Source organism: Lysinibacillus sp. NPDC056959, from assembly GCF_042674095.1.
Classification (GTDB): domain Bacteria; phylum Bacillota; class Bacilli; order Bacillales_A; family Planococcaceae; genus Lysinibacillus; species Lysinibacillus zambalensis.
The window spans coordinates 115,344-173,014 of record NZ_JBHURE010000002.1 but is presented as its reverse complement, the minus strand read 5'-3'; the positions used below and the strand labels follow the sequence as shown (position 1 = coordinate 173,014).

Below are 57,671 nucleotides of genomic sequence, written 5' to 3'. Positions count from 1 at the left end.
TTAAAAACATAATAAGCAATAATAGGACCAGCAATTGCCATAGAAAAGGCATTAGCACCTAAAGTCGTCAGCCCACCATGTGCTAAAAGCAAAGATTGGAATAATAATACAATTGTCCCGATAACGCTTATTGCTAATGGTCCAAAAAGAACTGTTCCAAGACCAACCCCTGTCGGATGTGAACAACTACCTGTTACAGATGGGATTTTTAAAGCTGATAGTACAAAGGCAAAGGCACCAGATAATCCTAAAATCATTTTTGTTTCAGGATTTTCATCAATAGTTTTACGAATAGAACGTAATCCTAAAATAATAAATGGAATGGATAAGACCCACCAAAAAATCGCCCATTCAATTGGCAAAAAGCCCTCCATAATGTGCATCGCAAATGCACGATCTGGCACGAATAAAAATGCCAATAAGAAATAACTAAGCTTCCAACCTGAGAATTTCAAAACCTCTCCTCCTCACATTAAAATAGTTAGAATTAGTATGCGATGAAATCAAAAAAGCACTTCTCCAATTGTGGAAAAGTGCATAGCTAAAAATGCAAATAAAATTCTAATTTGCTCAGCCGCATACCTATCCTCGTAGGTTCAAACGATCACATATTTTTCGGCAGGTCTCCTGGCTTTAGATCAACGTTTTATAGGCCTTCCCATCCTTTGGACAGTGACATTATCTATAAAACTCCCTAGTACAGTGGCGGGACCGCGCCGGACTTAAACCGGCTTCCCTTTTAAGCGAAATGATGAACAATTCGCACCGAAAAAAGATGAAGTTGTGATTTCACGACAAAGTGTAACATGATTTTCCATATATATGCTATACTTTTTAAGAAAAAATTTTTAATTGAGTGTCTATGTCGAAAATTTAGATAAATAGAAAAGAAATGTCATGTTTTTCATTAAAAAATTACTGAAAATGTCACAAATTTAGAAAGAAATATTGAAATTTTAAAAAAATAGGCTATGATAGAAACAGTTTTTAATTTTAAAAAAATAATAATTTCATATAAAACATTCATAAGTGCTTGAATATTTTCAAGATAATAGGGAAATCGGTGAGAATCCGATACAGCCCCCGCTACTGTAATAGCTGATGAAATCGCGGATGCCACTAGTGAGAACTAGGAAGGCGCGAAAGTAAAAGGAAGCTTAAGTCAGGAAACCTGCTTATGTGATGATACATGCAAACTTTTCGGAGGGAGAAGTTGAAGCGAGAACGAGTACCTGTATATATTCGTTTTTATTTGGCTTCTACTAAACCTTTACTCTTCGTCTAGAGTAAAGGTTTTTCTTTTTCCTAAAAGCAAATGAGGGGAGAAAAACTATGACAACTTGGAATTTAGAGGGGATGAAAACACATCTTTTTATATGCAATGGTAGTAGCTGTATGAAAAAAGATGCTGAGGACATTACTCAGGCAATTCGTGATGAAATACAGGTACTGGAACTTGATAAGGAAATACATACGACAAGGACTCGCTGTAATGGTAGGTGTAAAGATGCTTGTGTTGTCATTGCTTATCCTCAAGGGAATTGGTACCGCGTGCCGACAACAGAGCATGCGAAGGCACTCGTACAAGATTTAAATCATGAATCTTTACATAATGAGCATGTCTTTACTTTACGTGAAGGATCTTTACAGCGTACAGCACAAACAACAGCCATTAAAGGTATTGAAAAGGTGAAAGAGGGGTAACAAAATGGCGCAAAAAGGTAAGATTTTCGTAGTTGGCTTTGGCCCTGGAGACTTTAAACATATTACGACTCGTGCTGTAGAGGCACTACAACAAAGTCATATGATTATTGGTTATAAAACCTATGTTGAGCTTATTCAAGATTTAGTTAGTGCAAAGTCGATTATTAGTACTGGTATGACAGAAGAAGTTTCACGTGCACAGGAAGCGGTACGTCAAGCAGAGGCTGGAAGTATCGTATCGGTTATTTCCAGCGGTGATGCCGGTGTTTATGGGATGGCTGGATTAGTGTATGAAGTATTAATCGAGCTAGGATGGACTGAAGCTACTGGTATCGAAGTAGAAATTGTTCCAGGTATTTCTGCTATTAATTCGTGTGCAAGTTTACTAGGTGCTCCTATTATGCACGACGCTTGTACAATTAGTTTGAGTGACCACTTAACACCTTGGAATTTAATTGCTAAGCGAGTAGAAGCAGCGGCGATGGCGGATTTTGTTATTGCGCTTTATAACCCAAAAAGTGGACGTCGTACGAGACAAATTGTAGAGGCTCAACGAATTTTATTAGAATATCGTTCGCCAGATACACCGGTTGGACTTGTGAAAAGCGCGTATCGTGACCGTCAGGAAATTACGATGACGACTTTAGCAGAAATGCTTGAACATGATATCGGCATGTTAACAACCGTTATTATCGGGAATTCAACAACATTTTTCTATGACAATAAAATGATTACACCACGTGGTTATCAGCGTAAATATACACTTGGAGAAGAAAAACAGCCGTTACGACCACATCAACGACTAAAGGAAGAAAATGAACCATGGGCAATGAATCAAGAAACTGGGGCAGCGCGAAATGATTTTGCAACAGATCCGAATGCCAATCGTATAAAGCCCAGTTTAGCTATAACACCACAACCAAAGCCTAAAAAGTCATCCCTTGAAATGGCAACAGCAGCTCTGGCAAAGGTGAAGGGAACTAACGCTGTGAAAGTAACATCTAAGCTCGTTCAACAAAAAATCGAATCGGTTTTTGAATTAGCTGTTAGTCCTGGGGTAGCCAATAAGTTTTTTACTCCTCAACAAATGATGACCTTAGCTGAGGTAGTTGGTGAGGAAGGAACGATGGAGTATACACCAGACCACCAAATTCATTTAAAAATTCCTACGTCTGAGCCAGGAGAGATTACAGCAAAGCTTCGTGAAGTGGGCTTTTTACTAACACCAATTGGTGACGTACTTTCGTTAAAGGCTTGTGATTTTTGTTACGGAGAAAAAACCGATTCGATCCCATATGCGGAAGAGATTCAAGAAAAGCTTGGTGGCATGTCGTTACCGAAAACATTGAATATTGGTTTTAATGGCTGTGGTATGGCGTGTTATCGAGCCGTATTTGATGATATTGGCATTGTTTATCGTAAAAGTAAATTCGATGTTTTTATTGGTGCCAAGCCAGTTGGTCGGACAGCACATGCGGCTCAGCCTGTTGTTGAGGGATTAGAACCTGAACAGCTAATACCGCTTATTACCGACATTATCGAAGAATATAAAGCAAATGCACATCCAAATGAACGTTTGTTTAAATACTTCAAGCGTGTGAAAAAGATCCTACATTTTACGTATCAGGATATGTCTTCAAAAATAAAAGTTGAGCCAGCTCCATGCGGCGACTAGTGAGGGGTAATGAGATGAAAGCAATTTTATTTGTCGGCCACGGGAGCCGTTTAGAAGCAGGAAATGAAGAGGTACGCACGTTTATCGAGCAAATGAAACCTCGTATTGATGAGCGTTTTTTAGTAGAAACATGTTTTTTAGAGTTTGCCTCGCCGAACATCGAAGAAGGTATTACGAATTGTGTGAAGAAGGGCGCTACAGAGGTGCATGTTATTCCGATTATTCTTCTTCATGCTGGACATTCAAAAATGCATATTCCAGCAGAAATCGAACATGCGCGTGAGCATTATCCAAATATTACGTTCACATATGGTCAAACAATCGGTATCCATGAAGAAATATTTGCGATTTTAGAAGATCGTTTAGCAGAAATCGGCTTTAATGCTGAAGAAGAACATAAGGATACTGCGGTTTTATTAATTGCACGAGGCGGCAGTGACCCATATGCAAATGGTGATTTTTATAAAATTACACGCCTGTTATGGGAGAAACTCCCGGTTCAATATGTAGAAAGCGCATTTATGGGGGTTACAGATCCTCGTGTTGAAGAAGGAATTGAGCGCTGTGTGAAGCTTGGTGCTAAAAAAATCATTATGCTACCGTACTTTTTATTCACTGGTATCTTAATGGAACGAATGAATGGTATGTGTAAGCAATTTAACGAAAAATATGCTGACTGTGATATTCAAATTGCCAATTATTTTGGCTATCATGATCGTTTACAAAATGTGTTATTAGAGCGAATTGAACAAGCTGTGAATGGTACATCAACAGGTATGCAAGATTTAGAAAATTATCGTGCTTATGCGGCGGTTCATGGACATGCGCATCATCATCACCACCACGATCATGATCACGACCATGACCACCATCACCACGACCATGATCACGACCATCATCATCACCATGAAGAGGAGCCGGTGAAATGATTTTCATGTTAGCGGGGACGAGCGATGCTAGGAATCTAGCACTTGAACTACAGTCAGCAGGTCATGCTGTGACAGCTACGGTCGTTACTGAATCAGCCGCTTCAAGCCTTGCAGAAGTAGGCCTTCCTCATCTAGTTGGTCGTTTAACGGCGGAGGAAATGGCGACGATTATTACCGAGCGAGGGTCTCGTTTAGTTGTAGACGCCTCTCATCCATTTGCTGAAGAAGCTTCAAAAAATGCCATGGCGGCAGCAGAGCAAGCAAATGTTCCGTATATTCGCTATGAACGTGCTCATGAGCATTATGCCCATCCACTAATTACGGTTGTGAAGGATTATGAGGAGGCTGCCCATTTAGCAGCGGAAAAACGTGGAGTCATTATGCTAACGACGGGCAGTAAAACACTAGCGACTTTTACAAAGGTGTTACATGGCTTAGAAAATACGCGAGTGATTGCACGTATGCTTCCTCGACTCGATAATATGGAAAAATGTGAAGCACTTGGTGTGGCACAAAGAGATATTGTTGCCATACAAGGCCCATTTTCAAAGGAATTAAACGAAGCCCTCTTTCGTCAATATAATGTGACATTGATGATTACGAAAGAAAGTGGCAAGGTTGGCTCGGTGGATGAAAAGCTAGAGGCAGCCCTTGCATGTGGCATTGAAACAATTTTAATTGCAAGACCAAATATAAAATACGGACAGCAATATTCTACATTTGAAGATGTATTACATGCTGTACAAAACACACTTTAGGAGGCAATACAAATGGACTTTAAAACAGATTTCAAACCATTAACAGTAGACCCAGATAAAATTTACGATTACAGTTTCTCAATTATTGCAGAGGAAATGGGCGAGCATAACTTCTCAGAAGACGAGTGGAAAATTGTACGCCGCATCATTCACGCTTCTGCTGACTTTGAACTAGGACGTAGCGTTATTATTACACCAGGAGCGATTGAAGCAGGTATTAAATCAATTCTTGCAGGTCGTCATGTCATTGCAGATGTGCAAATGATTGAAAGTGGTTCAGGGAAAAAACGCTTCCAAAAGCATGGTGGGGATCTACACTGCTATATTGCAGATGAAGACGTTTCAATTGAAGCGAAAAAACAAAACACAACACGTGCGATTATCTCTATGCAAAAGGCTGCTAAATTACATGAAGGTGGTATTTACGCAATTGGTAATGCGCCGACAGCATTGCTTGAATTAATTCGTTTAATTAAAGAAGGTTTAGCGAAACCAGATTTAATTATCGGAATGCCAGTTGGCTTCGTTTCTGCTGCTGAATCGAAGGAAGAGCTATTAAAAATAGAAGGTATTCCGTACATTACAAATGTTGGTCGAAAAGGCGGTAGTACAGTGACGGTTGCCGCATTGAATGCTGTCTCACTTTTAGCGGATGAACAGGCGAAAAAATAATGGAGCGGAAGCCTAAAAAAGATCCTAAAGACATGCGTCACGGTTATACAACGGGATCCTGTGCGACTGCAGTAACGAAGGCTGCATTACTTGCCTTAATTACAAATGAAGAGCAAGAAACTAGTACCATTCATTTACCGATTGGGCGAGATGCGACCTTTACGATAGAAAAATGTATATTTCAGAACGATGCTGTTAGCTGTGAAACGATTAAGGATGCTGGTGATGACCCAGATGCAACCCATAAAGCACTCATTGTTGGCACAGTAAGCTGGTCAGATATACCAGGCATTCATCTGGACGGTGGAATTGGTGTCGGGCGTGTAACAAAGCCCGGCTTACCAGTACCTGTTGGAGAAGCAGCCATCAATCCTGTGCCACGAAAGATGATTCATAGTACTGTACAAGGCGTACTTGATGAATTTCAAATTAAACGAGGCGTTAACGTAGTTATTTCCGTCCCTGAAGGTGAGGAAATTGCTAAAAAAACGTTAAATGGGCGCCTTGGTATTATTGGAGGCATCTCCATTTTAGGCACAAGGGGAACCGTCGTGCCTTTTTCGAGTTCCGCGTATATGGCCAGCATCGTCCAAGCGATTAGTGTTGCAAAAGAGGCTGGTTGTGAGCATTTAGTTGTCACTACAGGTGGACGCAGTGAAAAGTATGCAATGGCACAATACCCTGATTTGCCAGAGGAAGCGTTCATTGAGATGGGCGATTTTGTTGGCTTTACATTAAAGCATTGTAAGCGACTTGGTATGAAGAAAGTATCGCTTGTTGGGATGATGGGGAAATTCTCGAAAGTGGCACAAGGTGTCATGATGGTGCACTCCAAAAGTGCTCCTATCGATTTTAATTCTTTAGCTCAATTAGCAGTGGATATAGGGGCTGATGAAGAAACCGTAGCCGAGGTACGAGAGGCTAACACTGCTTCACAAGTTGGTGAAATTATGGCGGAAAAAGGTTATGATGCATTTTTCAACCGTTTATGTGAGGCGTGCTGCTATTCATCCATACATCACATTAAGGGCGGTTTAACGCTTTCCACATCGATTTATTCGATGCAGGGACAATTATTAGGAAGGGCTGATGACATTGCATCGATCGATGAAATTGATTGGAATCGGGGATAACGGACAAGAAAGCTTACTACCACAATACGTGCAGTGGATTGAAGACTGTGAGGTGCTTGTTGGTGGAGATCGTGTTCTAGAATTTTTCCCGAACTTTACCGGTGAAAAAATGTTGATAAAAGGTGGTCTTTCAGCGCTAGTTGAAAGATTGTCTGCGGAAACGAGAAATACAGTTATTTTAGCGTCAGGAGATCCACTATTTTACGGAATCGGTGGGTATTTAGCGAAAAAGCTAGACATTGAAGTTTATCCATATATGAGCTCAGTGCAGCTTGCTTTTTCTAAGATGGGAGAAAGCTGGCAGGATGCGTATGTCACAAGTATTCATGGGCGCTCGATGAAAGGTTTAGCACAACGTATTGATGGTAAAAAGAAAGTGGCACTGCTAACAGATGCAGAGAATAATCCAAATGAGTTGGCACGTTATTTAAAGCATTTTGGCATGACAGAATACCGTGCATTTGTGGCAGAAAATTTACAGGGCACAAATGAAAAATTCGGCTGGTATTCGCTTGATGAATTAGAAATGGCTGATTTTTCTCCTTTAAACGTAGTCATTCTACAGCAAACTTCAGTGCCGAAATGCTATGCACTCGGTATTGATGATGAAGAATTTTCGCAGCGTAAGCCCGATAAAGGTCTAATTACGAAAAAAGAAATTCGTGTCTTAAGTTTACAAGCAATGCAGCTACAAAAGGATAGCATCGTTTGGGACGTTGGTACATGTACTGGTTCGATGGCTATTGAGGCCGGTAAGCTTGCACCAGAAGGTCAAATATTTGCCGTAGAAAAAAACGCACCTGATTTGGATAATTGCTTGCAAAATCAGCAAAAGTTTCGTGTAGATATTACAGCTATTCATAGTAAAGCGCCAGTGGGACTTGAAAACTTCCCTGACCCGGATGCGATATTTATCGGTGGTACAGGAGGAGAAATGGTGGAGCTCTTACAATTATGCTGTTCACGTTTAAAGGCAAACGGTCGTATTGTATTGAATGCTGCAACTATTGAAAATTTATATAAGGCTGTCGAAGCGTTTAAATCTTGTGGCTTTGCTGTTGATATATTGCAGGCGCAACTTGCACGCAGCAAACCAATATTAGATATGACACGTTTTGTCCCATTAAATCCGATTTACATTATTTCTGCATATAGAAAGGAAGAAAATCATGAGTAATCTTGGTATTTTATATGGCTTGGGCGTAGGTCCTGGCGATCCAGAGTTAATAACAGTTAAGGCATTTCGTGTCATTCAGGAATCCCCTGTTATCGCGTATCCGAAAAAACTAAAGGGCAGTAAAAGCTACGCACATCGTATCGTAGATGTCTACATTAACCCGGAAGAAAAGGATATGCTTGGCTTAGTATTTCCAATGACAAAGGATGAAGCTGTATTAGAACGTGAATGGACGAAATCAGTTCAACTTGTCTATGAAAAATTACTAGAAGGTAAGGACGTTGCATTCGTAACAGAAGGAGACCCATTATTATATAGTACGTTCATTCATATGATGAAGCTTATGCAGGACATGCACCCTGAAGTTGAAATTCGAACAGTTCCTGGTATTTCTTCGTTCAACGGTTCAGCATCACGACTTGGAATTGCGCTGGCAGATGGCGATGATCGTGTTGCCATTGTACCTGCTCATGATGACTATGAGGCTATGCGTGAAGCGATTGAAAGTCACGACGCAGTAGTGTTCATAAAAGTAGCGAAGGTTATTGATTTAATGCTTGAGGTACTACGTGATTTAGACTTACTTGATAAGGCATCAGTCGTAACGAAGGTAACATCTGATGAGGAAATCATTTGGGATGTACGCGAACTAGACGGTGTCGATCTAGAATATTTAACGTTAATGGTGGTGCGTAAATAATGAAGAAAATATATATTGTCGGCGCTGGTCCTGGTGATCCAGATTTAATTACAGTTAAAGGCTTACATATGCTACAAACAGCAGACGTTGTTATGTATACAGATTCTTTAGTGAATGAAGACCTGATTGCAAAGGCAAGACCAGATGCTGAAGTTATTCGTACAGCAGGTATGCATTTAGAGGAAATGGTAGCGGTCATGGTAGATCGTGTTAACGCGGGTAAAGTAGTAGCTCGTATGCATACGGGAGACCCTGCTATGTATGGTGCAATCATGGAGCAGGTGGCCCTATTAAAAAAAGAAGGCATTGGTTATGAGGTTATTCCTGGTGTAAGCTCTGTTTTCGCTTCTGCAGCGGCAATCGGGGCTGAATTAACAATTCCTGACTTAACACAAACACTTATTTTAACGCGTGCCGAAGGACGTACCCCTGTACCAGAATTCGAAAAGCTACGCGATTTAGCGAGTCATCACTGTACGATCGCATTATTCCTAAGCGCAACGCTAACGAAGAAAATAGTAAAAGAATTACAAAGTGCTGGCTGGGCTGATGATACGCCAGTAGCTGTTATTCAACGAGCTTCTTGGCCAGATCAAAAAATCGTACGTACAACTTTAATTGAACTGGATGAAGCAATGCGTGTGAACGGTATTCGTAAGCATGCGATGATTTTAGCTGGCTGGGCATTAGATCCGACTATTCATGATAAAGATCAATATCGTTCGAAATTATATGATGCTACTTTCACACATGGCTTTAGAAAAGGTGTGAAGACAAGTGATTGAGTTACAAGAGGGCGTCTTACCAGAGGTTGACCAACGAAATCCATATGCAGTTGTCGCCATTACAAAGCATGGTGTTCAAATTGGACGTCGCTTGCAGCATACTTTTGCTGCGAGCGACTTATATTACATGAGCAAATTTGAGCAGGGGGATGAAGCAGAAAAGCATATTCAAATGTTTACAGGTACTGTGCGTTTACTGCTTCCTACTCTTTTTAAGCAATATAAAGGCTTAATTTTAATCATCTCACTCGGTGCAGTTGTTCGCATGATAGCACCGATTTTAAAGGATAAAAAGACAGATCCAGGCGTAGTTGTTATTGATGATCGTGGTGAAAATGTAATTAGTGTTTTATCGGGACATCTTGGTGGCGCCAATGAGCTGACGCATGAAGTTGCTGCGGCGCTTGGAGCAAATCCAATTATTACGACAGCTTCAGATGTGCAAAAAACGATTCCGGTTGATTTATTTGGGGCACGTTTTGGTTGGGTATGGGATAGTGCTGATAAACTGACACCTGTAAGTGCCTCTGTTGTAAACGAGGAGCACGTCGCAATTGTTCAGGAAACGGGGGAACGTGACTGGTGGATGCGTGACACACCGATGCCAGAGGAAATTAAAATTTATCCGTCAACATATGCGGCGATTACAGCGAAACCACATGGGACATTGCTCATTACTGATCGCATCATTGAACAAGAGGAAGAAGTGCTTCTTGAAAATGGTGTTATTTATCGACCGAAATCCGTCGTGCTTGGTATGGGGTGTAATCGCGGGACATCTGTGGAAGAAATTGAGCAAGTTATTGATGAAACTCTTGCTGAGCTGAAGCTTTCGAAAAAAAGTGTCAAAGCGTTATGTACGATTGATTTAAAGAAAGACGAGCAATGCTTCCTTGAAATAACGAAGAAATACGATTGGGAATTTGTTACATATTCACCAGCGGAATTAAATGAAATTGATTTCCCATCACCTTCGGAAACCGTTTTTAAATATACCGGAGCATACGGAGTGAGTGAGCCTGCCGCAATGCGTTATACGCAAGTGGAGTCGCTTGTGCTAGAAAAGAAAAAATCAGGCAATGCTACTATTTCTGTTGCTAGATTAACATTTTAAGGAGGAAGCCTATGCAAACAAATCGCTTTGTACTTGCAGGTACTGGCAGTGGAGTTGGTAAAACAACCTTTACTATTGGACTCATGAAAGCATTACAAGAAAAAGGCAAAATTGTGCAGGGCTTTAAATGTGGTCCAGATTATATTGACCCTACTTATCATACTGCTGTTACAGGACGGGTATCACGTAATATCGATAGCTGGATGTTTTCACATGAAGCAGTGCGTGATATAGTTGCGCGCGCAAGTGAAGATGCTGATGTTTCCATTATTGAAGGAGTAATGGGCTTTTATGATGGCAAAAGTCCACTATCGGATGCTGGTTCTGCAGCAGACATTAGTGTTGTAACAGAGAGTCCTGTTATTTTAATTGTCAATTGTGCGAGTATGGCACGAAGTGTAGCGGCAGTTGTGAAAGGCTTCCAATTGTTATCCGATCAACCGAATATCGTTGGCGTTATTGCCAATCAAGTAGGAAGTGTCGGCCATTATGAAATTGCGAAAGCTGCTATTGAGCAGGAGTGCGGTATTCCTGTGATCGGCTATTTGAAGCGTGAGCAAGGGATTGATATTCCTAGTCGCCATTTAGGGTTAGTGCCAGCAATTGAACGAGGAGAACTCGATACATTTTTTGATAAGCTAGGCTCTTTAATGGCGGAAACGATTGATTTAGAGCTATTGCTTGAATTAACAAAGGCTCCTGTTCTACAAGAATCAGGGCAACTATTTGCAGAACAACCATCACAAAATATTTGCATTGCCGTAGCAAAGGATGCCGCGTTTAACTTCTATTATGAAGAAAATTTGGCGCTGCTACGTGCAAAAGGAGCAGAGCTGCAATTTTTCTCACCACTTGCGAATGAACCTGTTCCCGCAGAAGCAGACGGTTTGTATATAGGTGGGGGGTTCCCAGAGGAATTTGCAGATATTTTAGCGGAAAATTCGGATGTCAAAAAGTCTATTCGTGAAGCGGTTGCCAAAGGTCTACCGACATTAGCTGAATGCGGAGGCTTCATGTATTTGACGGAGGCTATTACGAATAGTAATGGTGACCGTTATGACATGGTTGGTGTTATTCCTGGAGAAGTAGCGATGCAAACAAAGCTAGCAGCTCTAGGTTACCGTGAAATTTTTGGCACACAACATAATTTTTTAATTGGTACGGATGAAGAAGCTAAAGGACATGAATTCCACTATTCAAAATATAGCGGCTCAAACAATACGCCTGCCTATGAAACGAAGGGGCGCTTTGGTAACAAACAAGAGGGCTACCAAGCTGGAAATTTAGTAGCTGGCTACACTCATTTTCATTTTGTATCGAACCCAAAGCTAGTTGACAATTGGTTAACAGCTTGTAAGAAGGTGAAAAATCATGACTAATTATTTTCCTATTCACATGAACATTGAATATAAAACCGTAGTAATTGTTGGTGGGGGGCACGTTGCAACACAAAAGGTTGCATCACTGCTACCGGCTAAAGCGAATATTGTCGTTGTAAGCCCTACTCTAGATAACTCATTGTTGCCACTTGTGGAATCCGGTCAAATTACGTGGCATGAAAAAGAATTTGAACCGCGTGATTTAGATGATGCATCACTCATTATTGCGGCAACAAATGATACGTCCGTAAATGAGGCTGTACAAGAAGCAGCCCAGCATTGGCAGCTCATCAATCGTGCTGATGCACAGGCTGAAAGCGACTTTATAACGCCTGCAACAGTGCGCCGTGGTCCTTTAGTGTTAACTGTTTCAACGTCAGGTGCCAGTCCAGCGCTAGCGCGTAAAATTAAAGATGACCTCGAAGAGCAATTTGATGAAGTCTATGATGACTATGTATGCTTCTTGCAGCAAGCACGTTTAATGATTGCTGCGAACTTTGAAAAAGGTCCAGAAAGACGCAACGCTTTACAAGCATTACTGGAACCAAGCTTACTAGAATGGACACGCAATGGAGAGATTGATAGACGTGAAGCATTTTTACAACAAATACTGATGGGAGTAGCGCGATGAAAGACGGAAAAGTGTATTTAGTTGGAGCTGGACCAGGAGATCCGAAGCTCATTACAGTGTACGGGCTCGAATGTATTCAAAAGGCAGATGTCATTGCATATGACCGCCTTGTGAACCCGAAATTACTAGAGTTTGCAAAAAAAGATGCTGAGCTTGTGTACTGTGGTAAATTACCTGGAAAGCATCACTTAATTCAAGATGAGATTCATACATTACTCGTCGAAAAAGCGCAGGAAGGCAAGATTGTCACACGTTTAAAGGGTGGCGATCCATTCGTTTTTGGTCGCGGTGCAGAGGAAGCGGAAATCTTAAAAAATAATGGTATTGCTTATGAAATTGTACCTGGTATTACAGCAGGAATTGCTGCACCGGCGTATGCTGGTATTCCTGTAACACACCGTGATTTTGCAACAAGCTTTGCTCTTGTAACAGGGCACGGTCGTGAGGAAAAAGGACAGGACTTTTTAAATTGGCCTGCACTTGCAACAGGTATTGATACAGTTGCCTTTTACATGAGTGTCGGTAATATCGCTTATATTTCTCGAAAACTCATCGAAAATGGTCGTAAGGCAACAACCCCAGTCGCTGTAATTGAGTGGGGAACAACAGATCAACAGCGTACCATTACAGGTCAGCTTGATGAAATAGCTACTATTATTGAACGAGAAGGCTACCATAACCCGTCCATGATTGTCGTTGGCGAGGTTGTCAATGTACGAGAGAAAATTCAATGGTTTGAAGAGCAAGGGCTTGCCCTTTCATAAAAAGTTATTTGAGCATAAGGAGGAAACACATCATGACAGTAATGGAGGCTTTAAAAAATCGTCGGGCGATTCGCAATTACACGAAACAGCCTGTTGAAAAAAAGAAAATCGAGCAAATTTTACAAGCTGCCACATATGCTCCAAATGACCGTATGCGTGAGCCTTGGCATTTTTATGTTATTCAAGACGATGCGATGAAACGCTATGAGGAAATGGCAAATGCTTATTTACAGGAGCGATTCCCTACAAAGCCCAATTTAGTAGAAAGCTCGCTAAAGGTTGTTCAAACAACGCCTGTTGCCATTGTTGTTACAGCAGATATTGTAGAAAATGATGCTGATGCAACAGCAGATAATGTCTTTGCCGTATGCAGTGCCATCATGTCTATGTGGCTTGCCGCAGAGGAGTTAGGGCTTGGTTTTGTATGGCGTACACGCGGTGTAGGGCTAGTTCATGACCCACGTATGCATGCATTTATAGGCGCAAATGAATCACAAAAAGTAGTAGGAACAATCTTTATTGGCTATCCAGAAGAGCAAGAGCTTAAAGACAAGAAAAGAAGCCCAATCGAAGAAAAAACAACATGGCTTTAAGGGAGGCTTAAACAATGGCTAGAAAAGGTTTGTTTTTAGTTTATACAGGTGAAGGAAAGGGCAAAACAACAGCTTCCCTAGGTGTCACATTACGCGCAGTTGGTCGAGGCCTAAATGTCCGATATATGCAATTTATAAAATCACCCGAGCGCACATACGGAGAGCAAATTGCTCTTCGAAAGCTTGGCGTAGAAATGGAGCAAATGGGCATCGGCTTCACTTGGACAAAAACACCCGAGGAACATCGTGCCGCTTTAGCAAAGGCATGGGAAAAAACAAAGGTCGCCCTGCAAGACGACAGCATTGATCTACTCGTATTAGACGAACTCAACAACGCACTTGCAATAACAAAATTCCCAATCGATGATGTGCTCCCATTATCCGAAGTTATCGAAGCCATTCAGCAACGCCCATCTACCATGCATTTAGTAGTAACCGGACGTAGCGCTAACCCAGCACTTGTGGAAATGGCCGATTTAGTATCAACAATTGATGCGACTAAGCACTATTATGAGGAAGGCATACCAGCAGTTAAAGGTTTAGAATTTTAATTGATGCACGGTGAATCGGAAAGGGTACCCGCGCTTTGAAATGAAATACCCGCGGAACGAGGAAGAATACCCGCGCTTTGAATTGGAATACCCGCGGAAGGAAGAAGAGTACCCGCGCTATGGAGAAATACCCGCGGAAGGAAGCAGAATACCCGCGCTTTGGAGAAATACCCGCGGAAGGAAGTAGAACACCCGCGCTATGGAGAAATACCCGCGGAAGGAAGCAGAATACCCGCGATATGGAGTGAAATACCCGCGGAACGAGGAAGAATACCCGCGATATGGAGCGAAATACCCGCGGAAGGAAGAAGAACACCCGCGCTTCAACAAAAAATAAGGAAGGGGAAAAGACTATGCCAGCAAAATCTATCATGATTCAAGGAACGGCTTCTGATGTAGGGAAAAGTATGATATGTACTGCGCTGTGCCGTATTTTATCTGATGATGGGTTAAAGGTAGTACCGTTTAAATCGCAAAATATGGCCCTGAATTCGTTTGTTACTCAAGATGGCGGGGAAATTGGTCGTGCACAGGGTGTACAAGCAGAGGCGGCACGTGTTGTCGCTACTACGGATATGAATCCGATATTGCTAAAACCTAAGCAGGATATGGTATCGGAAGTGATTGTTCATGGTAAACATTTTTTAAATATGGACGCTAAAAGCTATCGCAATCAATTCGTCCAAGAAGCGATGCCAATCGTTGAAAAGTCAGTGCGGACTTTACAAAATACATATGATGTCATTGTCCTTGAAGGTGCGGGAAGCCCGGCAGAAATTAATTTGAAAGACCGTGATATAGCTAATATGCGCATGGCTCATCTAGCGGATGCTGCGGTTGTGCTAGTTGCAGATATCGATCGAGGTGGCGTGTTTGCATCGATTGTTGGAACGCTCGCATTACTTGACGATGCAGAACGTGCACGTGTAAAAGGGCTGATTATTAATAAATTCAGAGGAATGCGTGAGTTACTTGATGATGGCATTGAATGGGTAGAACGTGAAACGGGGATTCCTGTCCTTGGAGTTGTACCGTATGTAGAGGTCAATATAGAGGCTGAAGACTCACTAGCATTATCTTCATTACGCTTTAAAAAGCCTAAGCCTGGAGAGTTTGCGGTGGATGTGGCCATGATTCGCTTGCCGCGCATTTCAAACTTTACAGATGTTGATCCATTTTTTGATGAGCCAGAGGTTGGTGTACGTTTAATCGGCAATGTCAATGAGCTTGGTACTCCCGATTTACTTATATTACCTGGAACCAAAAGTACAATAGATGATTTAGCTTGGTTAAAGGCACAGGGATTCGATCAAGCGATTGCTAATTTACGTGCACGAGGGACAAAAATTATTGGCATTTGTGGTGGCTTCCAAATGCTAGGTGAAACGTTGCTAGATCCTGATGCAGTAGAAGGAAATGGCGAGTCAGCGCAAGGCTTAGCATTATTGCCAATGGAAACTGTATTTGTTGGCGATAAAAAGACAGTTCAAATGACAGGAACAAGAGGGCAGGATACGTTTACTGGTTATGAAATTCATCTAGGACGTACAAAAATTTTGCGTGATGAAGTATCGCCATTTTTACAGCTTACAGATGGGCGCTTAGATGGGGCAGTAAGTGCAGATGAATTAGTAATCGGAACATATTTCCACGGTTTATTCCATAATCGCACCTTTACACGACAGCTCATCAACGACATTCGCGTGAAAAAGGGCCTCTCTGCTTTACCAAGTGATGTAAAAAGTGACGCAGAACGTAGAGAAGATGCATACAATATGCTGGCAAAGCATGTGCGTGCGAATCTTGATATGAAAAAAGTATACGAAATTATGAATTTAGAGGTACCTGTATGACAAGAAAAGGTCCGTTAGCCATTGATTATGAGGCGTTATGGCAGGAAGGGATGAAAGACTGGCATGGCCAAATGCCTGAAAGAATGGTCAATGATCAATTAGAGGAGCAGTTTTGGGCGCAGTCCATCGCCCATAAAAAGGCTGGACAAACAGATCCTTATGCTGCAAAAATTTTTCACGAAATTAAAAAAAGTATTCAACCCGAGCAATCGGTATTGGAAATTGGTCCAGGTTGGGGCAATTATACATTTCCGCTTGCTGAGCATGTGCGAAAGCTAACTTGTGTAGATAGCTCAGCAAGTATTCTTACCTATTTAGAAAATTGCATGGAAGATAGGCAACATGTTTCTTATCTTCACGCAAAATGGGAAAACCTTGCTGAGGATGAAGTAGAAGCGCACGATATCGTCATCGGTGTCAATTGCTTCTATCGTATGTATGACATCAAATCAGCACTTTACCATATGAATCGTCTAGCTAAAAAGCGTGCAATTATTGGCATGACGACAGGGCCGATTCAACCCCATTATGAAATTTTATACGAAAAGTATGGCTACGATATTAAATTTCCACGAAGAGATTATATAGAATTTTTAAACTTGCTCTATGAAATGGATATTTATGCCGAATGCAAAATTATCCCATTAGAACGAGTATATGAATATGACAGCTATGAGCAGCTTGTAACAACACAAAGTAAAAAAATATTGAATGATTCTTTTAATAGAGCACATGTTGAAGAGTCGCTTTTGCCATTTATTGAGGAAAAGAATGGGCGTTATTATTATCGTCATGATTTCCACGCTGCGCTCGTATCATGGGAGCCGAAATAATTACGAAACCTTTGGACTGCACTAATGACCAAAGGTTTTTCTTATTGTGCACGATAAGGTACAATAAAGCGATAGAAATAGAAGTGAGGTGGCATATGTGCAACTACATTTTTTAGGAACAGGCGCAGGAATGCCTTCAAAGGAACGAAATACAAGTGCCTTAATGGTGAAGCTTTTAGATGAAGTGGGGGAAATGTGGCTTTTTGATTGTGGGGAGGCGACTCAACATCAAATTTTGCACACATCGTTAAAGCCACGTAAAGTAACGAAAATATTCATTACACATTTACATGGTGACCATATTTTTGGCCTACCTGGCTTTTTAAGCTCTCGTTCATTTCAAGGTGGAGATGAGCCATTAACAATATTTGGCCCTCAAGGTTTACAGCAATGGATTGAGCAAACCTTAGCCTTATCAAAGACACATTTAACATATCCATTACAATTTGTTGAAGTCCATGAAGGTGTTATTTATGAGGACGAACACTTCACAGTAAGTGCAAGTGAATTGCGACATGTAGTTCCATGCTTTGGCTACCGTATAGAACAAAAAGATTTACCTGGTGAATTGTTAATGGAAAAAGCACAGGCTCTAGGTGTTCCTAAAGGCCCGATATTAGGACAACTAAAAGCTGGGAAAGATATTGAGCTTGCAGATGGCACTATTGTTTATGCAAAAGATGTCGTTGCTCCGCCGAAAAAAGGCTTTACGCTCACAATATTAGGCGATACAAAATACTGTCCAGAGGCTGTTTCATTAGCTATTGGAGCAGATATCGTTATTCATGAAGCGACCTTTGATGGCACTACGACAGATTTAGCAGCGAGCTATGGACACTCTACAAATGTCGAAGCGGCTAATGTAGCACAACAAGCAGGTGCAAACTATTTGCTTCTGAACCATTTAAGTGCCCGCTTTTTACCACAAGATTTACCGGAATTTTTAGCAGATGCACAGGAGGTTTTCCCACAAACCTTCCTTACATCCGACCAATCAGTATTTACATGGAATAACAATAAGTTAATTTAACTTCTTTCAGCCAAAAACGTAAAGTAGCTTTTAAATGACATTTCATTTAAAAGCTACTTTTATCTTTATTTAGCAAATTGTTTTCTGTGTGAAAGCAACAACAATTAATTTGTCTCTGCATCAAAAGCATGGGCGGAATACCTTTTTATCGATATAATTCAACGATTTGATTTGCTATATACTCGGAGCTGAAATGTACCCCATTTCTGAGCCACCACATAAGGATCCCCAGTATGGAAGAGGCGAGAATATCCATTGATAGTGTACTATCAGCACCTTCACTTTTACGTTGTATGACAATCAAGTCCTTTAATGTCATATGCATTTTTTTATTGAAACCAGGGTGCTCAAATAACACAGCTAAAATTTTCCTGTGCTTATAAATATAATCTAAAAACGTAATTAGTTGTTCTTGATTATTTAAATTATCAATTTGTAAAGTTGGAGACATTTTCGACAACAGGTCGTCGAAAATATCGTAAACTACTTGTTTTAATAAATCATTTATATCGACAAAATGTAAATAAAAAGTTGCTCGATTTAGCTCTGCACGTTGGGCTATTTTTTGTACTGTAAGTTTCGAAATATCTGGGTTTTCGATTAATATATCTACGACAGCTTCTTTAAAGACCCGTTTAGAGCGAATAGCTCGTGGGTCTTGCTTTTTTTGTGTGGTCAATTTCATTCTCCTTTATCTATTAAATACAAATTTAATTAATAGTATTTTTATTTTTGTTGTTTAATTGACACTTCTTGAAAAATTGTAAATAGGAATCAAAAAATAAACGTGTTATTATCTATTTTATTGACATGATGTTAATAAAACAAGTAGAAAGAGGCAGAATGAAATGTCGGAATCAATAAATAAAAAAGTATTATTAACAGTATTAATTTTCGGGTGTTTTTTATCTACCCTTAATCAAACGCTGTTAAACGTTGCATTGAGTAATTTAATGGACGTATTTTCCGTTTCTGCTACAACAGTCCAGTGGTTAGCTACTGGATTTATGTTAGTAAATGGGGTGCTAGTCCCTATTACAGCATACTTAATGAAACGTTTTTCAACACGACAATTATTTATAAGTTCAATGCTGTTTTTATTAGTAGGCTCTATTTTTTGTGCAATAGCTCCGAACTTCACAACTTTACTAATAGGTCGTATGATTCAAGCGGTTGGAGCAGGAATTATTATGCCATTGCTAATGAGCATCGTAATGTTTATTTTCCCTCCTGAAAAAAGAGGTAGTATGATGGGGTTAATTGGGCTTGCAATGATTTTTGCTCCAGCCATTGCACCAACTTTAGCAGGTTTCATTATCGATTATTATTCATGGCGTTGGTTATTTATCGGAATAATTCCATTTGTCGTGATTGTTATATTCATGGCAATGAAATATTTAATTAATGTTTCAGAAACAGCAAACACGAAGTTAGATGTAGTGAGTGTTATTTTATCGACAATTGGCTTTGGTTTTATTTTGTATGGTTTTAGTAATGCAGGTAGCCATGGCTGGAATGATAATATTGTAATAGTTACTATACTTGTGGGGGTAATGACTACTGCATTATTCTGTCTTCGACAAATGAAATCTTCTGATCCACTTCTTAATTTATCCGTTTTTAAAAATAAACTATTTACGCTAACGTCCATCATCAACATCATTGTCACAATGATGATGTATGCGGATATGATTTTATTACCGATGTATTTACAAAATGGAAGAGGGTTTACGGCATTAGACGCTGGTTTATTATTATTACCGGGTGCTCTTGTAAATGCCTTTATGTCTCCAGTGACCGGAAAAATGTATGACCGCTTTGGTGCAAAGCCGTTATTTATTATCGGTTTGATTTTCGTCATTCCTTCCATGTGGGTTGTAACAGATTTAACAGAAACAACAACATTTAACTTTTTAATGATACGTACCATTTTTCTACGTATAGGGTTGAGTTTTATCACAATGCCATTGAACACAGCTGGTTTGAATGCCTTACCTAAAACACTTGTCACACATGGTACAGCAGTGAATAATACATTACGACAAATTGCAGGTGCAATCGGTTCTGCTGTCGTCATTACAATTTTCACAGCACAAACAACAAACCATGCAAAAACATTGCTAGTAGAAACACCGAATGCGACGGCTGAAGGTATACGTACGCTTGCTTCCATTTTAGGTTCAAGTGATGCTTATTATTTCATGACAATCTTAGCGATACTCGCATTTGTTTTAACTTTATTTGTTCCATCTAAAAAAAGAGTAAACAATAGTTTGTGAATGTATAGATTTGAATAAATAACTTTGAAAAGCCTTGCTACATTAATGAAGCAAGGCTTGTATTCTATTAAATTATCCCGACTATTAATAGAAAAAAGACCAAATACAATGTAGTAATTGATGTAATACGAAAATTTGGAATATTGAAGAAAAATAATGCGGTAAATAGTAGATTTTTGTATAATTGACTAAAGGGGAGTGGTTTAATATGAATCAGCAAAAAATGCCACCAGCACTATTGCGTTTAATTGTTATTTTTCCAAATGTGCTGAGCTATTTATTATTATTTGGACTTATCTTTTTTGTTATCTCTAATTATGACACGCTAAAAGCTACGGACAACTTAACGGTTTGGCTTATTTTTATTTTTGTACTAGCGCCGGCTGCTGCCTACACGACATTTAGCATTATTAAGAAAATTCGTGTTGGACAAATGTAAGCAAAAATAACAAGTGTATCCATTAGATAAGCTAATGGATACACTCTTTGGACATTTTAATTCTGAATAAAATAACTCCAATTACAAATAGAACAACAGCTAATATGAAGTAAAAGTTAGTAATTCCATTCATTATGTGAAAAGGGGCTTTATGAACAAAAACAGCTTTCACCCAGTGACGATCTTCTTTTACTGCAATTGCAATGGAAGTTGATGTCCCTTTTATTTCATAATAATGTGCCCCTTTTGGGTAATAGTTTGAGGCATTTCCGCAATAATTTCCTGTCATATTATTTGGCTTGGTCTTTACTTCTCCTATAATTTTACCAATTTTATTATCTTCAATTAATTCTTCTTTTTTAACTTCATAAACGTTTCCTTTCCAAACGACAGAAGGATAAGCCCAAGATAGTGCTTGCACAGAGGGGGAAATCATAAGTAAAAGTAAAAACGACAACAACGTAATTCGTTTCAAAAAGCACCTCCAATAGGTAACCATTTTATTTTATTATTTGCTACTTAAACTAACGCCCTCTTTATCTGTAAAAGAACAGAAACAAACAACTATTTATTTCACTACCAGTCTTCCACTACATTATTTACCCCAGGGCTGTTCACCATATCTTTTAAGCATCACGACTTCACCATCATTTTTTTTCACTCGCTTATAAACATACTTAATTTTATATTCGTTGTATTTTTCTAATTCAATTTTATCGTAAAATTTCTTTGATAATGATAACTCACGTTCATCAATTAAAAGATAGTATTCATCGTTTTTCTCTATAACATTTTGTTCATCAATTTTAACTGTTTTTTCAACTAGAACATCACTAAGAGTATAAAAACCTGCTGCAAGTACGCCTACAAAAATGAATAAAAAAAAGATTACGAATACCTTACTTTTACTCAAGTTCCTCACCTCACAGTATTTTTAATACTAATACGTACCAATATATGTAAAAGTTTCGAAACTGACCTAATTTATTATTACATTAAAATGCCCCATAGTATAAGAAACGAAATTTATATCGTGAAATTAGATATCCTAAGTGTATGATATTTTTTATTTTGTATTAGATTACCTTTAATAATCAAGTCTTTCATAGTGACTTCATTTTCATTATATTTTCTGAAAACAAATTTTTTAGAAAAATTGACATAATGAAATCAAAAGCGAATAAAATAATTCCATTTAGAGAAACTAAAAATAAATACATAATAAATTTGAAAAGCGGGGTGTTTTTTTGGATCCAACAAATTGCGATTTTTCACCAATGAAACAAACATTAAAGGAAGAGCTTTTGCAGGTCATTATTTCATTACAGCAAAGTGTAGAAGCTATGGATACTAATACAAACTGTCTTCTGGGGAATTTTGAAAAAATAAAAGAGAAATTTGTAACGATTGAAATGAAGGCCGCTACGTTTTATTTGAATTGCTATCTTTCACCGTTTACTGAAAAATATCCTGAGCTTTCGCATAGCGTACAAAATATGTCAAAAAGAAGACACGGCGGACTAATTGTTATTGAACGGGAGGATTCTGTATCATCTATTTTAAGGCCTGGTATTCATATTGGCGCTGAAGTGACGCATTCCTTATTAGAATCTATTTTTTTTCCTGGAAATCCACTGCATGATGGCGCCGTTTTAATAAGCAAAAATTTAATTAAATCAGCAGCAAATGTACTGCCACTTTCAGAGAGATACACAGGGGAAAAAAAATTAGGAATGAGACATCGTGCAGCATTAGGATTAAGTGAAGTCAGTGATGCGCTTGTCATGATAGTGTCCGAAGAAACAGGGAGAATTTCTTTTGCCTTTAAAGGAAACTTATATCCAATTACGACGCATGGCATTATATAGTGTGAGCTTCACACTGGATAATATCTTGAATTCGAGATATTATCCTTGCTTATTTATCACTTGCGTGGTAAAGTGATAAATAAGAGGAGGAGGAAGCGATGCGAAAACACACGCTCGGATCACTGACATGGATTCGGATGATGCGCTTTACAAATCAAAGTAATCAGCTATCCAATGATTTTTTAAAGCATTTTGACTTAACGACTGCACAGTTTGATGTCCTAATACAAATAAAGACATTTGCACCGTTAACGCAATCACAGTTAGCAGAGAAAGTGACAGTGACGCAAGGTGGTATGTCTCGGATGCTTGCTCGTCTAGAAAAAGATGGACTTATTGAACGAAAACAAAATTGGAAGACCAAAACAATCTCTCTGACAGCTAAAGGCGAGCAGATGATCGATGAGGCAACACCAAGTCAGCTACAGTTTCAATCTTCATTTTTTGAAGAAGTATTAACAGAAGAAGAAATGATAACTTTAAATAGACTCATGGCAAAATTAGAAAAGCATAGTCGTGAAAAAAAATTACCACAAGCGTGATTTTTTTTGTCATATCACTTGCTTAGTCAAGTGAAAACGAGGAGGAAACATTTATGAACAAATTAAGCGGACATCATCATATATCAATGCTAACAAAAAACGGCAAACGTAATAATGATTTTTATACAAAAATTCTCGGCCTACGTCGTGTGAAGAAAACAGTCAACCAAGATTCGCCTTCCATGTATCACTTATTTTATGGAGACTTAACAGGAGCTGTAGGTACAGAATTAACATTTTTTGAAATGCCCGTAGCAGGACGAACAGTTCGAGGAACAAATGCCATTACACGTATTGGACTACTAGTTCCAAGCTATGAAAGTCTGCAATTTTGGAAAAATCGTTTTCAAGAATTAGAGGTTGAACATAGTGAAATAAAAACTTATGCAGGTAAAGATGCATTGTTTTTTGAGGATCATGAAGGGTTACGAATGGTGCTTTTAAATAATCATGGTCACGAAACACCAGCTCATTGGCAACCATGGGACGGCTCTGATATCCCGGGGGAACATCGCATTTTAGGAATGGGTACAGTTGAAATGACAGTTCGTTACTTGCAACGGACAGTGAGCTTATTAAAAGAGCTATTTAATTTTACAGCTGTTATAGAAAGTGAAAAAGAGGCCGTATTGCAATCTATTCCTGGAGAAGTACTTGGAGAAATCGTCGTTAAAGAATTAGAAGGGCCTAGTGAGAAACCTGGTCGTGGTAGTATTCATCATTTAGCACTACGTGTTAGTACAGTGGAGGAATTGCAAGAATGGGATGCCAAAATTAAAGAGTGGGGCTTTGAAAGTACTGGCGTTGTGGACCGTTATTATTTCCAAAGTCTTTATTTTAGAGATCGTAATGGAATTTTATTTGAAATGGCGACAGATGGTCCAGGATTTACAGTTGATTCGGCAGTAGAGGATCTTGGCAAGGAACTTGATCTCCCTCCATTTTTAGAAGAAAAACGTGCAGAAATCGAAGCTATTTTAGAACCACTAGATTAAGGAGAGGATTAATCATGGAAAAATACCGCATTGATCAATCGAAAGGCATTGAATTTGGTCTCTATTCATTAGGGGATCATATTCCAAATCCATTAACAGGCGAACGTATTTCAGCTCAGCAACGAATCCAAGAGCTAGTTGAAGCAAGTCAGCTTGCAGAACAAGCAGGTATTGATGTATTTGGTGTGGGCGAAAGTCATCAATCGTACTTTACTACACAGGCACACACGGTTGTTTTAGGAGCAATCGCACAAGCTACATCAAAAATTAAATTAGCAAGCTCCGCTACGGTACTAAGTGTCTCTGACCCAGTGCGCGTATATGAAGATTTTGCGACGATTGATTTAATTTCAGATGGCCGTGCAGAGATTGTTGCGGGGCGTGGCTCTCGAGTAGGTGCATATGATTTACTAGGCGTTGATTTAAAGGATTATGAAGAAATTTTTGAAGAAAAATTAGAGCTGCTGAAAAAAATAAATGACAATGACCTTGTCACTTGGGAAGGACAATTCCGTGCACCACTTCGTAATGCGCAAATTTTGCCACAACCTAAAAATGGCTCGTTGCCAATTTGGCGAGCTGTTGGTGGACCACCAGCAAGTGCCATTAAAGCAGGCTATATGGGCATTCCAATGATGTTAACGACATTAGGTGGTCCTGCTGTGAACTTTAAGCCATCAGTAGATGCCTACAGAGAAGCAGCGGAGCGAAGTGGTTTTGATCCGAAAGAGTTACCGATTGCTACAACAAGCCTATTTTATGTTGCTGATACGACGAAAGAGGCACTACAAGGGATGTATCCACATTTAAATGGTGGATTCCAAGCAATTCGTGGCGCGGGTTATCCAAAGCAACAATTTGCACAAGCGCCAGATACACGAGACGCCTTAATGGTCGGAAGTAAAGATCAAATTATTGAAAAATTACTATATCAATACGAGCTCTATGGCATGCAACGATTTATGGCACAAATTGATTTTGGCGGTGTGCCATTCGATAAATTAATGAAAAATATCGAAATTATAGGGAACGATATATTACCTGCGATTAAAAAATATACAGTAAAATAAGGAGTGTTCAGCATGAAAATTGTTGCACTAGCTGGTTCAATTGTTGGTTCGAAAACAAAAACAGCCATCAGTAAGGTGGTTGAAATCATACAAAATAAATATCCAGAGCATGAGGTAGTGTTACTAGATCTTGCTGAATACAAAATGGAGTTTAGTGATGGACGAAATTATTTTGAATATGATGGAGATACAAAATATGTAGCCGAAACAATTATGGCTGCAGATGCAATTGTCATTGGAACGCCAACATTTCAAGCTTCGATTCCGGCAACGTTGAAAAATATTTTTGACTTACTACCTGTCAATGCGTTTCGCGATAAAGTGGTGAGTACAGTTTGTACAGCTGGCACAGCGAAGCACTACCTAATGATTGAGCAGCAGTTAAAGCCAATTCTTGCTTATATGAAAGCTCATATCGTTCCAACGTATGTATTTATAGAAGAAAAGGATTTTTTACGGAAGGAAATTGTGAATGATGACGTCTTATTCCGCCTTGAGCGTTTAGCTGAGGATACAGTGATGGTAGCTGATGCGTTTGCAGAAATTCGTGCTAAAAAAGATGCGGAATATGATTTTTAGAGATTACTAATTTAATAAATTTTAGACGCTGTATAAGGGGGCAATCTTATACAGCGTTTTTTCGTGACAATTTTATTTGTAGTTGGACCACTTGAACCATCGAGCATGGCCATCAGGGCGTTCCATTGTCCGTATAGATTCTATTTCTCCTAGATTAATAAAATCTTGATGCAGTTGCATATCAAATAAATTGTTATAGCAATGGTAGAGAGGTCGTTCTATGCTAATCACTTTTAATTGCTCTATTAATTCAAGGCGTAACTCCATTGGGATTTGATTGGCCACATGTGTATGGTAAACAACTAACATTGCTTCTTCATTAATTTCTCTACTAATATCTTTAATAAGTTTAATGGCATCTCCTTTTATCAGTTGTAAATCGAGCTCTTTTAAAATAGGGAGCGCTTGATTTAACAATAGTCTACGTTCTTGATGCTCCGGCCAAATTAAGGCTTGGAGCCATTGGAGCTCTTCCTCATTATGAATATCAATAGGATTTAAATCGATGCCCACTCGATTACAAACAACTGGTGCATTTGAAATAGAAGTTGGAAGCGGCTGACCCTGATTTTCTGATGACAAAATGAAATCATTATTAGAATTGTTTATGTGAAGCTGTTCATTATAGCAGTAATTGTATTGATCCATCCCAAGTTGAAGCCCTGCACTTGCACCAACTTCTATGAATGCTAATGGTTTTTTGTGGCGTTCATATATTTCTGTCATCATCGGATAAAGGTAAGAACAACGGCGGATTTCATTTGTCTGAACAAGTTTTTCTTGAAATAAAGTCTTCATTTCGTCTGAATGAGACAGGACGAATGCTTTAAAAACAGGATACACTTCATTTATTTCTTTAGGTGCTGTCGTTAATGATGGGTAAAAATGAAGTAAATCGTCTTTTGATGATGACAGTAAATACTGAACACCAGCTAATAATAAATTAGGTGCAGGTTGTCCTTGAGGTATAAACGCCGCAACTTTTAATAGTTCATCGTCTTCAGCAATCTTATTCGCTAAATGTTCATACAGTGGACTTGAGTTTTCACATTCATTTTTTGCAAAAGTACGAAATTGTTTACTTAATTTGGCTAACATACGATTCTCCCCTTTGTGTAAAAGTAATCGATCTACTTTTTAGTTTATTATTATTGGATAATTTAGTAAATTAAATATAGTTAATGAAGTTGATTAACAACATTAATTTCTTTCAGCGGATGTCAAGGAATCGGTAAGGAGTTCACAGTGGATGTTAGCCTAAAATCATCGCATCTATGCGATAAAGGCTAACCGACCTGCGTCATGCAGGCCTAAGCACAAAGCCAATTCTGGACGCAATTATGCCGAGGCATAATTGATCGAAAGGGGATGAGATTTTGGATTATAAATGGGTACAGTCTTTTGTAGTTGCAGCTAAATCTTGTAATTTTCGAATGGCAGCAGAAGGGTTACATTTATCGCAGCCAAGTATCACAGTTCATATTTATCAGTTAATTGGTGATACATAATTACAAAAATTTCGGAAAACATGTGTAAAGAAAATGTTATATCGGTATACCATCAAATAAGTAGTAGACTGTCTGCCGTAGATGATGAAATCATGAAGATAGGTGTAAATTAATATGGGTATTGAGTATAGTATAGTTCTTGAAGAAAAAGAAAAAATTGATTTGGTAATACAAGAGATATTCTCTGTCCTAAAGTCTAAAGAAATGTATAAAGATGTAATTATGGATCAAAAAGTAATTGTATTTCCATATGACGATTTTAATTGGAATCGATGGTGTACTATAGAAAATGACAAGGGTGTGATATATATCTGGACTATTGGTAACAGAAGCGTTCAAGAAAGTAAGTTATTAGAGGAAGTTTGTAAAGTGATTGTAAACCTAAGTTTGCAATATGAGCTGGAAGAGAGATAATATTTACTCTCCATCCTCTCTTCTTTGACTAGGATTTTTAGCTATGACACTAGATTCAGAAAACAGAACCGAATAGTGATAGGGAATTGTGTGAACTTATTCCTCTAGGGTACATTTAGTTCTTGAAACCGACAACCCTGTCATTTTATAATAATGGCAGGGTTGTTAGTTTTACTATTTTTTTCATTAATGGGGGAATAAGGATGACTGGTGGTTCTGTTTCAAACCGTTTGTATAAAAATAAGGCTTTTTTGTATTTGATTGCCTCCCAAACCGTTTCGGCCATTGGGAATTGGTTGGATATTTTAGCTGTAATTACTTTGGTTGCTGTAAAGTGGAATACTTCACCAATAGCAGTGTCTGGTGTAATGCTAGTTTTTGTAGGTCCTATGGTATTGCTTGGACCTTTTAGCGGAGTGTTAAGTGATCGTTTTGAACGACGCTTAATTATGTTGATTTCCGATCTATTCTGTTTGGTCCTTGTTCTTGGAGTAGCATTTTCAACCCAACTATGGCATGTATATGTTTTGATATTTTTAAAAAGTTCGTTTGTAGCATTATTTATTCCCGCAAAAAATGGTAAATTAAAAGAGATCGTAGGGGATGACCAAATTCAAGCTGCAATGGGAATCAGTGGGATGATTGATAATGGGGCAAAAATAATTGGTCCAGTACTTAGCGGAATGTTTGTTGCTACTGCAGGCATCCAATTGGCATTTTATATCGATGCTCTTTCGTTTGCTTTGTCAGCACTCTTTTTACTTGGTGTTCCAAAGCATCATCGAAAGAATATGGTTGAAAAAAATGAACAGCAAAAAAAACGGAATATCATTTCAAATTTCTTAGTAGAACTAAAAGAAGGATTCTCTTTCCTAAAAACAATCCCTGTCATGTTAGTTAGTTTAATTATTACTACATTGTTGCTTCTCGTTCTACAAATCGCCGATACTCAATTCATGGTACTTTTAAGGGGTATCTTTAAAGATCCTGTAACCATTGCGGGATACAGTATGGCCGCTAGTGGCGGTGGTATGTTTATAGCATCAGCAATATATACAAAAAAACATATTAGTTCAACACTAGGTTGCATGTTTTTTGGTGCTTTAGGACTTGGAATTTCACTTGCAGCGCTTGCTCTTATGTCTCAACTTTCCCCTATAGTTCTTTCAATTGCATATCCCATGCTATTTTTTCTAGCAGGTTTTTCTTTTGGATCGGCGATTATTCCTTTAAACATAATTGCACAAAAAAGTACTCCAGTAGATAAAACTGGCCGTGTCTTCGGAATGATCAACAGTATGACTACACTTGGGACATTGATTGGTATGGTTTCAGGTGGAATTCTTTCCGAATTGTTTGGTGTTGTTACGACATTTATTGTGTCAGGCACATCTTTGATTGCAGTCAGCATATTAACTATTATAATTAAATCTCCTATCGAAAGAAGGTTCGGAATGTCACCTAAAGTGTCGATACAATACAAAGAAAAACGCAAGCGTGAAATATTGAAGGCTGCAGAAACGGTATTCTGCCAAAAAGGTTTCGAGCCTACAACTATGAAAGACGTTGTTGAAGTATCTGGGATGAGCCGAGGTGGAGTATATCAATATTTTTCTAGTACAGAGGAGATGTTAAAGAGCATCCTGAATGAAAGGGACGAACAGTTTGAAAAGAAAATTCATAATCTTATCCAAAGTAATCAAACTGTTTGGGAAACTATAGAGTCTATTTTAGATGAGTACAATAAAGATTCATTTAATAAAATTAGTGCAGTTACTTATGAATATTTCGTCACAGGTTGGCGTAGCGAAGGAATGGAGCGTATTCCGTATTTACTTACACGTTTCAATCGTTCAAGGGAGAACTATATTAAAATGCTTCAAATAGGAGTAGACACTGGAGAATTTTATCCAAAACAGCCTCTTAGTACAATTGCCACCTTTATGATAAATGTTACCGATGGTATCTTATTAGAGGAAAATCTTGCTGGAAAAAAAGAAACTGATACAGAGGGGCAGATAACAGCCTTAAAATTATACCTCAAAACCGCGTTACAAATTGAAACTAATTTCCTAGAAATAGGCGCATTTCCGTATTAGGAATAGCGTCTTTTTTCATCAAATGGACAGATTATCAGAACAACACCTTTAGAAAACAGGCAGTATATAAAGTTTTTTAACTGATTGCTCGTATAAGGAAGGCACTAAGTATAGTGGAATTGTGGAGCTTTCTACTTTAGGGAGAATTTTGATGATTAAGCGGGAGCAAATTTCTTCCGACGGCGAAAATGAAAAGCTTATAAAATAATTTCTTTCACACCCTTGGATTTAATTGGCATGGAGGTACAAGGAGTATTCACTGTTAATTTACAAGAATTGTCAAATTTCTGGGTTAATTAAAGTGAATTCCAGATTTAAAATAAAGGAAAATCGACATCAATTCCATAAATATGGAATTAATGTCGATTTTTTATCGTTCAACTTTACTTCTCTTTAATTTTTTTCATAGCTGATTTTCTCAATTTTAAATCTAAACTATAGTTGTAATTATCTGAATATACAGAATATAGGTAATAGTTAGATGAGTAATAATAATTGAAATTAGTTGAATTTTTATATAAAATATGGAAAAATAGATAAAAGATTAGGTATCTTCTAAAAAATGGTAAGTTAACTTTGGATCAATTTCTAGTACTAGGAAAGGGTTTGTTATCTGATATATGCTCTTTAGGAACTATTCTTTTGCTAACTGACATTTAAAAAGTACATCATAAAAAATCAGAAAATTGATTTAATTGAAAATACGCTTTATCAATAAAAAATATTTACTACTACAAGTTGGGAATTAATAAACGTTTATATTGAATAATCATATAAACGTTTATTATGAGCAGCTATTACATCTTTTAGTTTATGAAAGGGGCAAGTGGAAATGCCTGTAAACACAATACCAGAGAATATTTTAAAAACGCTTAAATTCATTCCAGTTGAGAATATCTGCTTTCATGAAAAATACAATCATCGTCATATAGAAAATATACGTTCATCACTCGAAGTGGATGGAGTTCTAAAAAATCCACCATTGGCTTTATATATCGATGATGGGAAGTATTTGATTTTAGATGGGGCGCACAGAACATCAGCTTTGAAAGAACTAGGATGTAAAAATATATTAGCTCAAGTTGTATCTACTGAAAATCTTGACTCTTTAAAGGTTGAGACATGGTATCATTTAGTGCCTTTAGGTGACTGGATTCAGAGATTAAAAGAAAGTTTGAAACTAGAATTCGGCAACGAAAGTGAAGATAGACAATCAATTGCTAAACTGTACTTTAGCAAAAATAAGCAAGAGAATATATATGGGGATAAAAAAGGTATCTCATTAAAGAAAAAAATAGAACTATGGAACTTAGTAGTGGAGTCATATAGCAAAAATTATGAGGTTCAAAGGCTAAAATCCTTAAACAACTTAAATTTACAAAACGATAATATGGTCGTTGTAAGCTTTCCAAAAGTAGACATAAATTTTATGAAGACTGTTGGTCTAGAGAACTTTCTTTTACCACCAGGTGTTACTAGATGTATATTGAGCGGGAGAATTCTCAACTTAAATATTCCCATAGAACTTCTAAAGAAAGCGGAACCTCTCGATAGAGATTGGGATATGCTTATTAGTAGATGGTCAAATGGTCTGAGGTTTTATGAAGAGCCTGTTTTTATTCAAGAACTCTAAAGCTTAGTTTCCCTTAAAACTATTTTCACTATAAATAAAATGAGGAGATTAGAATGATGAGTAATCTAAATGGAAGAGGAACATCAGAAGCCCCAATAAAACAAGAAAATAAAGAGTTTTGGAGAAGTCAGTCAGAAGGTACTTCACCAGGAATAAAATTACCTGAAAAAGCAGTGTATTTTAATGAACAAAAAAATAGCCTTACATTTGATATACCTGAAAATATACATCAAAGTCTGTTGAATATGTCAGATAAATATCAAACTAAAATAGATCATATTTTACTATCATCTTATGTAATTCTACTTTGTCGCTATAGTAATCGCGAATGTATAGTAATCGAATCAACCCTATCACCAAGTATAGACAACCCCTTAATACTTCGAATAGATGTAAATGAAGATTTATCTTTTTTAGAAATCTTGTCATTAATAGAGAAAAAACAATGTGAAATAATGCAACAACGTCAAATAGATTCAACTGAGCTTTTTTCAGAGACCCATAATCAATACAAGCAAATAAAGTTTATTCACCCAATTAATTTCACAAATAATAAAGTAAGTGAATATTTTGAGATTTCATTTGGTTTATCATCGGAGGAAGGACAGATAGCTGTTCAGCTATCTTATAATGCAGAGATGTTTGATGAAAGAATTATTGAGAGTATTAAGATGCATTATTTAGATATTTTAGAAGAAGTTTCAAATAACCCTGAACAAAATGTTTCTGGCATTCAATTATTAAACAAAGAAGATATATTTTCAATTATTAATAAAAACATTCCTGACAAGTGTGTGTTAAACAATTACTGTGTGCATCAGCTGTTTGAAAAACAAGTAAATGCAACTCCTTTTAATATAGCAGTTGATTTTGAGGGAGAGATTCTAACTTACCAACAATTGAATGAAAGAGCAAATCAATTAGCACACTTTCTTAGAGAGCAAGGGGTTGGCCCGGATACACTAGTTGGTATTTATGTAGAACGGTCTTTGGAAATGATAATAGGCCTTTTAGGAATTTTAAAGGCGGGTGGTACCTATGTGCCAATTGATCCTACGTATCCAGAAAAAAGAATAGAATACGTACTTGAGGATACAAACGTTTCGATAGTTTTAACGCAAGAAAATCTTAAAACCAGAATAATTAAAGACGGTGTTCAAGTAGTTTGCCTCACTTCAAAATCTGATTGTTTTAGGTATAACTGTGATAATTTGGATAATAATACTACTCTGAAAAACTTAATATATGTGATATATACCTCTGGTTCTACTGGAAATCCCAAAGGGGTTATGGTGCAACATGAAGGTATTGTTAATTATCTTACATGGATGCAAAAAAACTTTGAATTAACTCATGAGGATAAAGTCATTCAAAAGGCACCTTTTAGTTTTGATGCCTCAATAAGAGAGATATTTTGGCCATTAATATCAGGGGCACAGCTAATAATTGCCAAGCCAAATGGTCATAAAGATACCGATTATCTATTAGAGCTAGTAATTAATAAAGAAATCACTACCATTGTTTTTGTACCTTCAATGCTTAAAGTCTTTTTGCAACATGAAGGAATAAAAAGATGCACTTCTTTAAAAAGAGTGTTTTCTTCAGGAGAGGCTTTATCTATCAGTTTGCAACAATCTTTTCATAACGTTATAAAAGCGGACTTAATTAATTTATACGGACCTACTGAAGCTTCTGTTACAGCAACTGCTTGGAAAAGTAAAAGGGATAAACAGCTTAGTTTCATCCCTATTGGAAAATCAATTGATAATGTAAAAGTATATGTTCTAGATAACAAATTAATACCTGTACCTACTGGAGTTCCCGGTGAAATGTATATAAGTAGTGTTGGTTTAGCAAGGGGCTATCTTAACCAATCTGATTTAACTAGACAGGCTTTCGTTCATAATCCATTTAATGATGGCTTGTCACCATATTTATATAAAACCGGCGATATAGGGCGTCTGCATTTGGATGGCACCATAGAGTATTTAGGAAGAAAAGACTTTCAAGTGAAAGTAAGAGGTTTTCGTATAGAACTTAGTGAAATCGATTATGCTTTATCACAGTATCCTGCTATATATGAAGCTGTTGTTGTAAAACAAAATTTTAATGAGGATGATAATCGTCTTGTAGCATACATAGTACCGAGGAGTAAAACATCTGATTTAAAAATAATAGACATTAAAAAATACCTTAAAGGGAAGCTTCCAGAGTATATGATTCCATCGAGTTTCGTTTTTTTAGATGAATTGCCTCTTTCTCATAACGGAAAACTCGATCGTAAAGCGTTACCTAAACCTGAATATATATCGGATCAAGAATATATTGAACCTAGAACAGAGTCTGAAAAAATTCTGTCAAAGGTATGGTGTGAAGTTCTCCAAACTAGTGATATTGGAATTGATGATAACTTCTTTGAGCTCGGTGGAGATTCTATACTGGGAATGCAGATAATAACAAAATGCAGAAAGCTAGGTCTGTATTTTAACTTTAGCCATCTTTTTAACCAGCCTACTATAAGCGAACTCTCTAAACATATTCAACCTTCTTTCTTACCAGAGTTTATTCAGAAGCAAACTAAAGTAACAGGTACGAATATTTTGACGCCTATACAACGATTATTTTTCGAAAAAAAAATACTTGATTTTTCTCACTACAATATGTCTCTATCATTAGACTTACACGAGGAATTAGATATTGAATTGTTACAAAAAGCTCTTAATCATTTAGTAGATCACCATGATATTCTACGGTCAAAATTCATATGTAATACAGCGAATTGGGAACATTATTATGATGATAGCATCAATGATATTCCACTTTCAGTTCATGACTTTTCTGATTTACCCATACCTGTTCAGAATCAAAGGGTAATTGAAACAGCAAATAGTAAACAAAAATCATTAAATATCATAGATGGTCCGTTAATAACTGCTGAATATTTTAAATTACATCCTATACAGGGGGATAAGTTATTAATAGTTATTCACCACTTAATTATGGATGAAGTGTCTTGGAGAATTTTAATTGAGGACTTAGAAAGCCTTTATTTACAATTGAAGACAGGTAGTGAAAATAATTTACCTTATAAAACGACTTCGTTCCAAGAGTGGGCATTAGAGCTCAAAAAGTTAGTCGGCTCACGTAAACTGGATAAAGATTATCAATATTGGAGGAGCTTTAATCCAAAGCGAGTGCCGTTTCCTAGAGACTTTACTAATGGAGAGAATTCACTAGTTTCAGCAAGAAATATAAGCGTTTCTTTATTAGAAAATGAAACTGAAGAGTTACTGAGATTGGTACCTAAAACCTTTGGATGCCAAATTAACGATATACTTTTAGCTGCCTTATTCATTACCTTTAAAAATGAGAAAGCACATCAGAACTTGTATATAGATTTAGAGGGACATGGTCGAGAAGAAATAATTGATAAAGTAGACTTATCAAGAACTATAGGTTGGTTCACTAGTATATATCCTGTTTTTATAGATGCAAACAAAGTTAGAGAAGATAAAGACTTAAAGAATTTAGTTAAGATTGTTAACGAAAAATTACAAACTATTCCTAACAGAGGAATCGGATTTGGGTTGCTTCGATATCTAAATGATTCTCAAGATGAGAGTGATAAACTAAGGAATTTCCCAGCAGCAGAAGTTAAATTCAAGTATTTAGGTCAATTTGATCAAACTTTTAATAGTTCTATCTTTAAGATGGACCAAAGATTTAAAGGGGGAGATATAGATAATCGGGGGGGGAGAAGTTATATCTTAGATATTCTTGCTATGGTGACGGACAAAAGATTAAAGATAAATTGGGAATATAGTTGTAACATCAATCATCAAATCACTATTCAAAAACTTGCCGATAATTATATAGATAATTTAAGAAAAATGATAGGTTACTGTAAAAAAAATAAAGAGTTAACATTTTCTAATCCTGAAGAATTTCCAGAAGCTAAAATTAGTCAAAAGGATTTGAATAAATTGATGGGTATATTATCAAATAAAGGAGCGTCTAAAGATGGATAATATTGAAACTTTATATGAACTATCACCTTGCCAGCAAGGCATTCTATTCCATTCAGAATATGAACCGGAACAAGGGTTATATATCGTGCAATACTCCTGTGAACTTAATGGGAATTTAAAAGTATCACTATTATTAGAAAGTATTCATCAAGTAGTGAAACGCCATCAAGCACTACGAACTGATTTTTTATGGAAGGGACTTGAAAAGCCAGTTCAGGTAGTTTATTCAGATATAAAAATACCATATGAATTTCACGATTGGTCTATTCTTTCTAATGAGGACTATGAGCGTAAACTACAAAAGTATCTAGAATTAGATAGAGTAAAGGGATTTACAGAAGTACCTTTATTTCGATTTACTTTAATAAAAAAAGGTGAACAAATTCATCAATTAATATTTACACGTCATCATCTCATGTTAGATGGATGGAGTCTATCTTTATTATTAGAAGAGATAGGTCAAGGCTATAAGAATTTAATTAATGATACACCTATTAGATATAGGAGTAATAGTCAATACAAAGATTTTATTCAATGGCTTCAACTGAGGGATTCGTCAAATGATAGTAATTTCTGGGCGAATGAACTTAAAGATTTTAAGGCGGCTACAACTATCAAATTTGCGAAAAAAGCAAATCACGGTAAACTTCCCTACGAATATAATGAAACAGAACTAAAGATATCTCTTAATTTATCTGAGAAAATACGCCAGGTTGGACGATTGAATCATTACACAATAAATTGCTTATTACAGAGTATTTGGGCCCTTCTTTTACATCGATATAGTTTGGAAGAAGAAGTCGTTTTTGGAACAACTTTTTCTGGAAGACCTGCAGAACTTGAAGGCGCTGAATCGATTTTAGGAATGTTTATTAACACTCTCCCTTTTCAAGTGAAAATTAAACATACAGAAACATTCTCAAATTGGGTCAGAGAAGTTCAAAAGCAATTTCTTAAGATAAGAGAATTTGAACATACTCCACTAATAAAGCTTAGAGAATGGGCTGATATTCCGAATGACCAAGCTTTGTTTAATAGTATATTTGTATTTGAAAGCTACCCAGAAACAACGAATAAAAATGAATGGGGAAATGTTAAGATTCAAAATCCTTTTATAATTGAGAGAACAAATTACCCTGTTGCATTTATAGTAAAGCCAGGCAAGGCTATTACTTTACAAATAAAGTATAAAACTGATGAAATCTCAGATGAAACAGCTAATTTAATATTAAGCCATTTTGAGAAAGCATTAAAATGTATTGTTGAAAATCCTAATCAACAAGTACAGGATATATCTATTTTGTCAGAGATGGAAAAAGAGAGAATATTAAACTTCTCAAGAGGCAAAAAAGTCTCTATTAAAAAAAATTTACTCGTTCAAAATTTATTTGAAGAACAGGTTCAAAAAACACCGAATGCTATTGCAGTTGTTGATGATCAAGACAAGATAACCTATAGGGAATTAAATGAAAAGGCCAACCTACTAGCGTATTATCTAAGTGATAAAGGAATAGGACCTAATTGCTTGGTGGGGGTGTGTTTTAATCATTCAATAGATTTAGTTGTTGGAATATTAGCAATATTGAAGGCGGGAGGAGCTTATGTCCCCCTTGACCCTAGCTATCCCATAGAACGCCTAAAATTCATTGTAAAAGATGCAAAGCTAGAGATTATATTAAGTCATAGTGACCTCTCAGTTTTAATAAAAGAGAATCAAGCTGAAATCATTTATCTTGACTCGCACGAGTGGAAACAAGACTTAAGAAATTTGGGGAATTTACCTTGTAAAGCTGACACTGAGGATAATGCTTATGTAATTTATACTTCTGGTTCTACAGGTACACCTAAAGGAGTTGTTATTTCGAATAAAGGACTTGTAAATTATTTAGCGTGGTCTTTGGAGGCCTACAAGACATCAGAAGGTAATGGTGCTCCTGTACACTCTCCTATTGGTTTCGATTTAACAATTACTAGTTTGTTTTTACCGTTGTTAGCTGGTAAAACGGTCAGTCTTGTATCAAATTATCTAGGATTCGATTCACTAAGTGAAACATTGAAAAAAAGTAAAAATTTTAGCCTAATAAAAATTACACCTGCTCATCTTCAAATGCTTAGCCAGCAGCTATCCAAAAATGAGTTAAAAGAGGCAGCGAAGCGAATTGTAATCGGGGGAGAAGCTCTTTACCACGAACATATAAAAGTATGGAAGGAACATGCACCGGAAACAATCTTAATCAACGAGTACGGACCAACCGAAACTGTTGTTGGTTGTTGTATCTTTGAAGTTCCTAACGACTATAATGAATCCTCCTCGCTCCCGATTGGTCGTCCTATAAATAATACTAATATATATGTTTTAGATAAATTATTAAGATTAGTTCCTTCTGGAATAACGGGTGAGATCTATATAGGGGGAGATGGAGTTGCAAAGGGCTATCTTAACCGCCCAGAGCTCACACAAGAAAAATTTATAGATGATCCTTTTCTACCAGGGGAACGACTATTTAAAACAGGTGATTTAGGAAGGTTCTTACTTGATGGGAATTTGGAGTATTTAGGGAGAATGGATACACAGGTAAAAGTTAGAGGGTATAGGATAGAGCTTGGTGAGATTGAAGCGGTACTGAATCAACATCCGGGAATCAATAAATCGGTAGTAATACTAGATGGTGAAAATTCGAAAAACAAAAAAATAGTTTCATATATAGTTTTAGAACAAGGTTTAAAAATTGAAACAAAGGCAATTTATGATTGGCTTAGTAGTATCTTGCCTAGTTATATGGTTCCGGCTCATATGATTCAGATGAAAGAATTACCTATCACCACTAATGGAAAGGTAGATAAAAAATCTTTACCTAAACCCCAAATAGCAGCTAATGAAAAAATAGAGGAGACTCCAAAAACAGAAGTAGAAATATTAGTTGCTGATGTATGGTCTAACGTCCTAGAGTTTGACCAATTCAGTAAAATAGATAATTTCTTTAGTTTAGGGGGGCATTCATTACTTGCTATGCGCATTGTTTCCGAGATAAATGAGTTATTAAATATAAATTTACCTATTCGTTCTATTTTCGAGACACCAACAATTGAAAGCTTTTCGAAAGTAGTTGAAAAATTATTGCTAGAAGATGAAGAAAAACATGTAGATAACTTGGGGATTTATTAACGGATAATAACAGAACAAAGGGGGAAAACTAGTTGAAAAAGGAAGATGAGAATAAAAATAGTCTTATTGAAAAAAGATTAAAAAGATTGGGTGCACAAAGAAGAAATAAAATTGGTAGAAGACCTGATAATATTGATGTTCCACTTTCTTATGCACAACATGGGGTGTGGTTTGCTAATCAAATGAATCCGGGAGATTCAACTTACAATGTTTCAAGGGTTTTTAAAGTTGAAGGCCTGCTTAATATTAAAGTGCTGGAATCATCGATACAAGAAGTTATAGACCGCCATGAAATTCTTCGTACCTCTTTTTCTAAGGGAGAAAAAGAAGAAGCTGTACAAGCAATTTCTCCTAATCTATTAATAAAAGTGAATCATCTTGATGTAAGCCATATTAATGAAGAACAAAAGAAAATTGCTTATGCGCAAAATATTTTAAAGGAGGAAGCAGATAAACAGTTTGATATAGAAAAGGATATGCTATTTCGAGTTAACCTTCTGAAGATAAATGATTTTGAGCATTGGCTACAATTCATCGTACATCATATTATTTTTGATGGAACATCTGCTGGATTATTAGTAAAGGAAATTAGTGCTTTATATACTGAAATTCTAAATAATAAACCTTCACCTCTTAAGCCTCTTGAAATTCAATATGGGGATTACTCTTATTGGCAGCGTAATGAGTTTGATAAGGCATCTTTAGAAAGACAATTGACCTATTGGGAAAAGAAATTAGAAAACGTTGAGCCTTTATTAGAACTTCCAACTGATTATAAACGACCTATGATCCGAACTTCAAATGGAGCTTTATTGAATATTAATATACCTAACACTATATATAGGTCGCTTAAAGATTTAAGTATTAAAAAACAAACAAGTTTATTTATTATAATGATGGCTGCCTTTAAGACACTTCTTTTTAGATATACATCTAGAGAAGATATCACATTAGGATGTCCTATTTCAAATCGTAACAGCCAGACAGATGACCTAATTGGTTTTTTCATTAACTCCGTTGTCTTACGTACTAATTTTTCAAAGAATATGTCATATCAAGAGCTTCTTGATTTAGTAAAGGAAAATATGTTTGAAGCATTCTCAAATATAGAGGCGCCTTTTGAAAAAGTGGTGAAGCGTGTACAACCAAAAAGAGATTTAAGTTATACTCCATTATTTCAAATTGAATTTCAAACGGAAGTTCCGCTCAAGTTCGAAATTTCAGATTTAACAATAAATGAATTGAAGGTGGATTTTGGTAAATCTGAATATGATATGACAATCTCCATTATTGAGGAAGATGATAATTTAGATATTTCTTTTAGATATAACAAAGACCTCTATAGTTTAGAAACTATAAAAAGTATGGCGAACAATTTTAATGTATTGTTAGGGGCTATTGGGAATGATCCAAATAAAAGGTTAACTGAATATCCTTTACTAACAGAGATGGAGAGCAAACAGCTTTTAAGAGATTGGAACGAAACAGCTTTTGATTATCCAGAGGAAAAACCTCTTCATGTGCTAATAGAAGAACAGGTAGCACATTCACCAAATAATGAAGCTGTTATTTATAAAGATAAACGCCTTACCTATCATGAACTTAATCAAAAAGCTAACCAGGTGGCCCATTACTTGCGTTTTAATGGAGTGGGGCCAGATACACCTGTAGTTGTATACATGGATAGATCATTGGAAATGGTTATCTCCCTTTTAGGAGTTTTAAAAGCTGGTGGAGCCTATTTACCAATAGATACGGAGGCACCTAAAGAAAGGGTTTTAAAGCTCATAGAGAACTCTCAATCAGTTGCATGTTTAACGCAAGAAAATTTGAGCGGGAATCTATTAAATATAAAAATCCCTTATATTTCAGTTGAAACTAGTTGGGGTGAATTGGAGAAATTCCCCACTAACAATCCTGAGATAAACGTGAAATCAGACAATTTAGTATCCATCTACTATACATCTGGATCTACTGGAGAACCTAAAGGGGTGGCTAATTTACACAAAGGTTGGGTAAATAGGATTTGTTGGATGCAAGACTATCATAGATTAAGTCCTTCAGATACAGTTTTACAAAAAACTATATTAACTTTCGATGATTCTGCTATTGAGTTTTTCTGGCCTTTAATGATTGGTGCGCGGATCGCAGTCTTGGAGCCGGGACTTCACAGTGATGCTGAAGCAATACTAGAGGCTGCAATCCGATATAATGTTTCATTTATACAATTTGTACCAAGTGTATTAAAGTTTTTCCTAGATAGTATTAATGATCAAAACTATAAGGAATTACTACGTTTAAGGACAGTGATATCTAGTGGGGAAGCTCTGAAATCAGAACTTATTCTACTACACTTTGAGAAATTACCACATGTTAATTTATACAATCAATGGGGACCAACGGAAGTCTCTATTGATGCAACTGTTTATAAATGTTCTAAGGAGGATATAGGTAGGGATAACCTCCCTATTGGTAAACCAATCCATAATACAAAATTATATATTTTAGATGAGGAATTGCAACCTGTTCCTGTCGGAGTCATTGGAGAGATTTATTTATCTGGGGTGGGGCTTGCTAGGGGATACTTAAATGATGCTGAACGAACAAAGGAAGCATTTATCCCTGATTTATTTGATGAAGAAGATGCTTTTATGTATAAAACAGGTGATAGAGGCTATTTTCAAACTGATGGAAATATAGTCTTTATAGGAAGAAAAGATGATCAAGTCAAGATAAGGGGTGTACGTATAGAGCTTGCAGAAATTGAGACAGCTCTAAATGAACATTCTTCTATAAAAGAGTCAATTGTAATTGCTCATGAAGTAGCAACAGGAGATAAACGCTTAATTGCTTTTTTAGTCTCTAATGACAAGATTGAAATTTCTTTAGAAGAAATACAGAAGTTTTTAAAAGATAAACTTCCTCTGTATATGATTCCTAACCATGTATTTATGGTCGAAAAGATTCCGTTAACATCTAATGGGAAAGTTAATCGGAAGAAATTAAAAGCATCAATCGTCCATATTGTTACAGATCAAGGAAAGGGATATTTGGAGCCAAACACGCCTACACAGATTAAATTAAGCCAAATTTGGTCACGTGTACTTAATAAAGAAAAAGTCGGTCTTAAAGATAACTTCTTTGAAATTGGTGGTCATTCGTTAGTAGCAGTTAAAGTTATAAATCGTATAAAACAAGTATTTAATGTAAAAATTGATCTTAAGGATATATTTACAAACGGTACTTTAGATCAATTAGCCTTACATATTGAACAATTGTATAACGAGGCGAATATCAATAATGAAGAATCAAAGATTAAGAAGTTACCGACTAAAAAGAACTATGAGTTGTCACATGCACAAAAAAGGTTATGGTTTTTATATATTCTCAATCCGTTAAATGAATTTTATAATGTTCCTACAATAAAGGGGATTAATGGTTACTTAAACATCCAGACGTTTAGAAGATCGTTAGATAAATTAATAGCACGCCATGAAATATTAAGAACTATTTTTGTTGAAGAAGAAGGTATACCAAGACAAATTGTTAAAGAAAATGGTCCATTCCAACTTCATTATATCGATTTAACTTTAGATAACTTTGAGGTTCAAAACAGGAAAATTAGTAGTTTAATAGATAAAAATAATAAAGTTGCTTTTGACTTGTTTAAAGAACCTCCTATAAGAGCAATTCTATTTAAATGTGCTGAGAAAGAATATAGATTTTATGTTAACATGCATCATATTATTACAGACGCATGGAGTTATGATATTTTCTTCCGTGATCTGTCAGAAATCTACGAGGCGCTAATAAGAAATGAAGAGCCAAGCCTAACTCCTCTCCCTATCCGCTATGTCGATTATGCAGATTGGCAGAATCAAGAGATCCAAAAAGGGATGTGGGGGAAACAAGAAGACTATTGGCTGGATAAGCTGAAAAAGCCTTTGCCAGTTTTAGAACTGCCAACTGACAAAGTTCGTCCTGAAGAAATGAGTCTTAGCGGGTCAGTAATACGTTCTAAAGTCTCTAAAGATTTGACTAAACAGCTTTGGGCTCTGGCGAACAAAGAAGATGGTTCACTATATATGCTCCTGTTTGCTGCTTATAATATGTTACTGCATGTATTGACAGAAGATCAGGATATTATTGTGGGATCACCGGTTACCGGTCGATCTGTAGAAACACTAGAAGATATGATTGGATTTTTTGTAAATACACTCCCAATCCGAGTTCGATTTGATAAAGTGAACACACTTAGGGATCTTCTGCAGGAGGTAAAACAGGAAATCTTCAGCGCGTATGAACATCAAGATTACCCATTTGACTTATTGGTGGAGAAGATAAACCCTCAGCGAGATTCTAGTCGATCCCCGTTGTTTGCAACTATATTCTCCTACCACGATAAAAATGGAAGAGAGGATAAACAGTCGGGGTTAAATTTCGAAGCCGTGGATGAAGAAGTTTCCCATACTACTTCAAAAATGGATCTTACCCTGTTTGCAACGAATACTCCAGAGGGAATTAAGCTTTCTTATGAATACAGTACGGACTTGTTTTTAGAGAAGACCATCCAACGATTCGACGAAATGTATCAGAAGATATTGATAGCCTTGGTGAACCAATTTGATGAGCCGATTAGGAATCTTGATTTACTACCAGAGGTAGACCAACTGTTGCATAGGCAGTTAAATGATACAACGATTCCATTTGATTTAGAAAAAACCATTCCGGAACTGTTTTACAAACAGGCCGATAGCTGTGCCAATCGGATAGCGTTATCTGATGTGCAGAACAGCTTTACGTATAGAGAGCTTAATGAACGAAGCAATCAGCTTGCCCATTTCTTACGGGAAAAGGGTGTGGGACCTAACCAGCCTGTAGGTATTATGATGGATCGAGGGGCAGAAGTTATTGTTACCATGCTTGGAATACTGAAAGCGGGTGGGGCATATGTGCCGATTGATCCTGTTTATCCGGAAGAACGTATCCAATATATGTTGAAGGACAGTGGCATAAGATTACTGCTCACTCAAAAACATTTAAAGAGCAATTTAGTTCACAATCTTGAGGCCGTCACATTGGGAGATATTCCGGATAAAACAAGTATTGATAATCTTCCAATTTACAATACTTCGGATGATTTAGCCTATGTAATCTATACGTCGGGTTCCACAGGCCAGCCAAAAGGTGCAATGTTAAGGCATATGGGTGTCGTGAATCTGGTAGAAGATTGGAAATACAGATATAACGATTTTGTGGACCAAGAAATAGTCTTACAGTTTTCTTCTCACAGTTTTGATGGTTCCGTATGGGAAATCTGGCAGACTATCTTATGCGGATCAAGTCTGCATATCTTGTCTGATGACGAACGGCAATCCATTGATAAATTTGCGGATATTGTCCAGCAAATGAAAGCTACCATGACTTTTATGCCGACGGCACTCTTCCATCAATTTGCGAAATTACTGCCAGAGAGTGACTTAGGCAAATTGTCAACGATGAAGCGAATTGTGGTCGGAGGAGAGGCGTTAAAATCAGAGTTTGTACGTGAATGGTGGCGTCGAGGAGGGCATATCGAAATCGTGAATTTGTACGGACCGACTGAAGCGACCGTCTTTGTAGCTGCACAGTTAGTAAATAAACTTGGGGATAGCCAATCTAACATTCCAATTGGAAAAGCGATAAGCAATGTAAAACTTCATATTTTAAATCAGTATATGAATCCTTGTCCAATAAATACACCGGGGGAATTATACATCGAAAGTGAAGCAAACCTGGGGAGGGGCTATCTAAACAAGCCAGAGAAAACAAAGGAAGCGTTTATTCAGCATCCGTATTATCCAGAAAAGCAACTGTATAAAACAGGTGACATTGTCCGTTTAACATCTGCGGGGACCATTGAATATGTAGGAAGAAAAGATGGCCAAATTAAGGTACGGGGATATCGAATTGAGATTGGTGAAATTGAGTCACACCTTCTGGAACATCAAGATATTCATATGGTAGCTGTGATACCTAAAAAAGAAAACGAAATTGTAACATTAATTGCTTACTATACAACAACAGGAGAGGACTTTAGTGAAAAAGATATCCGCTCTTACTTTGTAGACAAGTTACCTACTTATATGTTACCTGCAAAATTTATAAAATTAGAAAAAATGCCACTTTCAGGAAGTGGGAAAGTGGACCGAAAGATGTTGGAGAAGTATGAATCCCAAAATAAGAAGATAAATCAGGAAGTTACAAAACCTTTAACTTCTACTCAATCTAGATTAGTGAAAATTTGGGAGGATATTCTCCAAAGAAACACAATTGAACTTTCCGATTCCTTCTTTGATTTAGGAGGGCACTCTTTATTAGGAATTCAGCTACTTAATCGTGTAAATAACAAATTTAAAATAACTTTTAGTATGAAAGACGTATACCAATATCCTACTTTAAAGGAAATGTCCGAACGTATAGAACAAATACTCAGTAAGTTATCCATTTATGGATATGGTGAGAGGAAAATCAACAGGTTATTAGAACAAGATAGATATGAGCTATCGCACTCACAAAAACGTTTATGGTTCCTTTATAAATTGATTATGGATAACAGAAGCTATGACGTAGCTGCGATGTACACATATAAAGGAAATCTTGATGTACCAAAATTTGAGCAGGCTTTTAAAGAGGTTATAAATCGTCATGATTCTTTACGAACTTCTTTTGCTGATGTGGATGGACAGCCATACCAATCAATTAAGTCAAGTATAGATTTTTCATTAGAATATCGTGATTTAGGTGGAATGGCTTCTAATGATCAGAAAGAATATATAAATTTAAAAACTCGAGATGTTAACGCAGAATCATTTGATTTAGCAAAAGCTCCTTTACTTCGTGCAATTCTTTATAAATGTAGTAAAGAAGATTACAAACTTTACCTTAATATGCATCATATTATTACAGACGCATGGAGTTATAATATTTTCTTCCGTGATCTGTCAGAAATCTACGAGTCGCTAATAAGAAATGAGGAGCCAAGCCTAACTCCTCTCCCTATCCGTTATGTCGATTATGCAGATTGGCAGAATCAAGAAATCCAAAAAGGAATGTGGGGGAAACAAGAAGACTATTGGCTGGATAAGCTGAAAAAGCCTTTGCCAGTTTTAGAACTGCCAACTGACAAAGTTCGTCCTGAAGAAATGAGTCTTAGTGGATCAGTAATACGTTCCAAAGTCTCCAAAGATTTGACTAAACAGCTTTGGGCTCTGGCGAACAAAGAAGATGGTTCACTATATATGCTCCTGTTTGCTGCTTATAATATGTTGCTGCATGTATTGACAGAAGATCAGGATATTATTGTGGGATCACCGGTTACCGGTCGATCTGTAGAAACACTAGAAGATATGATTGGATTTTTTGTAAATACACTTCCAATTCGAGTTCGATTTGATAAGGTGAACACACTTAGGGATCTTCTGCAGGAGGTAAAACAGGAAATCTTCAGCGCGTATGAACATCAAGATTACCCATTTGACTTATTGGTGGAGAAGGTAAACCCTCAGCGAGATTCTAGTCGATCTCCTTTGTTTGCAACTATATTCTCTTATCACGATAAAAATGGGAGAGAGGATAAACAGTCGGGGTTAAATTTTGAAGCCGTGGATGAAGAAGTTTCCCAGACTACTTCAAAAATGGATCTTAGCTTATTCGCAACGAATACCCCAGAAGGAATTAAGCTTTCTTATGAATACAGTACGGACTTGTTTTTAGAGAAGACCATCGAACGATTTGACGAAATGTATCAGAAGATTTTGATAGCCTTGGTGAACCAATTTGATGAACCGATTAGGAATCTTGATTTACTACCAGAGGTAGACCAACTGTTGCATAGGCAGTTAAATGATACAACGATTCCATTTGATTTAGAAAAAACCATTCCGGAACTGTTTTACAAACAGGCCGATAGCTGTGCCAATCGGATAGCGCTATCTGATGCGCAGAACAGCTTTACGTATAGAGAGCTTAACGAACGAAGCAATCAGCTTGCCCATTTCTTACGGGAAAAGGGAGTGGGACCTAACCAGCCTGTAGGTATTATGATGGATCGAGGGGCAGAAGTTATTGTTACCATGCTTGGAATACTGAAAGCGGGTGGGGCATATGTGCCGATTGATCCTGTTTATCCGGAAGAACGTATCCAATATATGTTGAAGGACAGTGGCATAAGATTACTGCTCACTCAAAAACATTTAAAGAGCAATTTAGTTCACAATCTTGAGGCAATCACATTGGGAGATATTCCGGATAAAACAAGTATTGATAATCTTCCGATTTACAACACTTCGGATGATTTAGCCTATGTAATCTATACGTCCGGTTCCACAGGACAGCCAAAAGGTGCAATGTTAAGGCATATGGGTGTCGTGAATCTAGTAGAAGATTGGAAATACAGATATAACGATTTTGTGGACCAAGAAATAGTCTTACAGTTTTCTTCCCACAGTTTTGATGTTTCCGTATGGGAAATCTGGCAGACTATCTTATGCGGATCACGTCTGCATATCTTGTCTGATGAAGAAAGGCAATCCATTGATAAATTTGCGGATGTTGTCCAACAATTGAAAGCTACCATGACTTTGATGCCGACGGCACTCTTCCATCAATTTGCGAAATTACTGCCAGAGAGTGACTTAGGCAAATTGTCAACTATGAAGCGAATTGTGGTCGGAGGAGAGGCGTTAAAATCAGAGTTTGTACGTGAATGGTGGCGGCGGGGAGGACATATCGAAATCGTTAATGTGTACGGGCCGACTGAAGCCACTGTCTTTGTAGCTACACAGTTAGTAAATGAACTTGGGGATAGCCAATCTTCCATTCCAATTGGAAAAGCGATAAGCAATGTAAAACTTCATGTTTTAAATCAGTATATGAATCCTTGTCCAATAAATACACCGGGGGAATTATATATCGAAAGTGAAGCAAACCTGGGAAGGGGCTATCTAAACAAGCCAGAGAAAACAAAGGAAGCGTTTATTCAGCATCCGTATTATCCAGAAAAGCGACTGTATAAAACAGGCGACATTGTCCGTTTAACATCTGCGGGGACCATTGAATATGTAGGAAGAAAAGATGGCCAAATTAAGGTACGGGGATATCGAATTGAGATTGGTGAAATTGAGTCTCACCTTCTGGAACATCAAGATATTCATATGGTAGCTGTTGTTGTTACACAAGACTCCATAGGTAATAACAAGTTAGTTGCCTATTACACAAGCACCGGCAATTATATAGATGGAAAGGAAATGCGTCAATTTATAAAAAGAAAGGTACCGGCTTATTTAATACCATCTGATTTTATACCATTAAATAAAATGCCATTTTTACCAAGTGGAAAAATTGATCGCCATAAGCTTATTAAACAAGAATTTGAAAGAAAAGCCCCTGTTCAATTAAATAATAAGGGTGGCAATTCTAATTTAAATCAATTAGAGGAGATATTACTTAATATTTGGGTTGAAATCCTAGGAATAGACCCTGAAGAAATTAATATAAATGACAACTTCTTTGATTTAGGTGGCAATTCTTTATTATTAATGAAAATGAAAGAATCTATTAAAAAGAAGATGGAAGTTAATGTCTTAGTAACTGATCTTTTTAAGTACACAACTATTTCATCTATAGCTCAAGCTATTGGACAAATTACTAATACAAATTTTGCTCTATCTAGCCAAAAAGAACGAATACCAACTTCTAAAAATGAGTCAATTGCAATTATTGGTATTGGGTTGCGCTTCCCAGAGTCTAAAAACACTTATGAGTTTTGGTCAAATTTAACTAAAGGCAATGAGCTAGTTAAGGATATTCCTTTAGAAGAGCTTCCATACTCATTAGAGTCTCTTGATTCAGATATTTTAGAACGTTTAGTACTTAGGGGTGGATATTTAGAAGAAATAGATATGTTTGATCCTGATTTCTTCCAAATGTCGCATAAAGAAGCCAGTGATCTAGATCCACAACAGCGCTTTTTCTTACTTTGTGCGTGGGAGGCTATCGAAAATGCTGGATACAATTTAGAAGAAATTGGCGAGGGGACTTCTGTCTATGCAGGAATTTCAGAGACTAATTATTCGCCACGGGGTTCGAGAAATAGCGACGAAGAGGCATCTAATGAATTTCAATCGGATATTTCAACACTTAAAAAATTCGTTGCAACACGTACTTCATACAAGCTAAACCTAAAAGGAGAGAGTGTTGTAGTTGATACAGCTTGTTCTACTTCATTAGTAGCGGTTCATATGGCATGTCAAAGCCTATTAAGCGGACAATCTGATTATGCACTTGCTGGTGGAGCTTGTGTACAGGTACCAGAAAAAGAAGGATATGTTTATGAGCCAGGATTTATTCTTTCACCTGATGGTAAATGTAGACCTTTTGATGAATCCGCAAACGGAACAGTTGGTGGAAATGGAGTTGGTGTAATTTTATTAAAACGTCTTTCTGATGCTCAAAGAGATAATGATCCAATCTATGCAATAATTAAAGGCTCAGCAATCAATAACGATGGGAATGAAAAGATAGGGTATACAGCTCCAAGCCCTCAAGGAGTTGCAGATGTAATTCGAAAGGCACAAGCAGCATCGAATGTTGACCCCTCTTCAATTAGCTATATAGAAGCGCATGGAACGGGAACATATCTTGGTGACCCTATTGAAGTTTCAGCTTTAAAAGAAGCTTTTTCTAATGTACAGGAAACAGCTTCCTGTGCTCTTGGTTCTGTTAAAGGAAATATTGGTCACACTGATTCAGCTGCGGGGATTGCGGGTTTAATAAAAACAGCCCTTTGCTTGAAATATGACAAGCTAGTTCCAAGTATTAACTTCGAAAAGCCAAATCCTGACTGTGGCCTTAAAGATAGTCCGTTTTATGTAAATACAGAATTAAAAGCTTGGGATCGTAAGAACGGTATCCCACGTCGTGCTGGAGTTAGTTCCTTAGGAATTGGAGGTACAAATGCGCACGTTATTTTAGAAGAACCTCCATTAACTGATTCCTAAATTTATTTAATAGATTACCATGCCAAAAGTAAAATCTTTTGGCATGGTAAAGTTTACAAAAAAACATTTAAGGATGATTTTATGAATCAAAAAAATTCTATTGGGATCGAAGAACGTTCACATCATCTGTTTACTTTATCTGCTAAAAGTCAAAAAGCACTACAAAATGCTGTAATGAACCTTGGTAGGCATTTAGATTTAGAACCAAAACAAAATTTGGGGGATCTAGCTTTTACACTTCACGTTGGTCGAGTAACTTTTGATCATTGTCTCACAATTGTTGCTGAAAATAAGGAGAGATTAAAGGAAATTTGTCATCAATTAGGTAATAGCTCAACATCAGATTTCCAGTATTATGCTAATTATGGACAAAAAATGAATAAGAAACACAAAATAGTATTTCTTTTCAGTGGGCAAGGTTCACACTATAGTGGGATGGGATATGAACTCTATAAAAGTTCTCCTTTCATAAGAGAGATATTTGAAGAATGTTTTGATATTTTAAAACCTTACTATCCAATCGATTTCTCAGAGTACATGTTCAATTCTGATTACAAATCAAACTTAGACCATATTAACATCAGCTCATTAGCTATGTTTATAGTCGAATATGCTTTAGCAAAAAGTTGGATATCTTGGGGAGTTAGACCCGATTATGTTATAGGTCATAGTCTTGGCGAATACACGGCAGCTTGTATAGCAGGTGGCCTATCTCTTAAAGACGCACTCCTAATGTTAGTTAAACGAGGATATTTAATGGAAGAAAAGACTGAGAGTGGTGCATTACTATCTGTAAATAGTCCATTAGAGATTATAAATAACTATTTGCTTCAATATAATAGTGAACTTACTATCGCAACAATTAATGGTCCTCAACAATTTGTAATCGGTGGTAAGAGACCATTAATTGAAGAGTTAAAGCAACAATTGGAAAATGATGGAATAATAAATAAACTACTGCCAATATCTACAGCATCACATTCCATATTAATGGAACCAATCTTAGATACCTATCATAAATATATGAATGATAATATAACTTTTACACCTCTGCAAATACCTTTAGTATCGAACCTTACAGGAAACATTATGATGAATCAAGTGCTTGACGCAGACTATTGGTGTAAACATTTAAGGGAGACTGTTCATTTCGCTTCCGGAATTGAAACTCTGATCTCAGAAGAAATGGATATCTTTTTAGAAATTGGTCCTCATCCAGTGTTAAAAACTTTTGTAGAATCTATGGTTACGGATGACAGCCAAATTATATTATCTTCAATGAATCGTAAAGAGCCAGCATGGAAAACTGTTCAGGAAAGCTTGGGAAAAATATGGAGTACTGGTGTAATTGTAAACTGGAGAGAATTTGATAAGCAATTTGCACGTAAACGTGTACATGCCCCAACCTATTCTTTTGATTTAGTTTCTTGTTGGAGTAATTGTGATCAAGCTTCCATGTTTAGTAGAGAAGGGGGATCAACAAATAATCAAACAGATACCAATGATAAGAAAAATTCTAATAGGATTACAACGGTTAGTGTAGATAGTAAAACACCTGAAGAGTGGTTAAAGATTATTTGGAGGGAAGTACTTGGAGTCGAAAACGTCTCTTTTGATAACGATTTCTTACAACTGGGTGGAGAATCATTACATCTTATTCAAGTACAATCACGCATTAGGAAAATATTTAAAGTAACTATTCACTTAAAGGACTTATTCAAAAATACGAGATTTAAAGATTTAACTGAACATATTAATATGTTATTAAAGCAAAGTGAAAAAGATTCAACACAAAGTAATTCAATCTCTAATACCAATACTTTCATGTCCGGTAACGTTCCGATTTCTCACATCCAAAAAATGGCGTTTGGAATGTCAGAATATGATCCGGAATTCTTTTTCTTACCTATTTGTCTACAAACAAGTAAGCAAATCAATCCTAATTTGCTTCAAAAAACTATAGAGATACTCCATAAACATCATGACATGTTACGTGCTACCTATCTAAATAAAGACAATGAATTTATACAAGTAATTAAACCGTCTGAAAACATAAAGATCAATTTTGAGCAATACGATTTAACAGTATACAAAAATGAGGAAGAAAAGGAAACTGCTTTTAAGGATATACAGCTAAGTTTAGCAAAAAAGACTAAGTTTACTAATGGATTAATGAACAGAGCTGCATTAATTAGATGGGAACATAACACTTATAGGGTACTATGGATTGTATCTCATCTTTATTCTGACAACATTAGTAACCGCATTTTACAACAAGATTTAATTGAAACATACGAACTTTTAGAAAAAGGAATAGAACCTAACTTTGATAGAGGAGCAACATACAAAGAATGGGTAGAAAATTGCCGGGATTTTATTAAATCAGAAAAAGTGTCGAGTGCTCGGAGATATTGGGCTAATACTATAAATGAAATTAGTGGATATAGATTAAATGTTGATAAATTATCATGTAGTAACACTTATAAAGACATTAAAACAGTTAGTCTTACTTTAAGTAGAGAAGTTACACAAAGTTTGCGTACATCTTTAACTACCTTCTATAAAACAAATTTAAAGGAGATCCTATTTACGTTAGTTTCACGTTCTTTAGCCAAATGGCTGAAGATAGAGAAGGTAATATTCAGCGTCCATGGCCATGGACGAGATATAGTAGATTCTGAGTTAGATTTAAGTCGAACAGTCGGATATTTTGTGAATAATTTCCCATTTGTATCGAAAGTTACAGAAGAAGAATCCTTTGGTACGACTAATAATTTAATAAAAAATCAGCTTAATAGTATGCCTCATAGAGGTAATTCATTTAATATACTTCGGTATTTAGATGAACATCAAGAAACCCGTGAAGCGTTTAACAATTATCAAACGCCAGAGATACTACTAAATTATCATGGTGTATTAGACAATGATATAAATGAGTGGACTGATTGGCATTCAGTCAAAACAACTTTTCTAGAACAACCGATAACTAGAGAAGTACCATATAAGCTTATTATATTAAGCTATATTAAAGATGGTCAGTTATCTCTTTACTTTAATTATGCTGGCAATTATTTTGATGATACTAGTATAAACAGACTTAAAAACACATTCTATAAAGAAATTAATACCGTAACCAGAGGTCTTGTAAATCTACAAACAATTTAGCTATGAAAGCTTTATTGTACGGTTTTTATTTTTCCTTTATATCTTCAAAAGTTAACTACTCATCTTCATTATTATTCAAGGGTCATTTGCTGTTCTTGATAAATTTGTATTTTAATCGTTTACAATCAAAAAGAAAGGTGTCTTGAGACATGCTAAAAAAATTAAAAGAATTAGAGCCTTATATCGGGAACACTCCTATTGTAAAAATTGAAAATGATTACATTAATTTATTTGCTAAGTTAGAGTACCATAATTTAATGAATAATATCAAAGCGCGAACAGCCTATAATATACTGAAATCTGCTATTGAAAGGGGAGATATTACTGAGCAATCAACTGTAATTGAATCATCCTCTGGTAACCTAGCTGTATCTCTAGCTATATTATGTAAAAAAATAGGGATAAAGTTTATCCCGGTGATTGATTCTAATATAAATCCAGCATATGAAAATATTTTAAGAATACTTTCACATCAAGTAGTTAAGATTACAAATCGAGATGAGACTGGGGGATTTTTGATTTCTAGACTTGAAAAAGTCCATGAATTATGTAAAGAAATCGCCACTTCATATTGGACTAACCAATATGAAAATGACGATAACTTTTTGGCTCACTACGAAGGTACAGGTAAGGAGTTAGCTGGTTATTTTAATAGACTTGACTATGCCTTTATCGGTGTAGGCACTGGTGGAACAATATCTGGTATTTCTCAACGCTTAAAAAAGACTTTTCCTCAAATTAAAGTAATAGCTGTTGATAGTGAAGGGTCCTTGATATTTCAGAATGTTCCGAGGAAAAGATATTTACCGGGAATTGGTTCAAGTATAAAACCTTCCATACTTAAACATGCATTAATTGATGATGTTATACATGTAGAAGAAGTTAGAGCAATTGAAGGTTGCCACGAATTATTAAACAAACACTCTATATTTGCAGGAGCCTCATCGGGAAGTGTATATTTTGCAGTTCAAGAATATTTCCAAAAGGTTCATTTTTCAACGAAACCAAATGTAGTCTTTCTTTGTCCAGATAGTGGTATGCCATATACAGATACAGTGTATAACCAGGAGTGGGTCAATTGGTTAAAAATACAACTTCAACATTTATAATAGAGTCTTTCATGGTAAAGCTATAAGAGCAACTATATATAAAGGATGTGGATAAAAATGTTGTACTTAAATACGCAAGACATTGAAACTTTGGGCATTGACTGGAACAAAACAATAGAAGTAATTGAGCAAGCAGTGCATGCTTTGCAAGTAGGAGATTTCGATCAACCCATTAAACCTTATTTACGTTACAATGATTTCAATAATAGAATTATAGCTATGCCAGCCTATATTGGTGGTACTACAAATTTTGCCGGTATTAAATGGATCTCAAGTTTTCCGAATAATATACATCAAGGTTTGAAGCGTGCTCATTCTGTTACAATTTTAAACCACTCCGAAACGGGAAAGCCTTTGGCATTCTTTAACACCGCTTTGATAAGTGGTGTAAGAACAGCTTCTGTATCGGGACTAATGATAAAATATTTCGATAAATCACGACTTCTTCAAGATATTACTGTAGGAATCATAGGTTTTGGTCCAATAGGTCAACTACACTTAAACATGATCAATTCACTTTTAGGGGATAGGATTTCCGAAATTATTCTATATGATATTGGTGGAATAAAATCTGAATTAATTCCAGGCGAACTCAAAGATCGCGTAATTATTGCTGAATCATGGGAGGAAGCCTACTCTAATGCCGATATCTTTATTACTTGTACAGTCTCTTCAAGTAGATATGTAGACAAAGAACCAAAGAGAAACTCTCTTTTACTGAATGTATCTCTACGTGACTTTCAACCTAGTATACTAAATTACACAAATTCTATAATAGTAGATGAATGGGAAGAAGTATGTCGAGAAAATACGGATATAGAATTAATGTATAAAACAAGAGGGTTACAAAAGGAGGATACTTATTCTATTATAGATGTAGTTTGTAACAATCAGATGGAGAGGTTACCTTTAAAAGAAGCTATTATGTTTAACCCAATGGGAATGGCAATTTTTGATATAGCAATAGCAGCATTTTATTATAATGGTGCTATGTCAAATGGGGTTGGAACTATTCTTGAGGAAGAGAGCTTAACTCTTTTGCCTTAAACGATAATACTTTGAAATTAATTAAAATGTTTAAACGTTATAATTTGACCAAGTAAATAAATTTATTAGGTATAGAGATATAAAGGAGAACCTTTCATAAAATGATTGAAACATTAAAATTGCTTAAAGCTACCCAAGGAACTAAAACACTAATTTGCTTTCCGTTTGCTGGAGGATATTCTCCATCTTATCGCCCACTTTCTCAAGCCATTGAATCTAATTGGGATATTTTTGCCGTTGAACCTCCGGGACATGGAACTAATACTTCTCCATTGATTAATAATATTATTAAGCAAGTTGAACTGTACGAAGAGATTTTATTAGAGCGTTTCAGCAACCAATCCTTTGCATTATTCGGTCACAGTATGGGGGGAATAATTGTTTATGAACTAACCCAAAGGCTAGAGAAGAGAGGAGTATATCCTGAAGTCATATTTATTTCAGGTATAGCACCTCCACATTATAAAAAAAGAAAGGTTTCACACTTAAATGATGACGAATTGCTAGAGTACATCGAATCACTTGGTGGCCTTAGTCAAGAGATACTACAAGAAAAAGAATTATTAGAATATTTTTTTCCAATTTTTCGTAATGATTTTTTTGCAGTGGAAAGTCATGTATATGATTGCTCTAGAACTATTGAAACACCTACCCATATCTTTAGTGGAGAGAACGATCCATTTGCTACCCCTAAGATAATGAAGGAATGGGAAAAATATTTTGAAAATTCAACTTTCCATGTCATTGACGGTGGACATATGTTTCCTCTTACTAATACCACTAGGATAGGAAGTATTCTAAATAAGTGTCTAATGTAAGTAACATTAATTCGGGTGATACAGTATGGACATGATTAAAGTATATTGGCTCTCAATACCCAAAAGTCTAAAGCTAGAGGATATTAGCTCTTGGGTGAAATTGTTAGATTTAGAAGAGCAGACAACCTATAAAAGTTACAAAGTAGATTTCAAAAAAAAGGAATTTATAATTGGTCGTCTTTTGTTGAAATTTGTTATTAGTAAACATTTAACCCTGGATTTGTCAGATATAACATTTCGAAAAAAACAATATGGAAAGCTGTATTTAAAAAATGTGAGAGAAGAAGAAAATACCAACTTAGATTTTAATTTAACCCATTCAGAAGGGATTGTAGCTTGCGCTATAGCTAATCGAGCAGTTGGGATAGATGTAGAATTTATGAAAGAGATTCATCTTGATATAATAAAACAAGTACTTAGTAATGACGAAATGCTCTTTTTACAAGCGTCCCCAAAAGAAATGTGGAAAAAGCTCTTTTATCAAATATGGACGAGGAAAGAAGCATATTTAAAAGCTATAGGAACTGGTTTTATTTTCGAACCTAATACGCTTAATATTCCAATTAATGATAAATTAGATAGCGCAGGATGGGGATATTTTACAACAATAATAAGAAATAATTACCTTTTATCTGTTGTAACAGCTGAGAATCATGGGGCGTACTCTAATCTAGAAGTTCAAGAATTAGACATATATGACTTGCTAACAAGTATAGTAGTAAATTAGGAACAGACTTTTCAACAAAAATATAATTTAATACTTACATCTTGGAGCGTTTCACATTCCTAGAATTTGTTTCATCTTTAAAATGGCCAAAACAGGATTCTTGAGGTGGCGTTATCCCAACAGTTTCCACGACGAGACATCGATTGCCTTAAGCTTCCGGAACTACGGATACGTATAATGGAATCCTTAATTGTACGACAAGCTGCAATCAAACACTTTCCTACTGAACTAATGTGCTTTCAAACCAATGATTTTTCCTTTTTAATGTGTGCGAGTTGCTTTTTTATACTGAATCTTAATCGTTTTGGAGTAAAGATATGCCAGTTAACAATAAGGGGAATTGGCAGATACATTAGATCTTTAATAATTCAAGGACTAAGAAAAAAGAGCCGCAGCAATTGAAAAATAGAGTAGAGTTTTGTATTACAAACTTATCCCTAGGTGCGGCAGATGCCTATGATGTACTAGTTGAAAAATCCGATATTGAAATTGAGGAATCCGGCTGTACATCACATTGTGAAATTTGTGAGCAAGGGATCTTCACCATTGTCAATGGAGAAGTCGCAATGCAGATGATGCAGAGACGTTAGTGAAGGCAATTGATGAAGAAATTATACAAAATCTCTTTATTGAGTGAAAACAGCTTGTTAACATAAATCAACAAGCTGTTTTTTACTTTATAGTGAATAGCGGCTACCCCGTTATTTTTACCAGCCACGTACGTATTGCACTGGAGGTGTAACGTCTTCTCCTAATTCCTTGGCAGCATGAAGTGGCCAATAGGGCTCACGAAGAAGAACACGTGCTAGGAAAATTAAGTCAGCACGGTTGTTTTGTAAAATTTCCTCTGCTTGAATGGCAGACG

At 36.6% G+C, this 57,671-nt stretch carries 43 protein-coding genes, 1 pseudogene and 2 riboswitches (2 of these 46 cut by a window edge); of the genes and pseudogenes, 38 read left to right on the top strand and 6 right to left on the bottom strand.

Going from position 1 to position 57,671, the window contains the following annotated elements; all coding sequences use genetic code 11:
- Window positions 1-455: the 5' portion of an energy-coupling factor ABC transporter permease gene (locus tag ACFTQ7_RS02910; protein ID WP_386827177.1), read on the bottom strand. It extends 292 nt beyond the left edge of the window; only the first 455 of its 747 coding nucleotides appear in the window; it begins with the start codon at window positions 453-455; its stop codon lies beyond the left edge, outside the window.
- Window positions 456-600: 145 nt separating this feature from the next.
- Window positions 601-785: riboswitch (cobalamin riboswitch) on the bottom strand.
- A gap of 226 nt (window positions 786-1,011) precedes the next feature.
- A riboswitch (cobalamin riboswitch) is annotated at window positions 1,012-1,193 on the top strand.
- A 139-nt stretch (window positions 1,194-1,332) separates the two neighbouring features.
- On the opposite strand from ACFTQ7_RS02910, the gene ACFTQ7_RS02905 reads away from it, so the two are divergent.
- The 18 genes from ACFTQ7_RS02905 (at window position 1,333) to rnz (ending at window position 18,281) form a co-directional block, all read left to right on the top strand.
- A complete protein-coding gene (locus ACFTQ7_RS02905) occupies window positions 1,333-1,704 on the top strand; it encodes a (2Fe-2S) ferredoxin domain-containing protein (RefSeq protein WP_079561980.1) in 372 nt (123 codons plus the stop codon).
- Window positions 1,705-1,708: 4 nt separating this feature from the next.
- Complete coding sequence (gene cobJ / locus ACFTQ7_RS02900) at window positions 1,709-3,379, top strand: precorrin-3B C(17)-methyltransferase (protein ID WP_386827176.1); 1,671 nt, start codon at window positions 1,709-1,711, stop codon at window positions 3,377-3,379.
- Between the two features lie 14 nt (window positions 3,380-3,393).
- Complete coding sequence (locus tag ACFTQ7_RS02895; protein WP_386827174.1) at window positions 3,394-4,308, top strand: sirohydrochlorin chelatase; 915 nt, start codon at window positions 3,394-3,396, stop codon at window positions 4,306-4,308.
- A complete protein-coding gene (gene cobK / locus ACFTQ7_RS02890) occupies window positions 4,305-5,066 on the top strand; it encodes a precorrin-6A reductase (RefSeq protein WP_386827172.1) in 762 nt (253 codons plus the stop codon). Before ACFTQ7_RS02895 ends, cobK begins: the two co-directional genes overlap by 4 nt.
- Before the next feature lie 12 nt (window positions 5,067-5,078).
- Window positions 5,079-5,738 (top strand): precorrin-8X methylmutase, encoded by a 660-nt coding sequence (locus tag ACFTQ7_RS02885; RefSeq protein ID WP_386827171.1) that lies wholly within the window; start codon window positions 5,079-5,081, stop codon window positions 5,736-5,738.
- Window positions 5,738-6,871, top strand: a complete 1,134-nt coding sequence (locus ACFTQ7_RS02880) for a cobalt-precorrin-5B (C(1))-methyltransferase (RefSeq protein ID WP_386827169.1) — start codon at window positions 5,738-5,740, stop codon at window positions 6,869-6,871. The genes ACFTQ7_RS02885 and ACFTQ7_RS02880 overlap by 1 nt, the downstream gene beginning before the upstream one ends.
- Window positions 6,828-8,048, top strand: a complete 1,221-nt coding sequence (gene cbiE / locus ACFTQ7_RS02875) for a precorrin-6y C5,15-methyltransferase (decarboxylating) subunit CbiE (protein WP_386827167.1) — start codon at window positions 6,828-6,830, stop codon at window positions 8,046-8,048. Before ACFTQ7_RS02880 ends, cbiE begins: the two co-directional genes overlap by 44 nt.
- Window positions 8,041-8,748: a precorrin-2 C(20)-methyltransferase gene (cobI, locus tag ACFTQ7_RS02870; RefSeq protein ID WP_386827166.1), complete on the top strand. Its 708-nt coding sequence runs from the start codon at window positions 8,041-8,043 to the stop codon at window positions 8,746-8,748. The genes cbiE and cobI overlap by 8 nt, the downstream gene beginning before the upstream one ends.
- On the top strand, window positions 8,748-9,533 hold the full coding sequence (gene cobM, locus ACFTQ7_RS02865; RefSeq protein ID WP_197143132.1) for a precorrin-4 C(11)-methyltransferase: 786 nt from the start codon (window positions 8,748-8,750) through the stop codon (window positions 9,531-9,533). The genes cobI and cobM overlap by 1 nt, the downstream gene beginning before the upstream one ends.
- Window positions 9,526-10,647, top strand: a complete 1,122-nt coding sequence (locus ACFTQ7_RS02860; protein ID WP_386827164.1) for a cobalt-precorrin 5A hydrolase — start codon at window positions 9,526-9,528, stop codon at window positions 10,645-10,647. The genes cobM and ACFTQ7_RS02860 overlap by 8 nt, the downstream gene beginning before the upstream one ends.
- Before the next feature lie 11 nt (window positions 10,648-10,658).
- Window positions 10,659-12,026 carry a cobyrinic acid a,c-diamide synthase CobB gene (locus tag ACFTQ7_RS02855; protein ID WP_386827163.1) on the top strand — a complete coding sequence of 456 codons (1,368 nt, stop codon included), beginning with the start codon at window positions 10,659-10,661 and terminating at the stop codon, window positions 12,024-12,026.
- Entirely contained in the window at window positions 12,019-12,657 is a 639-nt protein-coding gene (locus ACFTQ7_RS02850) for a precorrin-2 dehydrogenase/sirohydrochlorin ferrochelatase family protein (protein WP_386827162.1), read from the top strand. Before ACFTQ7_RS02855 ends, ACFTQ7_RS02850 begins: the two co-directional genes overlap by 8 nt.
- A complete protein-coding gene (gene cobA / locus ACFTQ7_RS02845) occupies window positions 12,654-13,421 on the top strand; it encodes a uroporphyrinogen-III C-methyltransferase (RefSeq protein WP_386827160.1) in 768 nt (255 codons plus the stop codon). Before ACFTQ7_RS02850 ends, cobA begins: the two co-directional genes overlap by 4 nt.
- A gap of 32 nt (window positions 13,422-13,453) precedes the next feature.
- Window positions 13,454-14,014: a nitroreductase family protein gene (locus ACFTQ7_RS02840; RefSeq protein WP_386827158.1), complete on the top strand. Its 561-nt coding sequence runs from the start codon at window positions 13,454-13,456 to the stop codon at window positions 14,012-14,014.
- Between the two features lie 14 nt (window positions 14,015-14,028).
- Window positions 14,029-14,565 (top strand): cob(I)yrinic acid a,c-diamide adenosyltransferase, encoded by a 537-nt coding sequence (locus ACFTQ7_RS02835; RefSeq protein WP_386827157.1) that lies wholly within the window; start codon window positions 14,029-14,031, stop codon window positions 14,563-14,565.
- Window positions 14,566-14,918: 353 nt separating this feature from the next.
- The gene (locus ACFTQ7_RS02830; protein WP_386827155.1) at window positions 14,919-16,418 is read left to right on the top strand and encodes a cobyric acid synthase; all 1,500 of its coding nucleotides are present in this window, start codon (window positions 14,919-14,921) and stop codon (window positions 16,416-16,418) included.
- Complete coding sequence (locus ACFTQ7_RS02825; RefSeq protein WP_386827154.1) at window positions 16,415-17,251, top strand: class I SAM-dependent methyltransferase; 837 nt, start codon at window positions 16,415-16,417, stop codon at window positions 17,249-17,251. The genes ACFTQ7_RS02830 and ACFTQ7_RS02825 overlap by 4 nt, the downstream gene beginning before the upstream one ends.
- 97 nt (window positions 17,252-17,348) lie before the next feature.
- Window positions 17,349-18,281: a ribonuclease Z gene (gene rnz / locus ACFTQ7_RS02820; RefSeq protein WP_386827152.1), complete on the top strand. Its 933-nt coding sequence runs from the start codon at window positions 17,349-17,351 to the stop codon at window positions 18,279-18,281.
- A gap of 145 nt (window positions 18,282-18,426) precedes the next feature.
- Here the strand turns inward: rnz and ACFTQ7_RS02815 are convergent, their stop codons facing one another.
- Window positions 18,427-18,960 carry a TetR/AcrR family transcriptional regulator gene (locus ACFTQ7_RS02815; protein ID WP_386827150.1) on the bottom strand — a complete coding sequence of 178 codons (534 nt, stop codon included), beginning with the start codon at window positions 18,958-18,960 and terminating at the stop codon, window positions 18,427-18,429.
- A gap of 169 nt (window positions 18,961-19,129) precedes the next feature.
- On the opposite strand from ACFTQ7_RS02815, the gene ACFTQ7_RS02810 reads away from it, so the two are divergent.
- Both ACFTQ7_RS02810 and ACFTQ7_RS02805 read left to right on the top strand, forming a co-directional pair.
- Window positions 19,130-20,560, top strand: coding sequence for a DHA2 family efflux MFS transporter permease subunit (locus ACFTQ7_RS02810; RefSeq protein ID WP_386827148.1), 1,431 nt, complete (start codon window positions 19,130-19,132; stop codon window positions 20,558-20,560).
- Window positions 20,561-20,768: 208 nt separating this feature from the next.
- Entirely contained in the window at window positions 20,769-20,999 is a 231-nt protein-coding gene (locus ACFTQ7_RS02805; protein ID WP_386827147.1) for an acyl-phosphate glycerol 3-phosphate acyltransferase, read from the top strand.
- A 31-nt stretch (window positions 21,000-21,030) separates the two neighbouring features.
- Here the strand turns inward: ACFTQ7_RS02805 and ACFTQ7_RS02800 are convergent, their stop codons facing one another.
- Window positions 21,031-21,474, bottom strand: coding sequence for a hypothetical protein (locus ACFTQ7_RS02800; RefSeq protein WP_386827146.1), 444 nt, complete (start codon window positions 21,472-21,474; stop codon window positions 21,031-21,033).
- Between the two features lie 120 nt (window positions 21,475-21,594).
- Window positions 21,595-21,921, bottom strand: coding sequence for a hypothetical protein (locus tag ACFTQ7_RS02795; RefSeq protein ID WP_386827145.1), 327 nt, complete (start codon window positions 21,919-21,921; stop codon window positions 21,595-21,597).
- Between the two features lie 325 nt (window positions 21,922-22,246).
- Here ACFTQ7_RS02795 and cdaS point away from each other — a divergent pair, with 325 nt between their 5' ends.
- From cdaS to ACFTQ7_RS02770, 5 genes are all read left to right on the top strand, one after another.
- On the top strand, window positions 22,247-22,867 hold the full coding sequence (cdaS, locus tag ACFTQ7_RS02790) for a sporulation-specific diadenylate cyclase CdaS (RefSeq protein WP_386827143.1): 621 nt from the start codon (window positions 22,247-22,249) through the stop codon (window positions 22,865-22,867).
- Window positions 22,868-22,965: 98 nt separating this feature from the next.
- On the top strand, window positions 22,966-23,409 hold the full coding sequence (locus ACFTQ7_RS02785; RefSeq protein ID WP_386827142.1) for a MarR family winged helix-turn-helix transcriptional regulator: 444 nt from the start codon (window positions 22,966-22,968) through the stop codon (window positions 23,407-23,409).
- A gap of 53 nt (window positions 23,410-23,462) precedes the next feature.
- The gene (locus ACFTQ7_RS02780; protein WP_386827141.1) at window positions 23,463-24,404 is read left to right on the top strand and encodes a ring-cleaving dioxygenase; all 942 of its coding nucleotides are present in this window, start codon (window positions 23,463-23,465) and stop codon (window positions 24,402-24,404) included.
- Window positions 24,405-24,418: 14 nt separating this feature from the next.
- Entirely contained in the window at window positions 24,419-25,474 is a 1,056-nt protein-coding gene (locus ACFTQ7_RS02775; RefSeq protein WP_386827140.1) for an LLM class flavin-dependent oxidoreductase, read from the top strand.
- Between the two features lie 12 nt (window positions 25,475-25,486).
- Window positions 25,487-26,053, top strand: a complete 567-nt coding sequence (locus ACFTQ7_RS02770) for an NADPH-dependent FMN reductase (protein ID WP_386827139.1) — start codon at window positions 25,487-25,489, stop codon at window positions 26,051-26,053.
- A gap of 72 nt (window positions 26,054-26,125) precedes the next feature.
- Here ACFTQ7_RS02770 and ACFTQ7_RS02765 read toward each other — a convergent pair whose 3' ends face one another.
- Window positions 26,126-27,151, bottom strand: a complete 1,026-nt coding sequence (locus tag ACFTQ7_RS02765) for a DUF2332 domain-containing protein (protein ID WP_386827138.1) — start codon at window positions 27,149-27,151, stop codon at window positions 26,126-26,128.
- 278 nt (window positions 27,152-27,429) lie between these two features.
- Here ACFTQ7_RS02765 and ACFTQ7_RS02760 point away from each other — a divergent pair.
- The 13 genes and pseudogenes from ACFTQ7_RS02760 to ACFTQ7_RS02700 all read left to right on the top strand — a co-directional run.
- Window positions 27,430-27,546, top strand: a pseudogene (locus ACFTQ7_RS02760) (LysR family transcriptional regulator); the annotation flags it as partial.
- 129 nt (window positions 27,547-27,675) lie between these two features.
- Window positions 27,676-27,975, top strand: a complete 300-nt coding sequence (locus ACFTQ7_RS02755; RefSeq protein ID WP_386827137.1) for a hypothetical protein — start codon at window positions 27,676-27,678, stop codon at window positions 27,973-27,975.
- Between the two features lie 203 nt (window positions 27,976-28,178).
- A complete protein-coding gene (locus tag ACFTQ7_RS02750) occupies window positions 28,179-30,074 on the top strand; it encodes an MFS transporter (RefSeq protein ID WP_386827136.1) in 1,896 nt (631 codons plus the stop codon).
- 832 nt (window positions 30,075-30,906) lie between these two features.
- Entirely contained in the window at window positions 30,907-31,707 is an 801-nt protein-coding gene (locus ACFTQ7_RS02745; RefSeq protein WP_386827135.1) for a ParB N-terminal domain-containing protein, read from the top strand.
- Window positions 31,708-31,760: 53 nt separating this feature from the next.
- Window positions 31,761-35,735, top strand: a complete 3,975-nt coding sequence (locus ACFTQ7_RS02740) for an amino acid adenylation domain-containing protein (protein ID WP_386827134.1) — start codon at window positions 31,761-31,763, stop codon at window positions 35,733-35,735.
- A complete protein-coding gene (locus ACFTQ7_RS02735) occupies window positions 35,728-38,901 on the top strand; it encodes a non-ribosomal peptide synthetase (protein WP_386827133.1) in 3,174 nt (1,057 codons plus the stop codon). Before ACFTQ7_RS02740 ends, ACFTQ7_RS02735 begins: the two co-directional genes overlap by 8 nt.
- Before the next feature lie 32 nt (window positions 38,902-38,933).
- Window positions 38,934-49,940, top strand: a complete 11,007-nt coding sequence (locus tag ACFTQ7_RS02730; RefSeq protein WP_386827132.1) for an amino acid adenylation domain-containing protein — start codon at window positions 38,934-38,936, stop codon at window positions 49,938-49,940.
- 81 nt (window positions 49,941-50,021) lie between these two features.
- Window positions 50,022-53,105 (top strand): condensation domain-containing protein, encoded by a 3,084-nt coding sequence (locus ACFTQ7_RS02725; RefSeq protein ID WP_386827131.1) that lies wholly within the window; start codon window positions 50,022-50,024, stop codon window positions 53,103-53,105.
- Window positions 53,106-53,254: 149 nt separating this feature from the next.
- On the top strand, window positions 53,255-54,214 hold the full coding sequence (gene sbnA, locus ACFTQ7_RS02720; protein ID WP_386827130.1) for a 2,3-diaminopropionate biosynthesis protein SbnA: 960 nt from the start codon (window positions 53,255-53,257) through the stop codon (window positions 54,212-54,214).
- 57 nt (window positions 54,215-54,271) lie between these two features.
- Window positions 54,272-55,261 (top strand): 2,3-diaminopropionate biosynthesis protein SbnB, encoded by a 990-nt coding sequence (sbnB, locus tag ACFTQ7_RS02715; RefSeq protein WP_386827129.1) that lies wholly within the window; start codon window positions 54,272-54,274, stop codon window positions 55,259-55,261.
- 101 nt (window positions 55,262-55,362) lie between these two features.
- Window positions 55,363-56,079 carry a thioesterase II family protein gene (locus ACFTQ7_RS02710; protein ID WP_386827128.1) on the top strand — a complete coding sequence of 239 codons (717 nt, stop codon included), beginning with the start codon at window positions 55,363-55,365 and terminating at the stop codon, window positions 56,077-56,079.
- Window positions 56,080-56,104: 25 nt separating this feature from the next.
- Window positions 56,105-56,806, top strand: coding sequence for a 4'-phosphopantetheinyl transferase family protein (locus tag ACFTQ7_RS02705; RefSeq protein WP_386827127.1), 702 nt, complete (start codon window positions 56,105-56,107; stop codon window positions 56,804-56,806).
- A 398-nt stretch (window positions 56,807-57,204) separates the two neighbouring features.
- Window positions 57,205-57,396: a DUF1450 domain-containing protein gene (locus ACFTQ7_RS02700; RefSeq protein ID WP_386827126.1), complete on the top strand. Its 192-nt coding sequence runs from the start codon at window positions 57,205-57,207 to the stop codon at window positions 57,394-57,396.
- Window positions 57,397-57,513: 117 nt separating this feature from the next.
- Here the strand turns inward: ACFTQ7_RS02700 and namA are convergent, their stop codons facing one another.
- Window positions 57,514-57,671: the final stretch of an NADPH dehydrogenase NamA gene (gene namA, locus ACFTQ7_RS02695; RefSeq protein WP_386827125.1), read on the bottom strand. Its footprint extends 853 nt past the window's final position; only the last 158 of its 1,011 coding nucleotides appear in the window; its start codon lies off the right edge, out of view — the gene reads right to left on this strand; its stop codon occupies window positions 57,514-57,516.

Excerpts from the sequence above, each read along its gene's own strand:
- ACFTQ7_RS02835 (WP_386827157.1), top strand. The coding sequence starts at position 14,029 with ATGGCTAGAAAAGGTTTGTTTTTAGTTTATACAGGTGAAGGAAAGGGC.
- cobM (WP_197143132.1), top strand. The coding sequence starts at position 8,748 with ATGAAGAAAATATATATTGTCGGCGCTGGTCCTGGTGATCCAGATTTA.
- ACFTQ7_RS02840 (WP_386827158.1), top strand. The coding sequence starts at position 13,454 with ATGACAGTAATGGAGGCTTTAAAAAATCGTCGGGCGATTCGCAATTAC.
- sbnA (WP_386827130.1), top strand. The coding sequence starts at position 53,255 with ATGCTAAAAAAATTAAAAGAATTAGAGCCTTATATCGGGAACACTCCT.
- cbiE (WP_386827167.1), top strand. The coding sequence starts at position 6,828 with ATGACATTGCATCGATCGATGAAATTGATTGGAATCGGGGATAACGGA.
- ACFTQ7_RS02775 (WP_386827140.1), top strand. The coding sequence starts at position 24,419 with ATGGAAAAATACCGCATTGATCAATCGAAAGGCATTGAATTTGGTCTC.
- ACFTQ7_RS02725 (WP_386827131.1), top strand. The coding sequence starts at position 50,022 with ATGAATCAAAAAAATTCTATTGGGATCGAAGAACGTTCACATCATCTG.
- ACFTQ7_RS02735 (WP_386827133.1), top strand. The coding sequence starts at position 35,728 with ATGGATAATATTGAAACTTTATATGAACTATCACCTTGCCAGCAAGGC.
- ACFTQ7_RS02745 (WP_386827135.1), top strand. The coding sequence starts at position 30,907 with ATGCCTGTAAACACAATACCAGAGAATATTTTAAAAACGCTTAAATTC.
- cobI (WP_386827166.1), top strand. The coding sequence starts at position 8,041 with ATGAGTAATCTTGGTATTTTATATGGCTTGGGCGTAGGTCCTGGCGAT.
- cobJ (WP_386827176.1), top strand. The coding sequence starts at position 1,709 with ATGGCGCAAAAAGGTAAGATTTTCGTAGTTGGCTTTGGCCCTGGAGAC.
- ACFTQ7_RS02855 (WP_386827163.1), top strand. The coding sequence starts at position 10,659 with ATGCAAACAAATCGCTTTGTACTTGCAGGTACTGGCAGTGGAGTTGGT.
- ACFTQ7_RS02885 (WP_386827171.1), top strand. The coding sequence starts at position 5,079 with ATGGACTTTAAAACAGATTTCAAACCATTAACAGTAGACCCAGATAAA.
- cobA (WP_386827160.1), top strand. The coding sequence starts at position 12,654 with ATGAAAGACGGAAAAGTGTATTTAGTTGGAGCTGGACCAGGAGATCCG.
- ACFTQ7_RS02880 (WP_386827169.1), top strand. The coding sequence starts at position 5,738 with ATGGAGCGGAAGCCTAAAAAAGATCCTAAAGACATGCGTCACGGTTAT.
- cobK (WP_386827172.1), top strand. The coding sequence starts at position 4,305 with ATGATTTTCATGTTAGCGGGGACGAGCGATGCTAGGAATCTAGCACTT.
- ACFTQ7_RS02830 (WP_386827155.1), top strand. The coding sequence starts at position 14,919 with ATGCCAGCAAAATCTATCATGATTCAAGGAACGGCTTCTGATGTAGGG.
- ACFTQ7_RS02705 (WP_386827127.1), top strand. The coding sequence starts at position 56,105 with ATGGACATGATTAAAGTATATTGGCTCTCAATACCCAAAAGTCTAAAG.
- ACFTQ7_RS02810 (WP_386827148.1), top strand. The coding sequence starts at position 19,130 with ATGTCGGAATCAATAAATAAAAAAGTATTATTAACAGTATTAATTTTC.
- ACFTQ7_RS02780 (WP_386827141.1), top strand. The coding sequence starts at position 23,463 with ATGAACAAATTAAGCGGACATCATCATATATCAATGCTAACAAAAAAC.
- ACFTQ7_RS02765 (WP_386827138.1), bottom strand. The coding sequence starts at position 27,151 with ATGTTAGCCAAATTAAGTAAACAATTTCGTACTTTTGCAAAAAATGAA.
- ACFTQ7_RS02905 (WP_079561980.1), top strand. The coding sequence starts at position 1,333 with ATGACAACTTGGAATTTAGAGGGGATGAAAACACATCTTTTTATATGC.
- ACFTQ7_RS02750 (WP_386827136.1), top strand. The coding sequence starts at position 28,179 with ATGACTGGTGGTTCTGTTTCAAACCGTTTGTATAAAAATAAGGCTTTT.
- ACFTQ7_RS02850 (WP_386827162.1), top strand. The coding sequence starts at position 12,019 with ATGACTAATTATTTTCCTATTCACATGAACATTGAATATAAAACCGTA.
- ACFTQ7_RS02805 (WP_386827147.1), top strand. The coding sequence starts at position 20,769 with ATGAATCAGCAAAAAATGCCACCAGCACTATTGCGTTTAATTGTTATT.
- ACFTQ7_RS02770 (WP_386827139.1), top strand. The coding sequence starts at position 25,487 with ATGAAAATTGTTGCACTAGCTGGTTCAATTGTTGGTTCGAAAACAAAA.
- sbnB (WP_386827129.1), top strand. The coding sequence starts at position 54,272 with ATGTTGTACTTAAATACGCAAGACATTGAAACTTTGGGCATTGACTGG.
- ACFTQ7_RS02710 (WP_386827128.1), top strand. The coding sequence starts at position 55,363 with ATGATTGAAACATTAAAATTGCTTAAAGCTACCCAAGGAACTAAAACA.
- ACFTQ7_RS02740 (WP_386827134.1), top strand. The coding sequence starts at position 31,761 with ATGATGAGTAATCTAAATGGAAGAGGAACATCAGAAGCCCCAATAAAA.
- ACFTQ7_RS02755 (WP_386827137.1), top strand. The coding sequence starts at position 27,676 with ATGGGTATTGAGTATAGTATAGTTCTTGAAGAAAAAGAAAAAATTGAT.
- ACFTQ7_RS02825 (WP_386827154.1), top strand. The coding sequence starts at position 16,415 with ATGACAAGAAAAGGTCCGTTAGCCATTGATTATGAGGCGTTATGGCAG.
- ACFTQ7_RS02785 (WP_386827142.1), top strand. The coding sequence starts at position 22,966 with ATGCGAAAACACACGCTCGGATCACTGACATGGATTCGGATGATGCGC.
- ACFTQ7_RS02895 (WP_386827174.1), top strand. The coding sequence starts at position 3,394 with ATGAAAGCAATTTTATTTGTCGGCCACGGGAGCCGTTTAGAAGCAGGA.